This is a genomic window from Kribbella sp. CWNU-51, from assembly GCF_054073265.1.
Genome location: NZ_JBSXMZ010000004.1, coordinates 499,397 through 556,074, shown reverse-complemented (window position 1 = coordinate 556,074; position 56,678 = coordinate 499,397). Strand labels below are relative to the sequence as shown.

Genomic DNA, 56,678 nt, shown 5'->3' with positions numbered 1-56,678 from the left:
GATCCGGCAGATCGACCCGGTGCGGCAGTGGAAGCTGTCGCCGACCGACCTCGCGTCGCTGGACAAGTGGGCCGACTACACCGAGGCCAAGGAGGCGATGTTCCACTACACGGACACGCTGCACGCGCCCTGGACCGTGGTGAAGAGCAACGACAAGAAGCGCGCTCGGCTCGAGGCCATGCGGCACGTGCTCAGCCGCTACGACTACACCAACAAGGACGTCGAGCTGGTCGGCAGCCCGGACCCGAAGATCCTCGGCCCAGCCGCCCAGGTCCTCGAACACGGCGAGTCCGCCACCCGCGCCTTCCCGGCTCTCTGACCCCTGAAAGGGGAACGAAGGCTAGGGGGTGGTGGTGAGCGGCAGGTGGACGGTGAAGGTGGCGCCGGTCGGGGTGGAGTCGGTGACGGTGACGTGGCCGCGGTGGGCGGCGACCAGGGCGGCGACGATCGAGAGTCCTAGGCCGGAGCCGCCGGTGGTGCGGGTGCGGGCCGAGTCGGCGCGGTAGAAACGCTCGAAGACCTTGGCCTTCTGCTCATCGCTCAGGCCCGGGCCGGTGTCACTGACCTCGAGGATCGCGTCGTCGCCCCGGGTGCCGACCGAGACAGTGATCGGCGCGTCGAGCGGGGTGTGGTGGAGCGCGTTGCTGACCAGGTTCCCGAGCACCTGACGCAACCGAGCCTCGTCGCCCTCGACCACCGGCGCTTCGGAGTCCTGCAGAATCTTGAGCGAGATGTTGCGCTCCGGCTGCACGGCCTGGGCGTTGTGCAGCGTGTCGGCGGCGATCGGCAGCAGATCCACCGATTCCATCTTCAGCGGCCGCTGTTGATCGAGCCGTGCGAGCAGTAGCAGGTCGTCGACGAGCAGGCCCATCCGCTTGGCCTCGTCCTCGATCCGCCGCATGGTGTCCGGATCCGTCGCGTCACCGCGCTGCCGGGCAAGCTCCGCGAAGCCACGGATCGAGGTCAGCGGCGTCCGCAATTCGTGAGACGCGTCGGCCACGAACCGCCGCATCCGGTCCTCGGACTGCCGGGCCGCTTCCTCCGACTGCCGCGCGGCCTCCTCGGACTCCCGGGCGGTCTCCTCGGAGCGCCGGGCGGTCTCCTCGGAGCGCCGGGCGGCCAGTTCGGACGCGGTCCGTTGCGCGAACGCGGTCTCGATCTGCCCGAGCATCTGGTTCAGCGCGAGCGACAACCGCCCGACCTCGGTCCGGGGATCCCGCTGCGGCACCCGCTGGCTCAGGTCCCCGCCGGCGATCGCGACCGCGGTGTGCTCGACGTCCTCGAGTCCGCGCAGACTTCGCCTTACGACGTAGGTCCCGATGCCGGCCAGCAGCACCAGGAGGATGATGCCGGCGGCCGCCTGGATGCCGACCAGGCGCTGGATCGTGTGGTCCATGTCCTTCAGGCTCTGCGCGACCATCACCGAGCCAGAGCCATTGTCCAGCGGGATGGCGACGACTCGCCACGTCGCGCCGCCGGAGACGGCGTCGACATTGAAGGACTTCCCGTCGAGCGCCCGCACCTGGTTGAGATTCAGCGTCGGTAGCTTCGGCAGCGGCTCGGTCTCGGCCAGCCGGGCACCGATCGGACCGCCGTCGCTGGTGCCTTCGGAGTCGTTGAACTGGACGACGAACTCACTCGGCAGGGGACGACGACCCAGTTCGCCGGTGCCGGGTGGCTGCGGACGCCGGTCCGGCGGGATCCGCTGGACCTGCATCACGGTCTGGTGCAACTGCTCGTCGACACGGTCGACGAGGTAGCCGCGCATGATCGTGGTCGCCACCACGCCGGAGGCGGCAAGAGCGAGCGCCACCAACGTCAGCAGGACGACGACGATGGTGACGCGCAGTGGGTACCGGTCGGCGAAGCGCCGGTGGGTCAGTTGCATCAGTTGGGGCCTCGCGGGGTGCGCAGGACATACCCGACCCCGCGGACGGTGTGGAGCAGCTTCTGGTCGCCGGTGTCGACCTTACGGCGCAGGTAGGACATGTACGACTCGACCACGCCGGCGTCTCCGGCGAAGTCGTAGTTCCAGACCGCGGACAGGATCTGGCCCTTGGACATCACCCGCTCGGCGTTCTCCAGCAGGCAGCGCAGCAGCTTGAACTCGGTCAGCGAGAGCTGGACCGCCTGCCCACCCTTGAACACCTCGTAGCTGTCCTCGTTCAGTTCCAGATCGGCATAGCGCAGTACGGCGGACTCGGTGGTCGTCTGCTCGCGGTGACCGGACCGGCGCAGCAGTGCCCGCACCCGGGCGACCAGCTCGTCCAGACTGAACGGCTTGGTGACGTAGTCGTCGCCACCGGTGTGCAGGCCGAGGACCTTGTCCTCGACCGCGTCACGGGCGGTGAGGAACAGCACCGGCACATGCCGGTCCTCACCGCGCAGCCTGCGGACCACTTCGAATCCGTCCAGGCCCGGCATCATCACGTCGAGGACGACCAGGTCGGGCTCCACCTCACGGGCCTTCCGCAGCGCCTCGGCGCCGTGGGTCGCCGTGGTCACGTCGTACCCGGCGAAACGCAGACTCGCGGACAGCAACTCGACGATGTTCGGCTCGTCGTCGACCACCAGCAGATGCGGACTCATGCCCCACAGTCTGCCGCTGGAACCCATGTGAACCCTGGAAGGTTCCTGGCAATCAGCTGTGAGTTGTCAGCGCGGCCCGTGCTTGAAACCCCATTTCTGACCCGCCGCGTCGCGGGCGGTGCCGTCGTTGATCGTGGTCGCGGTCGCCGTGTTGCCGGCCACTACGGCACTGACCGAGACCTTGCTGCCGGTCTTGATCGACGCGATGCCGTCGCGGGCCGAGTTCACCAAGGTCTCGGCTGCCACGGCGTAGGTGCGGCTGTACCCGTCCTCACTCTTCAAGGTGATCGAGTCCTTGCTGACCGCGGTCACGTCACCCTGCTGGGTGGCGACGGTCTGATAGCCGCCGCCGTCCTTCGGGACCACGAACTCGCCGTGCAGCGCCCCGCCGACACCGAACTCACCGCGATGCCCGAACCCGCCCTTGCCCGGTCCACCGGGCTGCTGCTGGTTCGGCGTGGACGGTGTCGACGGCGACGCCGAGGGGGACGGCGTGGGATCCGCGTTGGTTGCGGCCCAGGCCACTCCGCCTGCGGTGGTGGTCACGGCGACAGCGGCAACCGTGCCGAGGAGCCGCCACCGCTTCTGTGAGAGCTTCATCCTGCTCTGCCTTCCGAGCTGCGTGCCAGGCTGACCTGGCACTGGTCTTCCCACGCTCCACCGCCGAACTGAGTCTAGGCTCCGGTGCGGCTGAGAAAACCCTGGCAATTCAGACCACGAAGAGCACGGCGGCTAGCCAGACCGCCGCAGCCAGCGACGTGCCGATGAGCTCGATCAGGATCGACACCCCGGTCTGCCGCAGCGCGTGCTTGGTCGACGTCCACGCGGCGGCGTGCGTGCGCTGCCGCTGGACCTCGGACAGGTAGACACCGATCGGGAAGCCGACGAACATGCCGACCACCGGGATCACGAAGAACCCGACGATCCCGAGCAGGACGCCGACGAGCATGGACCGGCGGGGCACTCCGGCTTCCCGGAGCCGTCGCTCCGGTACGACGTACTTCACCACCTGACTCGCACCGATCAAGGCCCCGGTGATCGCGAACACGATCCAGCCGGTCGCGCTCTGCGCCAGGATCGCCCAGACCAGGATGGCCGCCAGGCTGAGGAGCGCCCCGGGCAGGATCGGCACGACGATCCCCACGATCCCGACGAAGATCGCGACGCCGACCAGGACGGTCACTCCAGTTTCCACACCGACACTCTGCCCCAAAAGCAGCCCTTTAGGGTGGAGGTATGTCCGTATTGATGCCACGCCTCCGGCGCGGCGGGTCATGGGGCTGTTACTCCCGCCCTTCCCTCGTCGCTCCAGTCGCTACGCTCCCTACACTCCTCAGTCCAGGGCGGGAGGCCCCATGACCGGGCTGCACGAACTCGTCACCGCACTCGCTGCTCCCTGGGTGGTCCTGTCGCCGCGATCCGGGCAGCTCACCGGCTCCGGCGCCGAGGGGGTGTACGCCCGCGACCGGCGCATCCTGTCCCGGCTCAGGGTCACGGTCGACGGCCGGGAGCCGATCCCGGTGCACGCCGTCGAGCGCTCCGCGGCGGCTCATGAGTACGTCGCGATGGTCGAAGGACTCGGTGACACCCGGCACGATCCGACCGTGATGCTGTACCGCACCCGGGAGGTGGACGGCGAGGGCCTGACCGAGCGGATCACGCTGGTGAACCGTTCCCGCGCGGCGATCGCGTGCCGGCTGGATGTTGCCTTGGGCACCGATCTCGCCGGGACGGCCGCGGTGCGCAGCGGAGCGGCCGCCGAGCTGCCCGACCTGACACCGCTGCCGACGAGGGCCGGCGAGCCCGGTTGGCTGCACTGGGAGAGTGCCGGGACCCGGGTGAGCGTGAGTGCCGATCCCGGGGTCGCCACCGTGCCCCGGCTCGAGCCGGGGGAGGAGTTCACCATCACCCTGCGCGTCAGGGCCGACTTCCCGACGTCGACCACCGGCTTCTCGATCGAGCCGCCCGCGGACAGAGCGCCGTACGGCGTCGGCCTGAGCTGTGACGACAGGCGGGTCGAGCGTTGGCTGCAGCGCTCGCTCGACGACGTGCTCGCACTGCAGTTGGCCGTCGGCGCCGATCGCTATCTCGGCGCCGGCCCGCCGTGGTATCTCACGCTCTTCGGCCGCGACTCGCTGATCTCGTCCGGCATGCTGATCCCGGTCGACCCCGGACTGGCCGCCGGCACATTGCGAGCGCTCGCCGCCTGGCAAGGCACCAAGGTTGACCCGGACTCCGCAGAGCAACCCGGCAAGATCCCGCACGAGCTCCGCGCCGAGGTCGCCGACCACGGCGGCGGTCTCGTCCTGCCCGCGGCGTACTACGGAACGCATGACGCGACCCAACTCTGGATCACCACCCTCCACAAAGCTTGGCGCTGGGGCATGCCGGCCAAAGAGGTCAGCGACCTGCTGCCGAACCTGCGCCGCGCACTCGGCTGGATGAAGGACTACGCCGATCCCGACGGCGACGGCTTCCTCGAGTACGTCGACGAGTCCGGCCACGGACTGGCCAACCAGGGTTGGAAGGACTCCGCCGACGCGGTGCAATGGCCGGACGGCACCCTCGCCACCGCACCCATCGCGCTGTGTGAGGTGCAGGGCTATGCGTACGCCGCGGCGGTCAGGGGAGCCGAGCTTCTCGAAGCGCACGGTGAGTCCGGCGACGAATGGCGGGAGTGGGCAGCCGCCCTGCAGGAGCGATTCCGCTCCGCGTTCTGGGTCGACGGTTACCCCGCGATCGCGCTCGACGGCGCCAAGGACCCGGTCGTGGGTCGCGCGTCGAACATGGGTCACCTGCTCGGCACCGGCCTGCTCGATGCGGACGAGGAGCAGGCGGTCGCCGACGTCCTGGCCGGCGCGGAACTGAACAGCGGCTTCGGGTTGAGAACGTTGTCCACGGCAATGACTCGGTTCAACCCGCTCGGCTATCACACCGGCAGCGTCTGGCCGCACGACACCGCGATGACGATCCAGGGCCTGTACGCATCAGGTCACGGGGCGGTGGCTTCGTCGTACGTGGACGGTTTGATTCGTGCCGCGGAAGCCTTCGGCTATCGGTTGCCCGAGTTGTACGGCGGTCGCGGTACGGACGAGGAGAACACGCCGACGCCGTACCCGTTGTCCTGCCGGCCGCAGGCGTGGGCGGCCGCATCGGTCGTCGCGGCCGTGGTTGCGGCGCTGGGCATCGAGTCGGATGTTCCTGGTGAGACGCTGATCGTGAACCCGGCTGAGGCGCCGTGGAATGTGCTCGAGGTCACGGGACTCCGGCTCGGTGACGACGTACTGTCCGTGCGCGTCGAGGACGGCGTCCTGACCGTGCTGGACGCGCCTCAGAACGCGCTGATCAGGGCGAACGCCGACAGTCCGAAGTAGATCGCGGCGACAACCAGGTCGCTCCCGCCGTACCTGTGGTGTGAACGGAAGGATGGCGGCCACCCTTCCGGGTGACCGCCATCGAAGCCTGTATGACTTTGGCGCCGCCGTTGGCGCGTTTAGGAAGCCAGGTCCTTACCGATCCTCGTCCGTGGCGACGGTCGGGGTCGCTTCGAGCCGTCCCGTCTCGTCGTGGATGGTGATCGCGATGTTGCGCAGCTTCTCCGCGTGCTCCCGGCCGTGGTGGGCGCAGAACAGAAGCTCCCCACCGCTGGTCAAGGTGACACGAACGTAGGCCTGCGCGCCGCAGCGATCACAACGGTCCGCAGCCGACAGGGTCGAGCTCGGGGCGAGTGCTGTAGTCATTGAGGCCTCATCTCATCTAGTTCCGTACTCACCAGATAGGAACATCCTGACATGCGGATCGCTTCCCGGATGGGGCAGCGTGTCCGTATGTGAGACGAACCACCTGTTCCCGTATGACGCATCTTGACGAGGAATCGTTTCGGAGACGGGCGAATTCTTGTTTCCAGCGGGTGTCGGGCGTGTCTACTCTCACTGTGCGCCATGGTGTGGTCACAGCGCGCTGATGATCGGAGTGTCGAACACCACTCCCGGATCGAGTCCAGATCGATATCTGCCACAACACCTATCCCCGGTTCCCGTCGTCATTCCACCTCCAGCCCCGCCTGCCACGATTTGGGGGTACGGCCGCATAGGCTGTAACCATGCGTTCGGAGCCGATCCGGTCCCGGACGTGTGCAGGTGGAATGTGAACCAGTGAAGGAGCCAAGTGGCCGCCCCGACGCCTCGCAGTACCGAGCTCGACCCGACGTACAACGCCCGCAACCTGCTCGTCCTCGAAGGTCTCGAGGCGGTCCGGAAGCGCCCCGGCATGTACATCGGGTCCACCGACAGCCGCGGCCTGATGCACTGCCTGTGGGAGATCATCGACAACGCCGTCGACGAGGCCCTGGCCGGGCACGGCGAGCGGATCGACGTGGTGCTCTACAAGGACGGGTCCGTCGAGGTCCGCGACCGCGCCCGCGGCATCCCGGTCGACATCGAGCCGAAGACCAAGCTCAGCGGCGTCGAGGTCGTGTTCACCAAGCTGCACGCCGGCGGCAAGTTCGGCGGCGGGAGCTACAACGCCTCGGGTGGTCTGCACGGTGTCGGCGCCTCGGTGGTGAACGCGCTGTCCGCGCGGCTGGACGTCGAGGTCGATCGCGGTGGTGTGGTCTGGACCACGTCGTTCCGGCGCGGGGTCGCCGGTGAGTTCGACGGCGAGGGCGCGAACGCGTCGTTCACTCCGGCGAAGGGTCTGCGCAAGGCCGGGCGGGCGAAGAAGGGCGTCACCGGCACCCGGATCCGCTACTGGGCCGACCGGCAGATCTTCACCCGCGACGCGAGCTTCAACTACGACGAGGTCGTTACCCGGGCGCGGCAGACGTCGTTCCTGGTGCCGGGGCTCGAGCTGGTGATCCGGGACGAGCGCGGCGACGAGATCACCGAGGAGACCTTCAAGCACGACGGCGGGATCAGCGAGTTCTGCGAGTTCCTCGCCACCGACCAGAAGGTGACCGAGGTGATCCGGCTGACCGGCACCGGCCACTTCACCGAGACCGTGCCGATGCTCGACGACGCCGGGCACATGACGCCGACCGACGTCGAGCGCGACCTGGACGTCGACATCGCGGTCCGCTGGGGCGACGGGTACGAGACCGAGGTCCGCTCGTTCGTGAACATCGTGGCCACGCCCAAGGGCGGGACCCATGTGGCCGGCTTCGAGCGCGCGCTGTCGAAGAGCTTCACGAACGCACTTGACGGGACCCGCTTGCTGAAGAGCGGCGAGGAGATCATCAAGGACGACGTCCTCGAGGGCCTGACCTCGGTGGTGACGGTCCGGCTGGCCGAGCCGCAGTTCGACGGCCAGACCAAGGAGGTGCTCGGCACGCCGGCCGCGTCGCGGATCGTGGCGAAGGTCGTGCAGAGCGAGCTGGAGGCGTTCCTCACGTCGACCAAGGCTGCCCAGAAGGCGCAGGCCCGCGCGGTGCTGGAGAAGGTTGTCGCCGCGTCCCGCACGCGGGTGGCGGCTCGTCAGCACCGCGAGCTGCAGCGGCGGAAGACCGCGCTGGAGTCGTCGGCGCTGCCGGCCAAGCTGGCCGACTGCCGCAGCAACGATGTGGACCGCTCCGAGCTGTTCATCGTCGAGGGTGATTCGGCTCTGGGTACGGCGAAGCTCGCGCGGAGCTCGGAGTTCCAGGCGCTGCTGCCGATCCGGGGCAAGATCCTGAACGTGCAGAAGGCGTCGGTCGGCGACATGCTGAAGAACGCCGAGTGCGCGTCGATCATCCAGGTGGTCGGCGCCGGGTCCGGCCGGACGTTCGACCTCGAGCAGGTCCGCTACGGCAAGATCATCTTCATGGCCGACGCCGACTCCGACGGCGCCCACATCCGGTGCCTGCTGGCGACGCTCTTCTTCCGGTACATGCGCCCGCTGGTCGACGCCGGTCGCGTCTACACCGCCGTACCGCCGCTGCACCGGTTCGAGCTGACGAACCCGAAGAAGGGCCAGGAGAAGTACCTCTACACCTACAGCGACGCGGAGTACCAGCGGAAGACGGCCGAGCTGATGAAGAAGGGCGTCCGCTGGAAGGAGCCACCGCAGCGCTACAAGGGCCTCGGTGAGATGGACGCCGACCAGTTGGCCGAGACCACGATGGACCCGCGACACCGCACGCTGCGCCGCATCACCGTCGACGACGGCGAGGCCGCCGCCAATGTCTTCGACCTCCTGATGGGCAACGACGTCGCCCCTCGCAAGGAATTCATCGTCCAAGGCGCCTACGACCTGGACGAGAACCGCATCGACGTGTGATGCCCCGGCTGGCGTGCTTCGATCTCGACAACACGTTGATTGATCGGGACGGGGCGTTTCTGGCGTGGGCTCGGTGGTGGGTCGATCGCGCGGGCCTCGGGCCGGACGCGGTCGACTGGTTGGTTGCCCATGACAACGGTGGGTTCACGCCGCGGCCGCAGTTGTTCTCCGGATTCCGCGACCGCTTCGGGGTTGCTGTCTCCGTCGACGAGTACGACCGGGAGCATCCGACGTTCACCTGGGTCGACCAGCCGGTTCTCGACGGGCTCGCTTCCTTGCGGACGGCGGGTTGGCGGGTTGCTGTGGTCACGAACGGCGGCGTGGTCCAGCAGAGCCGCAAGCTCGAGCACACCGGGATCGCCGACGCGGTCGACTATTGCTGCATCTCCGAGGCAGCCGGCGTCCGGAAGCCCGACGCGCGGATCTTCGCGATCGCAGCCGAAGGCGCGGGGGCGACCCTGGTCGACGGGTGGATGGTGGGAGACCATCCGTCGTACGACATCGCCGGCGGGATCAACGCCAACCTGAGCACCATCCGGATCGGCCACCATCACGACGCGCCGACGCCGATCGCGGATCACCACCTGAATTCGGTCCAGGGCGTATTCCCCATCATTCTCGCCAGCTGACCTCGACCGCATCCAGGGGTTACCTGAGGGCGTCGGCCAGCGCTTTCGGGCCGCCGACCACCGGGATCACCAGCGAACTGTGGGCCAGGTCGAGGGTCAGCCGTGTGCCGGCGGGAGGCCGGATCGTGAAGTCGCGGTCGCTCGACACGACCATCAGCGCGATCCTGTTCCCCGCCGGTACGACGGTGTCCTTCGGCTGCAGGTCGACGTTCATCCGGTACAGCTTGCCCGGCCGGACCGGAGCGTCGACCCAGTCGGAGAGACGGTTGGCCGGGTCGATCCAGCCGCGCGTGAGGATCGTGCCGTTGCCGGTCGGTGGGTAGCTGACCAGCGCGGCGGTCAGGTTCGCTTTCGACGCGCTGAAGGCGACCTGCAGCGCGGCCGACGGCGTACCACTGATGCGGACGGGCTTGGTGAGCGGCGGCGTCTGGTAGATCAGCCGCACGTCCGAAGAGGCGGCGTTCGCCGACGTGATGGCGGCGATCGAGGCGTCATCGGTGAGCGTCTCGGTTCCCGCACCGGTCACAGCGTTGGTCAGGCCACCGCGTGCCGGGGCTCCCGGCGTGAGGTGGAGACCGGCCTGACCCGAGGCGGGGTCCGGCCACTCGGCGTACGGGGTCGGGTTGGCGTTGCTGCATTGCAGGCTGACGGTCGCGCCGTCGGCCACCTTCTGACCGGTCGCGGTGGCCACCGCCGACGCCAGCACCAGATGGGTGGAGTCGAGGATCCTCGCGATCAGCCGGGTTGTGGTGGTGATCGTGCCGTCGGCATTGGTCTGGCGCACGGTGAGGGAGAAGCCGATCCGGAACGGGGTCGTGTCGGCCACCGCCAGCGTCGCCGTGTTCGACTGGTCTCCGCTGACAGCGGTCTGGCGAGGCGGACAGGATGCGGCCTCGCGGACGACCCACGACCGTGGCAGGCGCTCGACTCCGTTGGGTACGCCGTACAGGTACCGGGTGAACCAGTAGTTCACCAGCACGTCCGGCGGTGGGCCGCCGTGGCCACCCTGGTGGAAGTAGAACATGTGCGGCACGTGCTGCTTCTTGAGCGCCGCGTAGAACTGCGCCGCGTTCTTCGTCATGACGTTGAAGTCGTTGTTGCCATGGGCAAGCAAGGTTGCGGCGTGGACGTTGCGCACGTCCTTCATGTAGTTGCGCTCCTGCCAGAAGCCGCTGCGGTTCCCGGTGGCGCGGTCGATGTGGCGCTCGAGGTCGTCGATCACCGGCTGGCAGATCTTCCGTTCGCCGGTCTCGTCGAGCCGCGAGTACACGACGTCGGCCAGCACGTCCAGGTCCTCGCCCTGGAAGGCATTGTTGTTGCCGGACGGGTTGGACGACGAATGCGGTGCCCGCACCATGCCGTTCGCCCGGTAGTAGTCGTACCAGTCGGAGATCGCCGAGATCGGTACGATCGCCTTCAGGCCGTCCACCCCGGTCGTCGCGACAGCCTCCGGCAGGGTGCCGTTGTACGACGTGCCGATCATGCCGACCTTGCCGGTGGTCCAGCCGGCAACGGCCCGGGTCGAGCCGTCCCTGGTCGTGTACGCCCGGGCACGACCGTTGAGCCAGTCGATCACCGCCTTACCGGCCAGCGTCTCGTTCCTGCCGCCCGACGTGGGGCAGCCGTCGGAGTGGCCGGTGCCTGGTGACTCCGCATGGACGACCGCGAATCCGCGCGGCACCCAGGTCGACTCGAGGCTGGTGCTGATCACCGGGCTGGTGTCGAAGGCAGTCCAGAACGGCGCCCGCGGCCGGAGCCGGGGCGGCGAGCCGAGCGGATGGTCGACGCCCCAGTTGCTGTACTCGTCCGCCGTGCCCGCGTAGTACGGGCTGTCCTCGAAGACGACCGGTACTTTCAGCCCCTCGGTGAGTACCTCGCGCGGCGCGGAGAAGTCGGCGTGGATCCGGTCGGGCTCGCCGTCGTGGTCGCTGTCGAACGGCGCCTGGACCCAGACCTCACCGCTGTACCAGTCGATGGGGTTGGTGGAGAAGACCGCCTGGGCAAGACCGTCGACGAAGGTCGGCGCCACCGGGGTTGGACTGCCGGTCGTCGCGGGTCGTGCCGAGGCAGGACTGGCAACTGCCGCGACCACCAGAACGGTCGTCGCGGCAGCGCTCGCCAGAAGTCGGATTCTCATGTCTGGTCCTCTCCGAGCGTTCGCCTGGCAGATCAAACCTCTGAATCATGCGGCGGGACCTCGCGAATCGCAACAGCTAGGACCGCGGAGGTACGGCGAGGATGGTGCCGTCCGGGCCGGGTGACAGCAGGCGGCCGTCCACGGAGACCTGGAAGCTCTCGGTCGTGATCGTGACGTCGATGGTGTGGTCACGGTAGCTGAGACCGTGGACGCTGATGTTGCCAGCGGCAACGGGTTGAGGATGGACGGTCAGGGATCCGTCGGGGTGCGGGCGGATCCCGGCCAGGCCGATGAGGATGGCCTCGGCGCCGCCCGGCGGGAGGCATCGTTCGGCCGGCACTTCATGAACACAATACTGATCACCTGAGGCACGGTAGTGAGCACTTTAGTAGTCACGTCCTGCGCCGGATATGTACTTGCCCGCACACGCTTCCCGGGCCGTGGCTGCTGTCTCGGGCTGGTGTCGGCGATGTTGTTCCTGCCGCACGGCTACACGATCATTCCGGTGGCATCGCGACAAGGCGAACTCGGGCGGTCTCATGGTGCACAAGGCCAGCCATCACTTCGATCTGGTGAACTGGTGGCTCGGCGCCGAACCCCAGATCGTCTATGCGCAAGGACAGTTGGCCTTCTACGGTCCGGGGCGCCGGCACGGGTACGCGCGGGACTACGTCCGTGCCCATGGATCCGCGACCGCCCTGGACGATCCGTTCGCGCTGCACCTGGCCGACAACCAGACCTTGCGTGAGCTGTACCTGGACGCGGAAGCGGAGGACGGCTACTACCGCGATCGCAACGTGTTCGCGCCAGGGGTGTCGATCGAGGACGACATGGCCGTGCTGGTGTCCTACGACTCCGGGGCGACCATGACGTATCACCTGACCGCGTACTCACCGGCCGAGGGCTACCGCGTGATGTTCAACGGATCGCGCGGACGGCTCGAGCTGAATGTAGAAGAGTCGACATTTGTCCTGCCACAGCAGCGGGTCGACTCGGCCAGGGGAGCGGTGCATGGCGACCTCGCCGCGCCCGCGGCCGGACGGACGAGCATTACCGTGCGGCCGCTGTGGTCGCCGCCTGTCGACCACACCGTCGATCACGATCACGCCGGCCATGGTTGCGCCGACGCCCGGGTACTCGCGGCGCTGCTCGACGACTCGCGGACCGAGGGAGCCGACGTGGCTGATGCCCGGCAGGCGGCGCTGGCGCTAGTGACCGGCCTTGCGGCGAACCGCTCCTTCGAGACCGGAGAGCCTGTTCGAACGGCCGACCTACTGGCTCTTTGAGTGTGCGTCGCCACGCCCGGCATGATCATAAAACTGTCCAGCCCGAGCGTGGCGATGAGTAGTTTTCTGTACTAGCTGAGTGCTGCGCGGAGGATCGCGTGGGCGCCGGTGACGATCGCCTCGCGGTTGGCCTCGTACGTCGGGTCGGTGATGTCGGTCTTGTTGGCTGGGTCGAAGGACAGCACGGGGACGTGCAGGTGACCGGCCGGCATCGTCGGCTCGAGCAGGTCGCGCTGCAAGGTGTTGCGGTAGGCAACCTCATTCGAGAGGTAGCCGCCGCCAGTGCCCTCCGAGGCGATCGAGCCGGACGTCGGGCCGAGCGGCTGACGGACCGGCTGGGTCTGGCCGGCCGGAATCTCCAGCACCGACGTGTTGACGCGCGTGCGGAACGGCGTCACGTCGGCCTGCGACATCCGCGCCAGCGGCAGACTCGACGTGATCCACTTGGGTCCCGGCGGCATGCTGGGGGAGACGACCGGAGCGGAGATCGTGCCGCCGCCCCAGAGGTTGTTGTTGTCACCGATCGAGCTGACCGAACGACGCCCGCCGTTGAACACCTCGAGGTCGAAGATCCCGACGCGCCCCTGGCTGGCCGTCATGACCAGGTCCGCGTGCTGTGGGCCTGGGCGGTAGTGCGGTGCGAGTGCGTTCTCGACCATGTTCTCGTCGAAGTCGGTGTAGCGGACCGGGAGCACGACGGTCTGGATCTCGTAGGTCGTGCCGTTGACCGTCCAGCGCTGCCCGTCGAGCGTGAGCGCGTTCGCCCCGGACGGGTTGCCGATCCGGATGTCCGCATCGAGCGTGAACGGGTCGAAACCGGTCACCAGGATCTTCCGTACGCCGGGTGCGAACCGGGTGCTGGTGATGCCACGTGAGGTGTACTCGAGGGATCGGATCAGTCCGGCGCGTTCCGTCGTACCGAGGCCGAAGCGGGGGTGCCATTGTCTCAACGCGAGGGCCATCGAGAGGCGGGCCCAGTAGAGGCCGCGGTCGTCGGTGGCGGGTAATGCGTCCGATCCTGTCGGCGCGTGCTGGGCGCGGTGGGTCGCCGTACGCCAGAGGGCTTCGCCTTGTGCGTGCACGAGGGCCGCTGCGGCTTGGCGGTTCGGGATCGAGCAGAGCAGGCGAGAGAACAGGGCGACCTGGCGGTCGAAGCCGGAGCGGCGGAGGATCTCCGCCGGGACCGACGGACCGCCGGCGACGCCGTTGTCGAGACGTTGTTCCTCGACCGACCCGGTGACGGACTGGTCGAGGCATCCGGTGACGGGCGGGATGGCGTTGACGGTCGGAGCGCCGGACAGGACCGCGGTGAGGGCGAGGGCGCCGACGAGCAGGGATCGCGAGAATGAGCTGGGGCGGAGTCTCATACGTGGTGTCTACCAGATCCCGGCGCGAGTTCCGAGAGATTCCGAACAGCCTGGGTCACGCGCAGAGTTGGGTGTGGAGGGTTTGGGTGGCCCAGGTGAGCCAGCGGTCGTGGGGCCAGGCGCGGTCTCGGGTGAAGAGGAGGTAGAGCTCGGGACTGAGGATGCCGTAGAGGAGGTCGGCGGCTTCGTCGGCTGTCAGTCCATCGCGAGCGCCGGGCTTGGTGACGAGTGCGTCCGCGGCTGCGCGCTGGACGACGTACCGGAGGTCCTCGTCCTGGGGCCAGAGAGCGGCGACCTCGGGGTCGTGCGCGACGGCCGCTTCGAGGACCCGCATGATCGGGGACACCCGGGCCAGGACGGCGCTCGAGCCGGGGACGTACGCGGCCAGCATCTCCTCGGCGGTGGCGGCGGCGACTGCGTCGGTGAACCACGGGCGGTCCATCGTGGCAACCGGTTCGCTGTCGCCGGCGATCGTCACATCGACCAGCTCTTTCAGGAGAGCCCGTTTGTTGCCGAAGGTGAAGTAGATCGTCTGCACCGCGACGCCGGCCCGGTCGGCGACGTCCTGCAGGTTGGTCGCGCCGTACCCGTCCGCGACGAACAGCTCCCTCGCGGCCTCGATGATGCGCCGCCGGGTCTCCTGCGCCTTCTCCGCTCGGCGGTTGGGCCGCTTGACAACAGTCATGACTAGAGTCTATCTCTAGATTCGTTCGCTATAAGTTAACTCTAGTGAAAGGCGATAGTCATGTCGCTCATCGCAATCACCCGCTTCGAGGCCACCACCGACGACGCCACCGACATCCGCAGCAAGCACAACGCCCTGGTGGACGCGGTCCGCGCCGCCATCCCGGGCCTCACTGAGGCCCGGCTCGGCCGGGTCCAGAACCAGTGGGTCGGCGTCTGGCGCTGGGAGTCCGCCGACGACCTGAAGGCAGCCCGTGAACTCGCCCCGACCCTCGCCGAGACCAAGGCGGCCTTCGCCCTGGTCCGCGAGGGTACGTCGGCCGTCGACGAGATCGACGTGATCGACGAGCGCTAGGCGCCGGGGAGCGATCGCGGCAGGCCGAAGGCCGGGAACACGCTGTTCTCGAACCTGGTCATGGCGGAGATCCGGTCGCCGCTGAGGGTGAGGACGTACAGTCCGGTGCCGTGCCGGACGCCAGTGGCGCCGCGCAGGTAGGCGCCGAACGCCGGCTGGCCGTTGGCTCGGGTCGGGACGAGGTCGAATCTCCGGCCCGAGCCGAACAGCGTGGCGCAGAAGCCGGCCACGACGTCGCGGCTCTCGTACTCGAACGGCAGCGGCGGCATGGACATGAAGACGTCGTCGGTCAGCAGCGCCAGCAGTCCGTCGATGTCGGCGGACTCCCAGGCGCTGACGAACTTCGCCACCATCGCATCCTCGGCGGGTGAGTCGGCGGCGGGAGCCGGTCCGTCGGCGGACTGCCGGCGCTGCAGGCTGACGCGGGCCCGTTTGAGGGCGCTCTTGACCGACTCGACGGTCGTGTCCAGCATGCCGGACACCTCGTTCGCGCGGAATCCGAGGACGTCGCGCAGGATCAGTACGGCGAGTTGGCGAGGCGGCAGGACCTGAAGGGCGGTCACGAAGGCCAGCGAGATGGATTCGGTCTGCTCGTAGCGGGCCTCCGGGCCGAGCGGCACGGTGATCGCGCCGTCGAGAAGCGCGTCGGGGTACGGCTCGAGCCAGACGACCTCGCCGAGCCGGGTCGGCTCGGGCGGCTCGACCCCGGGGATGTCCCATTCCTTGGCGGGACGCCGGCTGGCTGACCGCAGCGTGCTGAGGCACCGGTTGGTGGCGATCCGGTAGAGCCAGGTGCGGAGCGAGGCGCGCCCCTCGAACCCGCTGAGCCCCTGCCAGGCAGCCAGCAGTGTGTCCTGGAGGGCGTCCTCGGCGTCCTGGAACGATCCGAGCATGCGGTAGCAGTGCACCTGGAGCTCCCTGCGGTGCGGCTCGGTCAACGCCCGGAACGCCTCCTCGTCGCCGGCCCGCGCCCTGCTGATCAGGTCGGCTCTCACCAATTCCACTCCGGCCACCTCTCTGTCCTGTCGCGCTTCCATCCTGTATGGACGCCGGCCGAGGATCGAAGGGGGCGGTCAGCGCGCGCCCCGTTTCCGGACACCGCGGAGTCTCCATCAGCAGTAGTCGACATCACGACAAGGGAGAACCGACATGGGAAAGCTCATCGTGACCGAGAACATCACGCTCGACGGAGTCATCCAGGACCCGACCGGTGAGGAGGGCCTCGGCCGCGGCGCCTGGAGCCAGATGGGGCCTAGGGATCAGGCTGCGTGGGCCGAGTTCTTCACCGACGAGGCGCTGGACGTCGAGGCAATGCTGCTGGGGCGACGGACCTACGAGTACTTCGCCGGACGGTTTCCGTCCCGGACCGGCGTATGGGCGGAGAGGCTGAACAGCATGCCCAAGTACGTCGTCTCCGCCACCCTCGAGGCCGCCGAGTGGAACAACTCGACGGTGCTGACCGGTGACGTCGTGGACGACGTCTCGAAGTTGAAGGAAACGCTCACCGGAGACCTCGTCGTCTACGCGAGTGGCCGGCTGGTGCCGACACTGCTGGAGCACGACCTTGTCGACGAACTGCGGCTGATGACGTTCCCGTGCGTACTCGGCGCCGGGGAACACCTGTTCGGCGAGACCGGCGAGCAGAAGCCCCAGCGCCTCGTCGGCAACCGGACCATCGGCGACGGCCTCGTCCTGCTCACCTACCAGCGCGCCAACTGAACAGGCGGCAGGCCTCAGTCGATCTGGGTGAGTTGCCCGGTGTCGACGTCGTACATGAAACCGCCGACGAGGATGTCGTCGCCGATCAGCGGATGTTCGCGGACGGCGGCGACATCGCGGCGCAGGGCCTCGAGCTGGTCGGGAATGACCGGGATGGGCAGGTAACCCGCCGGTTTCCCGGCAGCCGCCTCGACCTTCGCGCGCAGGTCGTCCTCCGACATTGCGGCCATCGCGCAGCGGGTATGCGGGGTGATCATGATCCGTCGGACGCCGAGCAGCTGGACGCCGAGGACGAGCCCGGTCAGCGTGACCTCGGTGACCCGGCCGCCGGCGCTGCGCAGCACCTTCGCGTCACCTGGCTTCAGCCCGAGCATCTCCAGCGGCGGGATCCGGGAGTCCATGCAGGTGACCACGCCGATGCCGGCGTGGGCGATGCCGTCGAACCCGCCGTAGTGGAAGTCGGCGACGTACTCGGCGTTGGCGGCCAGGACGTCCTCGAAACCGGTACTCAACGGACCTCACCACGCTCAGGGGTTCCGGCATGCAGGATCGACATGGCGAAAGGCTCCTTTCCGCAGGACTCCGGTCGGGGTGGATCGGCGGGTGCGCTGGTCACCGGCACGGTCCAGGACCGGCCGTCGACATGCCGTACGGCGACGGCCTCGAGGTCTTCGCCCACGACACTGAGGGCATCCAGCGCGAGCTCACCGGCAAGACGGCGTACGGCGATCTCCGCGGCCTGACCGCGTTTGGTCCAGGTCGACCGGCCGCGCAGACCGGTCAGCACGATCTCACCACGACCGGCCGCGTCCAGCACAGCCGTGGCGGTCTCGACAGTCAACTGGCCGTGCATGGTGCCGGCCGGCAAGAAGGTCGCGGTCGGCGCGAAGCGGTGACCGCCGAGGTGGTTCGCCTCCCAGACTCGGCCCGGCGCAAGCTTCTCCAGCGCGGAGACGAGCGGCCGGCCGAGGAGCGCGCAGCACTCGTCCCGCTTGCCGTTCGTGCAGACCAGCACAACGGGCTCGTCGATCGGGGCCAGCGACGGCAGCGACGCGAGTACGGCGGTCCGGTCGCCGCGTCCGACCGCGTCGAGGTCGAGTTCCTTCAGTGCGGCGGGATCGTCGACACAGCCACCGAGCAACCATGTGCGCCCTGGCAGCGTCGAGGCGACGTACACCTGATGCGAGCGCTCGACGTCATCCGGATGCCGCCCGGGGGAGCGGATCAGCCCGAAGCGGACGTCCACCTTCTTGCACGCCTCGTCGAAGGCACCACCGAAGGCCGGGTCCAGGTGACTCTGCGTCGGCGCCTTCGCGCCCCACGGCCCCGGCTGCTCGACAACCACCCAACCCACGGCCACGACCGCCGTACCGGCGAGAGGCTCACGCAACTCCCGGCAGAAGGTCGAACACAAACCGGCACGACCGGTGGCGTCGAGACGATGGGTCACAGCATCACCGTACGCGAGGTGAGACCGCTGTCCCTCATGATGATCAGGATGTGTGCACAACGCCACGTCGGCCGAGCAGGAGTGCGGCCACGAGGGCGGCTAGGAAGGCGCTGACGGCGGCGCCGGCGAAGATGGTGTGAACTTGTGAAACGGCGGCATCGCGGAGCGCGTCGACGTACGGGCGGCAGGTGCCGGGGGACTTCGGGCACAGGTCGTTCGGGGAGGGGATGTCGTCGGCGAGCGCGAAGTACCGCCGCAGGCCGATGGCTGTGAGGGCGGACACTCCGACCAGCATGCCGACCATCCGCGCGACCACGACGAGCGCGCTGACCAGGCCGTGACTGTCGGCCGGCGTGGCACCGAGCATGGCGGTGTTCACTGGAGACAGCGCGAGGCCGAAGCCGAAGCCGCAGAGCAGGAGTACGACGGTCGCCGGCCAGTGATCGAGCGCAGTACGGCTCCAGAACGCCATCAGCACGAACATCCCGCCGGACAACGCGAGCCCGGCACCCGTGATCAGGCCCAGGCCATAGCGCCGAGTCAGCCAGCCGCCGACGACCGCACCGACCGGCAGGGCGATCAGGAACCGCAGCAGCACCAGAGCGGCGGCCAGTTGCCCACCGCCCTGGGTCGTGCGGGCGAACACGGGTACGTCGACCAGTGCGGCGATCAGCGCACATCCGACGAGGAAGCTGACGACCAGCGATCCCCAGGCAGGCCGCGCACCGAGGAGACCATGCGGCACGATCGCCCGCGTCGTACGGCGTTGCCAGACCGCGAACGCGATCGCGAAGACTGCGGCGGCGACCAGGAGCCATGGGCCGGCCGGCGACATCAGCTCACGCTCGGGGTCGGCGGTCGCGAACGCCAGGACCACGCCCGCAAGCGCAAGCGCCAGGAGGACTGCTCCGACGAGGTCGACCTGGGCCAGCACAGTCCCCATCCGGCCGCGGCTCCGCCACACGACCAGACCGAGCCAGAGCAGACCCAGCACGAGGGTGGCGACTCCGATCGGCGTGAGCAGCCGGGAAGACCCGGTGAACGGCACGAATGGCAGGCCGAGCGTTACGCCGGTTGCCAACCGCTCGGGTGCGGTGAGAGTGAGCCCAAGGGCAAGGCAGGCGAGCACCCCGACGATCGCGGACAGAGGCGGTGGTCGCCGTCCGCGCAACAAGAGGGCCAGCACGACAGCCACGGTGAGATTGAGCCAGAAGATATACCGCCAGTCCGCGATCGCCAGTACGGCGGCGCCGAGCAGTGGGCCGAGCACCGCGCCCAGCTCCTGCACCGCACCCACAACACCCAGCGGAAGGCCGCGCCGCTCAGCCGGCCACAGATCCGCCACCAGGGCCAGCGTGGCCGGGACCAGCCCACCACCGCCGACGCCCTGGAGAAACCGACCGGTCACCACCAGCGGCAGGTCGTACGCGCCGGCTGTGATCAGCGAGCCGACCGCGAACAGCAGCAACGCACCGACCAGCACCGGCGTCCGCCCGACCACATCGGCGATCCGCCCGATCAGCGGCAGCACCGCGATGTACCCGAGCAGGAACCCGGAGATGATCGGCGCCGCCCGCTGCAGCTCGTCGGCCGACAGTCCGACCCCGGCCATCATGTCCGGTAGCGCGAGGACGACGACGTACGTGTCGGCCGCGGCGAACGCCACCGCGATGGAGGCCAGCGTGAGTCGGGTCCTCGGGTTGCTCACCGGCGCGGGGCGGCCGACGGACGAGCTCACGGCTTGGTGATCTCGATCTTCTCGCCGTACTTGTCGAGGGTGACGTCGTAGCTGCTGGTGGCGTCGCCGTAGAAGGGACCGGTGATGGTGGCGGAGACGAGTTGCTTGGAGTCCTTGTCGATCTTGAACGAGCTGGGGAAGTCCTTGTCCGCGGGGGCTTTCGGGAAGATGCCCTGCAAGGACTGGCCCGGGATCGAGCCGGTGACCTCGGTCAGGACCTTCGCTCCGTCCCGGCTCTCACCCTTCACCTTCGGGTCCTTCACGGCCGTCAGCAGCGACGACAAGCCCTTCGCCGGGTCCAGCAGGACCGCTGGGTCGGGCGCGCCGAGACCGGCCAACTGCGATGGCGGGAGCTCGATGTAGCTCGGGGTGAACGACAGCTTCGCGTAGACCTTGCTGCCGACCGACACCACCTGGGCGTCGATCGGGGCGCCGTTCGAACGGACCGTCAGCTTGCCCTTGAACGCCGGGGCATGTGTCGCCACTCCGTCACCATTCGCCAGCGTCTGTGCGTTGTCCGGCAGGTCCCGCCCGGTCAGCACGATGTGCACGCTGGCCGCGTCGTCGATCGACTTCTTGGCCGCCGTCAGCATCGCGACCGCATCGTCGCCCGACTGACCGCTGCCCGCGCCGGAGTCCTTCTTGTCGCTGCAGCCCGCCAGCACTACCAGGAGCACCGCGCCAAGCGCGAGCAGTCTCTTCACAGAGGTCAGCCTGCCAGATCAGGAGCGCAGGCCGCGATCGGCTGAGCCACCGGTACGCCGGAGCCGTCGCGCCGCATGTCGATCGGCGGCAACTCGACCGGAGCACCACTGCTCGCGCTCGCCCGCACGGGCGCCGAACCGATGAACCCGAGCAGCAGCCCGTCCTCACCCTTCAGCAACCGCTGGCACCGCACACCTCCAGTGCCACGGCCCTTGCCCGGGTACTCGTTGAACGGCGTCACCTTCACCGCGCCGACCTCGGTCCCCGGCAGTGCCGACGATGAGCCTGCGATCGTCACGACCTGCGCCTCGCGACCGGTGTTCACGGCACCGAAGAAGACCACCTTCGCGCCGGCGGTCAATCGGATGCCGGCCATGCCACCCGCGGTCCGCCCTTGCGGCCGGACCACCGACGCCGGGAAGTGCAGCAGTTGCGCGTCCGACGCGATGAAGCACAGCTCCTCGTCGCCCGTCGTCAGCTCGACCGCGCCGATCACCTCGTCGCCGTCGTTCAGCCGGATGATCTCCCACGAGTCGCGGTTGCTCAGGTGGTCCGGTACGACGCGCTTCACTACGCCGCCCGTCGTCCCCAGGGCGACGCCGATCGAGTCGGGATCCATCGTGGTCAGCGCGAGCGCCTTCTCACCCGGCTCCAGCGAGACGAACTCCGCCACCGGCGCGCCGCCCTGCAGGTTCGGCGCGTTCGCGGTCGTCGGTACGGCGGGCAGGTCGAGCGACTCGAGCCGGATCAGCCGGCCCGTGCTGGTGATCAGCCCGTACTGACCACGCGCCGTGCTCTTCACCGCGGAGACGATCGCGTCGTGCTTCGCCCGGGTGTCACCGGTGCCGAACGGCTCGACGCCGTTCGTCCGCGCGAGCAGGCCGGTCGAGCTCATCAGGATCCAGCACGGGTCGTCGCTGACCTCGAGCGGCACGGCCGCGGTCTTGGTCGCACCGGACGACTCGAGCAGCACGGTCCGCCGCGGGGTGCCGTAGGTCTTCGCGATCTCGGCCAGCTCGTCGGACACCGTCTTGCGCAGCAGCGCCTCGTCCTCGAGGATCGCGGTCAGCCGCTCGATCTCACGCTCGAGCTCGCCCTTCTCGGTCTCCAGCTCGAGCTTGGAGTACTTCGTCAGCCGGCGCAGCGGCATGTCGAGGATGTAGTTGGCCTGCACCTCGGACAGGTCGTAGATCTCGATCAGCCGGCCACGGGCCTCGGCCGCGTCATCGCTGCCGCGGATGATCTGGATGACCTCGTCGATGTCGAGGATCGCGATCAGCAGGCCGTCGACGATGTGCAGCCGGTCCTGCGCCTTCTGCCGGCGGAACTCGCTGCGCCGGCGGACCACGTCGTACCGGTGGTCGAGGTAGACCTGGAGGAGGTCCTTGAGCCCGAGGGTGCGCGGCTGGCCGTCGACCAGGCAGACGTTGTTGACGTGGAACGCGTCCTCGAGCGGGGTCAGCTTGTAGAGCTGCTCCAGCAGGGCCTCGGGGACGAAGCCGTTCTTGACCTCGATCACCAGCTGGGTGCCGTGGGTGCGGTCGGTCAGGTCCTTGACGTCGGCGATGCCTTGCAGCTTCTTCGCCTGGACCAGGGTCTTGATCTTCTCGATCACCTTCTCCGGGCCGACGGAGTACGGCAGTTCGGTGATGACGATGCCCTTGCGCCGGGGGGTGACGTTCTCGATCCGGGCAGTGGAGCGCATCTTGAAGCTGCCGCGACCGGTCGCGTAGGCGTCCTTGATGCCGTCCAGGCCGACGATCTTGCCGCCGGTCGGCAGGTCCGGTCCGGGGACGAACCGCATCAGGTCGTCCAGGGTCGCGGTCGGGGTCTTGATCAGGTGCCGCAGCGCCTGGATCACCTCGACCAGGTTGTGCGGGGCCATGTTGGTCGCCATCCCGACCGCGATCCCGGTGGCGCCGTTGACCACCAGGTTCGGGAAGGCGGCCGGCAGCACCGACGGCTCTTCCTCCTGGCCGTCGTAGTTCGGCCGGAAGTCGACGACGTTCTCGTCCAGGCCCTGCGTCATCGCCATCGCCGGCGGAGCCATCCGGCACTCGGTGTACCGCATCGCGGCGGGGCCGTCGTCGAGAGAGCCGAAGTTCCCGTGGCCGTCGATCAGTGGGACCCGCATCGACCACGGCTGCGCGGTCCGGACCAGGGCGTCGTAGATCGCGCCGTCGCCGTGCGGGTGGTACTTACCCATGACCTCACCGACGACGCGGGCCGACTTCACGTGCCCGCGGTCGGGGCGGATGTTGTTCTCCGCCATCGAGAACAGGATCCGCCGCTGGACCGGCTTCAGCCCGTCCCGCGCGTCCGGCAGCGCTCGGGAGTAGATCACCGAGTAGGCGTACTCCAGGTAGCTGGAGCGCATCTCGTCGGAGACATCGACGTCGAGGATGTGCTCCTCGAAGTCCTCGGGCTCGGCGGTGGTGCTACTACGGCGTGCCATGCGGGTCTGCGAACTCCTCGATCAAAACCGGTACGGCGCCGCGACGGTCCGGCGCCGGTCCCCATTGTCCCTGGTGAACGGTGATTTGCCCGGCCACGACCCGCCCGCCCGGTGGTCGAAGCGCCCGATACCGGTCTACTCCACCGCCTCGGACGGCTGCGACCGGCGCAGGATGTACGTCGTCGGGGCCAGAGCGGACCCTACCGCCAGGCCCAGACAGATTCCCGCGATCCCCAGCAGAACCGCCCACGGCACGGTCACGGGTACGTCGGCCACCCCCGACGTCATCGCGTGCCGGATCAGGATCCCGACGGTCACGGTGATCGCCGTACCGAGCGTGAGCGCCACCGCTCCGACCAGCGACGACTCCCACAAGACCATCCGGCGAATCTGCGCCGGCGTCGCCCCGAGCAGCCTCGACGTGACGAACTCGTGCCGCCGCTGCAGACTCCCCATCAGCAGCGTGTTGGCGATCGCGATCGCGCTGTAGAGAGCGGCCGGGCCGAGCAGCAGGATGAGGCCGAACTGGTTCCCCTTGCGGACACCGTCAGCCTGCTCCGCTTCCCAGTCAGCAGCCGGTACGGCGTGATCGATCGTGCTGACCAGCGACGCTGGGTCCACGCCATCGGCCGGCAGCACGAACAAATGGTCGGGCTTGGCGGTCGGGGCGTGCTGGCGGCCGAGGTCCAGCGGGATCAGCAACGACGGGTTCACCCCCATGGCGTCCGGGACGATCGCGACGATCTTCAGCTTGACGGCGGTCTTGTCCAGGAACGTCACCGGCATCTCGCCGCCGACCCGGTAGTGCTCGAGGCCGGCCATTTCCTTGCTGATGGCAACGGTATTGCCGGTCAGGTGGTCGAGGTCGCCGGACAACGGCGTCAGGTCGCGGGTCCTGGCGGCGATCGCCGGATCGATACCCTCGGCGTCCTCGAGCTGGGCGTCGTCCCGGCTGATCCGGACCAGCTGCAGCGGCAGCCCGGCGTCGACTACACCGACACCAGGGACTCTGGAGAGATCAGCCGCCTCAGTCACGACGACGGGGGCGCGGAGCGTGTCGCGGATCGTGGCGGCGGCGCTGTCGGCGGCGAAGCTGAGGCTGAGGACCATCGAGCCGGCGATCGCGGAGATGGACAGAATCGGTGCCGCGAGCGATGCGCTGCGCCTGGGCGCGGCGACCACGTTGCTCCGGGCGAGCCGCCCGGACACGCGCGTCCAGGCGACCAGTGGCAGCGCCCACAGCCGGCTGATCCACGGCACCATGAGGGGCGCGAGCAGCGTCAGGGCGATCACCATCACCATCGGCGTGAACATCGCCAGCGGTACGACGCCCTCACCGGTCGACGGCCGGATGAGGGTCAGCATCACGATCGCCCCGGCCATGAACAGCAGGCCGAAGACGACCCGCACCGGCCCGATCCGCGGCGGCTCCAGGGCCGCCTCCCGCAGCGCGTCGATCGGACCGACCCGGCCGGCCCGCCGAGCTGCGGACCGGGCGCCGAGCATCGCGACCAGAAGCCCAGCCCCCACCGCGATGGACAACGGCACCCACGGTGACGCCGGCTCGAGCCTGACCGGTGCCAGCTCTGTGTACGACGCCTTCCGCAGCAGCAACGGTGTCGCGAACTGCGCCAGGACCGCACCCGTGAGCGACGCTGCGAGCGCGACGACCAGCGCCTCGCCGAGAACCATCCGCCGGATCTGTCCCGGTGTCGCGCCGATCAGCCGGAGCAGCCCGAGCTCGCGTCGCCGCGACGCGACCGCGAAGGCGAACGTACTCGCGATGACGAAGATCGTGATGAACCCGCAGATCACGCCGACCAGACTGAGTACTGTCTGCAGCCCGGACACGTCGGCGTCGGACATCGGCACGCTGACCTGCCGGGGCGCGGCGTCGTCACCGCCGAGTGTGGTCACGACGATCTTCGCCGCGGCCGGCCCGTGGTAGGCGATCGTGGCGGCCGTGGCTGTCGCCGCCAGCCCGAGCAGGAACACTCCGACGACCAAGGCCACGAACGAACCGGCGTACAGGGACCGATGGCGGCTGACGGTCTGCCGGCTGACATAGAACATCACCGCTCCAGGTCGCTCATGGCGGCGGCGATCTGGGACGGCGTACCGCGGTCGAGGTGGCCCGCGAGCAGGCCGTCGGACAGGAACAGCACACGCTCGGCGTACCCGGCGGCGACCGGGTCGTGGGTGACCATCACCACGGTCTGACCGGCGCGGTCGGTTGCCTCACGCAACAACGTGAGGATCTGCCGGCTGGTCGCGCTGTCCAGGGCTCCGGTCGGCTCGTCGGCGAAGAAGACCGCTGGTCGGGTGATCAGGGCCCGTGCGATCGCGACCCGCTGCTGCTGACCGCCGGACAACTCGGCGGGCCGCCGCGTGGCCTTGCCCTGCAACCCGACCTGGTCCAGCACGCGGTTCACCTCGCCCCGGCTCGGCCGGCGACCGGTCAGCCGCAGCGGTAGCGCCACGTTGTCGTAGACGGTGAGCGAGGGCAGCAGGTTGTAGGCCTGGAACACGAAGCCCATCTCAGCCCGGCGCAGTTTGGTGAGTGCGACCTCGTTGAGTCCGCTCAGGGTCACACCGCCGAGTACGACGGCGCCGTTGGTCGGCTGGTCGAGTCCGGCGGCGCACTGCAGCAGAGTGGACTTACCGGAGCCGGACGGTCCCATCACGGCCGTGAACGAGCCGCGGTCGAAGTGGTAGGTCACGCCTCGCAGCGCGTCGACCGCTCCGGCCTTGGAGCGATAGGTCTTGGTGATGCCGTCCAGCAGCAGAGCCGGCGGCTCGGTGGGTACGACGCTTGGGTACGTCGGCGCGGTAGCGGTCATGGTCCCAGCCAACCGCCGTACGCGGCTCCGCACCCTGGCCTACGGAGGACACCTGGAGTAGCGCGCACGCTACCGTCCCGTGAGCCATCCCACCCTAGGGTTGGCACCGTGGAGAGACCTACGACGACGGTGCTTTTGGCCGGGCCTTCGGCGCCGGCGTGGTCATGGGGCCTTGGCTCCCGGCCTTCCCTCGTCGCTCCAGTCGCTTCGCTCCCTACGCTCCTCAGTCCAGGCCGGGAGGCCCCATGACCGTGTGGGCCGCGCTGGCGTCGTCGCGGTTCCTGGTGTCGTCGTGGCCGTGGCGGAGCTATGCCTATTTGTTCACGTCGGTGCCGGTGGGTGTGTTGACGATCGGCGTTCTGATCGGTGCCGCGGCGGCCGGCGCCGTGCTGAGCCCGATCCTGATCGGCGTCCTGCTGCTCACCGCCTTCCCGCTCCTCGGCGTCCTGATCGGCCGGGTTGAGCGGTGGCGCGCCCGCCTGGTGCTGATCGACGGCATCAACAGTCCGCACGCAACCATGCCGTCCGCGCTCAGGCGGCGGGAGAAACTGAAGTTCCGGCGCCGCGAGCAGGCTTCGCTGCGCGCGCTCGGGTACGGCTTCGTGCTTGGCGTCTTCATCTGGCCGCTCAGCGCGTTGATCGCCGGGATCAGCGCGACGACCCTCGCGATCACCTTGGCCGCGCCGGTCATCGCCAACAGCGACCAGCTGGGCATGGGTCCCTGGACCCTGGACACCGCAGGGGAGGGTCTCATCTTCCTGGTCGCCTTCGGTCCGCCGTTCTTCGTGGTCAGCTCGTATCTGGTCGGCGTCCTGGCCGGTGCCGAGGCGTCACTGGCGAAGGCGATGCTCGGTCCGCGGCAGGAAGAACTGCAACGGAACGTCGCCGAGCTGCGCCGGTCCCGGCTCGATCTGGTCGACGCGTTCGAGACCGAGCGCGTGCGCATCGAGCGGCATCTGCACGATGGCGTCCAGCAGCGCCTGGTCGGACTGACGATGACGCTCGGGCTGGCCGAGCTCGACCTGCCCGAGGGGGAGGGCCGGCGGCTGGTGGTGAAGGCCCACTCCGAGGCCGAGGCGGCGCTCGCGGATCTGCGCGAGGCGGTCCGGGGGATCCACCCGCGTGTGCTGGTCGATCACGGACTGGAGGCCGCCGTACGGGAGGTGGCGGATCGGAGTCCGTTGCCGGTGAGGGTGCAGCTGGCGTTGCCGACACGGTTGCCGCCGCCGATCGAGGCGGCGGCGTACTTCGTCGTCAGCGAGGCACTGGCCAACGTGGCGAAACACGCCCAGGCTTCGAGCTGCGGGGTGACCGGCCGGATGGAGCGTGATCAGCTGATCGTGACCGTGACGGACGACGGGATCGGCGGCGCGAAGGTCGGTGCGGGGACGGGACTCACCGGCTTGGTCACCCGGTTGGACGCGTTGGGAGGCACACTCGTCGTCGACAGCCCGCCCGGTGGGCCGACCCGACTGCGGATGGAGTGCCCGTGCCGACTCGGCGACTGAGCATCGTGCTGGCCGAAGACTCGCTGCTGCTGCGGGAGGGACTGGCCAGCATCCTGGACCGCGCCGGGCACGAAGTACGCGACACCGTCGGGGATGCGGACACGCTCCTGGCCGTCGTACGCAAGGAGCCGCCGGACGTCGTGATCACTGACGTGCGGATGCCGCCGGGGCATAGTGACGAGGGTCTGCGGGCGGCCGCGGTGATCCGGGCCGAGCTGCCGTCGATCGGGATCCTGGTGCTGTCGCAGTACGTCGCCGACGCGTACCTCTCGTCGTTGCTCGAGACAACGACCGGTGGGATCGGGTACCTGCTGAAGGACCGGGTCGGTCACGTCACCGAGTTCCTTGAGTCGCTGGACCGGGTCGCGGACGGCGGGACGGTGGTCGACCCCGAGGTGGTCCGGCAACTGCTCGCCCGGCGGCGGAACGACGGGCCGCTCGCCGCACTCACCCCGCGTGAGCTGGAGGTGCTCGCGCTGATGGCCGAGGGCCGGGTGAACGCGTCGATCGCAGCGCAGTTGGTCGTGAGTGAGGCCGCCGTACGCAAGCACGTCGGGAACATCTTCGCGAAGCTGCAGCTGGACGACGGGCTGGATCGCAGGGTTTCCGCGGTGCTCACCTATTTGCGTGGTTGACACAATGGACTCATGGACGCTGATATCCGGAAGATTCTGGCGGACTGCCAGACGTGGGCTGTGGTGGGGCTGTCGAACAACACCAGCCGGGCGGCGTACGGCGTGGCGCGGTTCCTGCAGGGGCACGGGAAGCGGATCGTGCCCGTGCATCCGTCGGCGGAGTCCGTGCACGGCGAGCAGGGGTACGCGACGCTCGCGGACATCCCGTTCCCGGTCGATTGCGTGGACGTGTTCGTCCGTTCCGAGCTGGCCGGCGACATCGCGGACCAGGCGGTGGGAATCAACGCGAAGGCGGTGTGGTTCCAGCTCGGTGTAGTGGATCCGGACGCCTACACACGCACGACCGCGGCAGGCCTGACCATGGTGATGAACCACTGCCCGGCGATCGAGTGGGGGCGGCTGGGGCCTTCCTGAGACCTTAAGGGGCCTGATGTTCACAATCGACACGTCAAGCGACTTCGGCAAGCGGATCGCCCGGCAGCTGGACGACGAGACGGTGCTCTGGCTGACCACGATCGCCAAGTCCGGTACGCCGGCCCCCAAACCGGTCTGGTACCTCTGGCGCGACGGCCAGATCCTGGTCAGCAGCCAGCCCCGCACCGCGAAGGTGCAGCACGTCGCCTCGCGCCCGCGAGTCTCGCTGAACTTCAACGCGACCCACACCGGCGGTGAGGTCGGCGTACTCACCGGCGACGCCGTCATCGACGACAAAGGTCTGACTCCCGAGGAGCTCACAGCCTACAACGCGAAGTACGCCGACGACATCACCCGGCTCGGGATGACCCCGGAGCAGTTCCACGCGAGCTACTCGGTCCTGGTCCGGATCACCCCGGACAACCTGCGCGGGTTCTGACCACCCCGCCCCGGACAACCTGCGCGGGTTCTGACCACCCCGCCCCGGACAACCTGCGCGGGTTCTGACCACCCCGCCCCGGACAACCTGCGCGGGTTCTGACCACCCCACCCCGGGTGCATTTGAGGGGATATCCGGCTCTTCTGCTTGATGGCTGGTGTGATGGGCGTTGAACTGGTGCACGCGGTGGGCTGGGCCCGGTGGGCTGGGACAGGTCGTGGAGGTTGGGACAGGCAATTGCGGCTCCCCTGCCGTTTCCGTGGGTGTACCCGGGCCGGGCTGGCCACCTTGGGCACGGTTCAACCATGAAACCGCTCGCACAACGACCATCCCGTGCACAAAGTCGACCTCACGCCCCGCCGCCCGAGGTCGACATACCGATCGGATCCTGACGGCTCGGGGAGGACGGAGGAGAGGCCCGGTGTACCGACGGAGGGGTAGTGGTCAGCCGGCGCTCGCACCTGGGTGAGGCGGTTCAGCCTGAATGCCGGCCGGTCGGGTGGGGCGTGGCCGACTACTACCCGTTCCTCGGTACGCCGAGTCTTCCCAGCCACTCGATCAAGCAACCCTCTCCGGACCTCGGACACCTGATCGAGACCGCGGACACCACACCCGATGTCCGCACTCCCCAACGGGTGACCCCGAACCCACCGACCGCACCGCAGACCCCGACCCCTATCACCCACACACCCAGCACAACAGCCGCTATTTCGGCTCTTCTGCTCGATGTGTGGGTGGCCGGCCTGCCATGTCCTCGTCGGCGGGCGGACCCGGGTCCGGTGACTTGAGACAGCCCCTGGTGCGCGGGGATCAGAAATGCCAGGTCCCCGCCGCCCCGTCTGGTCGAGGCTCTCGGCCAGCGGCGCCCGGCCCGGTCGCCCAGGCCCGACCCCGGACACGTAGTGCGGGCCTCGGACACGGCACGGCCTGTCCGAGGCGCCCAGGCGGTGTCCCATCCCCGGGGTCCGGTAACGGTCCCACCACCGGCAAGTCGAACCCGGCCCGTCACCGCACTTGCCCGTCGGTGCCGGCTGGTCGGGTGCCGACGGTGGCAGCCCGGGCGTGTGGACGATGGTGTGCGGGAGGGCGGACGGTGGCTGGGGGCGTGCGGGAGGGCGGACGGTGGCTGGGGGCGGGCAGCTCGACAGGACGTGTCCGCCCCGGCCTCTGCCGGGGCGGGCGGGGCCAGGCGTGAATGCCTCGCCCGACGAGCACCCTGGACCGACACCACCTGTCGAGCTGCACACTGCCCAGCCTCGCTCACTTCACCCACACATCCAGCAGAAACCGCAATCCCTTGTCTCGGCCCACCACCACCTGTCCCAGGTCACCAGACGTGGACCGATCCGCGGAGAACAAGGCCCGCCGGAACCGCTCGGCCCGGCCTCGACACACGCTCCACCCTGCACAGCCCGACATCGCCCACTATCCCGACCAGCACACCCCGCCGACGAACACCCACTCATCGAGCGAGAGAGCCCTTCTCTCCTTGAATCACGCGGGGAAGGGACGATCTCCGGATGGTCCTGCGATTAGTTGAGGTAGCCCTCGACGGTGTCGGCGGAGCGGGCCTGGGCGGTGTCGGGGTTCTCGCCGTACTCGCGCTTGGCGCGGCGCTGGCGGAGCAGGTCCCAGCACTGGTCGAGCTCGACCTCGAGGGCCTGCAGGCGCGCGTGCTCGTCGGTGTCGGTGATCTGGCCGGCGGCATGCCTGGTGCGCAGCTCCTTCTCCTCGGCGACCAGCTCGTCGATCCGGCTGAGGAGGCTCTTGTCATCGGTCATGAGGAAACGGTACGCCCGTGCTCCAGCCCGCCAGGGGTCAGCCTTCCTTGAAGTCGGCCTCGTCGTACGCGTGCTGGGTTTCGGAGCCACTCGCCACCTTCGCGGCCTCGTCCGCGCGCAGCTCGACCCGCCGGATCTTGCCGGAGATCGTCTTCGGCAGCTCGGCGAACTCGATCCGCCGGATCCGCTTGTACGGCGCCAGGTGGGCACGGCAGAACCGCAGGATGTCGCCGGCCAGCTCGCGCGACGGTTCGTGGCCGGCCGCGAGGACGACGTACGCCTTGGGTACCGCGAGCCGGACCGGATCGGGCGACGGTACGACGGCCGCCTCGGCGACCGCCGGATGCTCGATCAGCACCGACTCCAGCTCGAACGGCGAGATCCGGTAGTCACTGGCCTTGAACACGTCGTCCGAGCGTCCGACGTAGGTGATGTAGCCGTCTTCATCCCGGCTTGCGACGTCGCCGGTGTGGTAGAAACCGCCACGCATGACCTTCTGGGTCAGCTCGCGGGCGTCGCGGTAGCCGCGCATCAGCGGGACCGGCGCGGGTGCGAGCTCGATACAGATCTCGCCGTCGTCGCCGATCTCGTCGGTGGCCGGGTCGAGCAGCGCGATCGAGTACCCGGGCAGCGGCCGGCCCATGGACCCGAGCTTGACCGGCTGACCCGGCGGGTTGCCGATCTGGGCGGTCGTCTCGGTCTGGCCGTACCCGTCCCGGATGGTGATGTCCCAGGCGTTCCGGACCTGCTCGATCACCTCGGGGTTGAGCGGCTCACCGGCCGAGATGCACTCCCGGATCTGGACCTTCACCGCGGACAGATCGGCCTGGATGAGCATCCGCCACACCGTCGGCGGTGCGCAGAAGGTCGTCACGCCGTACGTCTGCAGGACCTGCAGCATCTTCTCGGCGTCGAAGCGCGTGTAGTTGTAGAGGAAGACGGTCGCTCCGGCGTTCCACGGCGCGAAGACGTTGCTCCAGGAGTGCTTTGCCCAGCCGGGGGAGGAGACGTTCAGATGGACGTCGCCGGGCTGGAGACCGATCCAGTACATCGTCGACAGGTGGCCGACGGGGTAGCTGACCTGGGTGTGTTCGACCAGCTTGGGCTGGCTCGTCGTCCCCGAGGTGAAGTACAGCAGCAGCGAGTCGTCAGCGGCGGTATCCACTTCCGGCACGGGTCCGTCGTACGAAGCAAAGTCGTCGTAGTGCAGCCAACCCTCGACCGGAGTGCCGATGGCGACGCGGATGCAGTGGTCCGCGATCCCGGCGTATCGGGCGGCCTCGGAGCTACTCGTGACCACGGCCCGGACGCCGCCGCGGGTGATCCGGTCGGCCAGGTCGGCATCGGTGAGCAGCGTGGTCGCGGGGATCATCACCGCGCCGGCGCGGATGCAGCCGAGCATGACCTCCCAGAGCGGGACGGTGTTGCCGAGGACGATCAGCACCCGGTCGCCCGGCTTCAGCCCGGCCGCGGTGAGCCAGCCGGCGACCTTGCGGGATCGCTCGGCCATCTCGGCGTACGTGCGCGAGTTGACCTCGCCGTCCTCCTCGACGATCGTCAGCGCGGCGACCTCGGGCTGCTCGACCGACAGCGCGTCGAACCAGTCGCGGGCCCAGTTGAACCGGTCGAACGACGGCCAGTTGAAGTCCCGGTACGCCGTCTCGTAGTCCTCCCGATGCGCGACCAGGAAATCCCGCGCCTCCCGGAACTCCCGCGTGACGTCCGAAGTGCTCTGCTCCGTAGCCATGTCCCGCACATTACCCATTCAGTACGAGAACGGACCCCGCGACGACGAGTGGCGTCAGGATCATGCCGCGCCACAGGAACGACCACCACGAGATGTCGACGCGGGCGGCGTCGCAGCGGGCCCGCCAGAGCAGCGTCGCGAGCGACCCCCAGAGGGTCAGAAGGCAGCCACAGTTCACGCCGATCAGCAGAGCCATCATCCGGTGCGGGTCGCTGGAGGCGACCGGCTCCATCGCCAGGTACGCCGGGAGGTTGTTGAACAGATTGCTACCGACCACCCCGGTCGCACTGAGCCGCAGGTCCGAGGTGGTCCCGGCGACCCGGCGGAGCAGCTCCTCCAGGCCGTGATCGGTGAGGAACGCGACGAAGGCGAACAGCACGACAACTCCGATCACCAGCTTGGCCGGGATCAGCGACCACCGCAGCGCGCTCCGCCGCCGGACCGCGAACAGCACGACCAGGATGATCGCGCCAACACTGGCCGGCCAGGCGACCTCGATCCCGGACACGAACGCCGGACCGAGCAGCACGCAGACACCTGCCGAGCCCCAGAACAGCACCTTGTCGTCCACCTCCGGAGTCGGCGGTACGGCGTACGTCCGGCGCAGATCGCGGTGGAACAGGACGGCCAGCACGGCGACCGTGATCAGGATCGCGGCGATCGCGGGTCGCCAGCTCACCGCGAGGTACGAGACGTCCAGTCTGTGGAACTGGTGCAGGGCGAGCAGGTTCGTGAGGTTGGACACCGGGAGCAGCAGCGATGCGGTGGCGGCCAGCCAGACGGTGGTGAACGCGAACAACTTCGGCGGGATGTCGAGCTGCCGGGCCATCGCGAGCACCACGGGGGTCAGCAGGACCGCGCAGGTGTCCAGAGACAGCACGATCGTGAGCCCGGTCGCAAGCGCGACTACGAGGAGCCACAACCGCCAGACCCGGCCGCGCGCGAGGTGAGCGGCTTCCCGGGCGGCGACCTCGAACAGCTTGGCCTTGTCGGCCAGTTCGGCGATGACGGTCACGGCGATCACGAAGACCAGTACGGGCGCGATCCGCGCGACCAAAATTCACCACCTTCTACCAAACTGTTTTGAGTAGGCTGACCAGGTGACCCCGCCGGATGAGGAGCCGCAGCAACCGGCCCAGTATGACCCGCACCACCCGTCCGGCTATCCGGGCGACCTCGAGGCGGACGTCGTACTGCGGGACGGTGCTACCGCGCATCTCCGGCCGATCGCGCCTGCCGACGCGGACCTGATGGTGGCCTTCTACGCCCGGGTGTCCGAGCAGTCGAAGTACTACCGGTTCTTCGCCCCGTACCCACAATTGTCCGATCGGGACGTGGCGAGGTTCACACAGGTCGATTATCACGATCGGCTGGCGCTGATTGTGACCGTCGGTGACGAGATGATCGGCGTCGGGCGGTACGAGCGGACCGGACGGCGTACGGCGGAGGTCGCGTTCTTGATCGAGGACGCGCACCAGGGCCGCGGGCTGGGGCAACTCCTGCTCGAGCACTTGGCGCAGGCGGCCCGGGAGAACGGCATCACCCGATTCGTCGCCGAGGTGCTGCCGGACAACCGGAAGATGATCACGGTCTTCACCGAGGCCGGCTACAAGGTCGCCCGCGAGTTCGAGGACGGCGTGATCGTGGTCGAGTTCGACATCGCGCCGACCGACACGTCGTTCGGGGTGATGCAGGCGCGGGAGCAGCGGTCCGAGGCGCTCTCGATCGCGCGGTTGCTGACGCCGTCGAGCGTCGCGCTGATCGGTGCCAGCCGGCGTGAGGGCACGATCGGGAACGCGCTGCTGCGCAACCTGCGCGACGCTGGCTTCCCGGGCCGGTTGTACGCCGTCAACACCGATACGAAGGCGGACGAGATCGAGGGCGTACCGGCGTACCCGACGATCCGCGAGGTCGAGGACACGGTCGATCTGGCCGTGGTCGCCGTGCGGGCCGAGATGGTGGCCGACGTCATCCTGGACTGCGCGGCCAAGGGCGTGCGCGGGCTGGTCGTGGTGTCGAGCGGGTTCGCCGAGGTCGGGGACGAAGGGCGGAAGCGGCAGCGGTACCTGGTGGGCCTGGCCCGGTCCTACGGGATGCGGGTGATCGGGCCGAACGCGCTCGGGGTGATCAACACCGCGCCGGGAGTCCGGCTGAACGCGACGCTCTCGCCGGTGATGCCCAGCCGCGGCCGGGTCGCGTTCTTCTGCCAGTCCGGTGCGCTCGGGGTGCCGATCCTGGCCGACATGGCCGGGCGTGGCCTGGGGTTGTCGAGCTTCGTGTCGGCCGGGAACCGGGCCGATGTCTCGGGCAACGACCTGATGCAGTACTGGTACTCCGACGAGGCGACCGAGGTCGTACTGCTGTACCTGGAGTCGCTGGGCAATCCGCGCAAGTTCAGCCGGGTGTCGCGGCGGCTGGCCGGGCGGAAGCCGGTGGTCGCGCTGAAGTCCGGCCGGGCCACGCAGGGCGTGCCGGTCGGGCAGATGGTCCGGCGCAGTCAGTTGCCTCCGGCATCGATCGAGTCGATGTTCCGGCAGAGCGGGCTGATCGGGGTGGACACCACCGGCGAGCTGTTCGACGTCGCCCAACTGCTCGCGCACCAGCCGCTGCCGATGGGCCGGCGGGTCGCGATCGTCAGCAACTCCGACGCCTTGACCCTGCTCGCGCTGGACACGATGGCCGGTTGCGGCCTGGAGGTGGCCGGCGAGCCGCGGAACCTCAGCGCGGACGCGACCGCGGCAGACTTCGGCGCGGCGCTGTCCGAGGTGTTCGGCGACGATCGGGTGCACTCGATCGTGGTGATCTACACGCCACCGGTGCTGTCGAACGGCGCGGAGGTCGCGCAGGTCCTGGCCGCTGCGGCCGCCGGCTCGAAGAAGCCGGTCGTGTCCACGTTCCTCGCGTCCCGCAGCGTACCCGCGGAGCTGCGAGTGCCGGACGCGGACGGTGGCGCGGCGCGTGGATCGATCCCGTCTTTCCTGAATCCGCAGTACGCCGTCGGCGCACTGGCGAAGGCGACACAGTACGGCGAGTGGCGGCGGCGGTCGGACAGCCGGATCCCCGACCTGCCGGAGGTCGACACCGCCGGCGCCGAGGACTTCGTCGCGGAGTACCTGCAACGGCACCCGAGTGGCGCCGACCTCGAGGACGCCGACCGGCAGCGGCTACTCAGCTTCTACGGGATCCCGGTGCTGCCGGCGTTCCCGGTGCTGAGTGCGGACGAGGCGGTCGCACGGGCCGCGGACCTCGGCTACGAGGTGATCCTGAAGGCGACCGCCGAGCAGTGGCGGATGCGGCCGGACCTGGCCGACATCTGGCGGCACATCCACGACGAGGACGACATGCGCGCGGCCTGGGCGGAGATGACGCAGATGTTCGGTGTCGCGTCGGATCCCGCCCGGGCGCAGTTCGTCGTCCAGAAGATGGCGCCACCCGGCGTGCCGGTGGTCATCTCGGCGTTGGAGGACGTGTCCTTCGGCCCGGTCGTCACCTTCGGCCTGACCGGTGTCGCGACCGACTTGCTGGGCGACCGCTCGTACCGGATGCCGCCACTCACGACCCGCGATGCCGCGGAGATGGTCCGCGAGGTGCGCGCGGCTCCGCTGCTCTACGGCTACCGGGGCTCGGACCCGGTGGACATCCCCGCGATCGAGGCCCTGCTGCACCGCGTCTCCCGGCTGACCCTCGACCTCGAGGAAGTCGTCCGGCTGGACCTCCGTTCGGTGCTGGCCGCCGCGCAGGGCGCGACAGTGCTCGACACGAGCATCCGGATCGCTCCCAACGAGAAGCCCCGCCAGGACACGTCCGCCCGCCGCCTCACCTGACGGCAGCGCGCGTCACTACCGGCGGGTGTAGATGCTGCTGGCGCGATCGAGCAAGCGCGCCTCGACGAGCTCGCGCCGGAGGGCGGCGTGGTCCGGATGCCACCGGTTGAGGATCTCGTTCACCTCCGGCTCCGGGTAACTGCGCCCGGGCTCGAAGTTGGTGACCAGGTACTCCAGGACGATCCGGAGCTTCTCCGGATAGGTCGGGAAGTGCGTCAGCCGGCCGTCCCGGATGAACGACCTGAGGACGGCGTCGCGGTCCGGATCGGGGTCGAGAGGCACGCGCTCCGGGCGACTTTCTCGCACCGCGTCCTTGAACGCCGCCTCGTCGGCCTGCAGACCGTCGCCGGCAGCCGTGATCAGCCCACCCTTGGTCAGCCGCTGGAGCGCCTTGACGACGACCGGCGCGGGGAGTCCGGTGCTGCCGGCAACCTGATCCGGAGTCGTCGCGCCGAGGACGACGGCGGAGTACGTCCGCAGCCTCGACGGTTCCGCGAGCAGACCACAGAGCTGATCGGCGTTCATGCCATCCACGCTAATGTCGCCCGCAACCGGATTTCGCCCGGGTGTTAAACATTCACCATGACGATGCAGCCGGGTCCGCAGAACGCGATCACCGATGTCCCTGGAGTTCTGGTCGGTCAGGTCGAGCGCGTCGACGCGCCGTACCTGACTGGTACGACGGTCGTCCATCTGCCGGCCACAGCGGTCGCCGGTGTCGACGTCCGAGGGGGCGCGCCCGGGACCCGGGAGACGGATCTGCTCGAGCCGGTGAACTCGAACGCTGGGGTGAACGCGATCGTGCTGACCGGCGGCAGCGCGTACGGGTTGGACACGGCCGGCAGCGTGATGCGCTGGCTCGAGGAGCGCGGTGAGGGCGTCCGGGTCGGGCAGGGCGACAAGGACGTGGTCCCGATCGTGCCGACCGCGGTGATCTTCGACCTCGGACGCGGTGGGGACTTCCAGGCCCGGCCCGAGCCGGACTGGGGCGCCCAGGCGATCGCAGTCGCCACCGACGGTCCGGTTGCCCTAGGCAACCATGGCGCCGGCGCCGGGGCGCGGGCCCGGTCGCTCAAGGGCGGAGTCGGATCGGCCAGTGTCCGGCTGGATGACGGCACGACGGTCGGCGCGCTGGTGATCGTGAACGCGGCCGGCTCGGCGGTCGATGCCGACGGCAACCTCTACGGCGCCCGCTACGGCCTCGGTGACGAGTTCACCCACCTCCGGACTCCCACCGAGCCGCCTCCGCCGGCCGCACCCGGACGCAACCTGATCCCCGGTCCGCCGATGAACACGGTGATCGCGGTGCTGGCGACCGACGTACCGCTGGACAAGGCGGCGACACGGCGGATGGCGATGGTTGCGCACGACGGGCTGGCCCGGGCGATCGACCCGATCCACACGCTGGTCGACGGCGACAGCATCTTCGCCTTGTCGACCCGTAGCGACGACGGGCCGCGGCTGAGCGTCACGGATCCGACCGCGATCGGGCAACTGGAGACGGTCTACGCGGCCGGCGCCCGGACGCTGTCCCGCGCGATCGTGCACGCGATGCTCAACGCCGAGTCGGTGGAGACTCCGGCCGGCACGATCCCCAGCTATCGCGACGCCTATCCCTCTGCCTTCCGGACCGACTGACGTACGACCCCGGTCGTACGCGCGGATGGCGAGAGGCGCCGGAAGACGACGGTAAGACCGGACCGTGGGCCGACGATCCCAGGCACCACCCGCGCCAGGCTCTGCGGTATGAGCTTCCAGAGTCCCCAACCACAGGTCGTCCTGAGCGGCCATGCCCTGGTCAAGTACTACGGCGACGTCGTCGGCCTGGCCGGCGTGGATGTCGCGATCCGGTCCGGTGAGGCGCTCGCGGTCATGGGCCCGAGCGGTAACGGCAAGACCACGTTGCTGCACGTCCTGGCCGGCATCCTCACGCCGGACCAGGGCGAGGTCTGGCTGGGCGGCGAACGCGTCGACCAGCTGAACGACGCGGCCCGCACAGTGCTTCGACGTCGCCGGCTTGGTTTCGTCTTCCAGGACAACCAGTTGCTCGCCGAACTGCCCGCCGACGAGAACGTCGCCCTGCCGTTGATGGTGGACGGGCTGAGCCGGCGGGACGCGATCGGCCGGGCCAGGATGATGCTCGCCCAGGTCGGGTTGGGGGCGGAAGCCGGTCGGCGCCCGGGCGAACTGTCGGGCGGTCAGGCACAGCGCGTCGCGATCGCCCGCGCACTGGTCGGCGAGCCGCAGGTGGTGTTCGCCGACGAGCCGACCGGTGCTCTGGACGCGACGACCGGCTCCCAGGTGATCGACCTGCTCGTCGGCGCGGCCACGCATCGCGGCGCCGCGGTGGTGGTCGTCACCCACGACAACGCGGTCGCCGCCCGCTGTCATCGAGTCCTGCGCATCGTCGACGGCCGGGTGAGTGACTCGCCGGGTGCTGGGTCGACGGGTGCTGGGTCGCCGATGAGCGATCTGGGCTGGGGGACTGGGCGATGAACCCGATGACGGATCTCGGGCTGCGGTTCGTCCGCCGTCCAGGGCCTGGTGGCCGGGCGGCGAACCTCGCCGCGCTCGGTGCGACCGCGGTCGTCGCGCTGCTCGTCACCTTCCTGATCGCCGGCTCGCTCGGCCTGGCCCATCGCTCCGACCGGATCGGCTGGCGCAGCTCCGACAAGGCCGACCCGGCGACGGCGATCGGAGCCATCGACCAGACCGACGAGACGGTCGACGGTCACCCGATGATGCGCCTCGACCTCGCGGCGCTCCGCCCCAACGAACTCCCGCCGCCACCCGGCCTCGACCACACCCCGAAGCCGGGCGAGGTCTTCGTCTCGCCCGAGGTCGCCAAGCACTGGTCCAGCCTGAGCAAGCAGTACGGCGTGGAGAAGCCGGCCGGCGTGATCAGCGACAAGGGGCTGTCCTCGCCGGAGGAGTTCATCGTCATCCGTGGCGTCGACTCACTCCGGCCCGACGACCATCCGCAGTACGTCAGCAGTTGGAACGACGACGTCTGGGACAGCCGCATGGTCGGTCTGCTGTTGGCGGTGGCCTTCGGCATCATCCTGGTGCTGTTCCCGATCCTGAGCCTGGTCGGTCAGGCGGCCGGCGTCGCCGCGAAGCGCCGTGAGCATCGCCTGGCTGCACTCCGCCTCGCCGGTGCCACCAGGACACAGGTTCTCTGGCTGAGCGCGGTGGAGCAGGCTGTACTCGGTCTGGCCGGTGCAGTCATCGGTCTGGTCGGCTACACACTGCTGAGTCCACTCATCGCCCGCATCCCGCTGGGCGGCGGACGCTGGTACGTGCACGACATCACGGTGAGCTGGTGGAGCGTGCTCGTCGTGCTGGCCGCCGTACCCGTCCTGTCGGTGGTCAGCGCATTGATCGGGCTCGGCCGGGTCAGCATCACCCCACTGGGCGTCGTACGCGGTCAGACTCGCAAGGGGATCAGTGTGCTGCGCCTGGGTCTGTTGCTGATCGGTCCGATCGTTCTCGCGTACTACGGGATGCAGGCGGCTGTGATCCCGTTGCTGATCGGTGTGGGCTTCGCTGCGCTCGCCGTACGGGTGATCGGGCCGTGGGCGGTGCAGGTGATCGGCAAGATGCTGGCGAGCCTGGCCAACGGTCCGGTGGCGCTGCTCGCGGGGCGGCGGCTGGTTGACGACCCGAAGGCCGCGTTCCGTCCGGTGGCGGCGCTGGTGCTGAGTGGGTTCGTCACCGGCTTCATCTCGGTCTTCATGCCGCCGGGGAAGGACGACCCGACCTTCCACGACCTGCGCATCGGAGTCGCGCTGCTGCTGAACTTGGTGTTCATGACCGTGGCGGCGTCGACGGCTGCAGGTGCGGTCGGTACGGCGCTCGACCAGGCCGCGCCTGCCCGTGCGTTGCGGCGTTCTGGTGTGCCGTTGCGGGTGATCGAGCGGTCGGCGCGACTGGCCGCCGTCGTACCTGTCATCGGGGTCGGATTGCCGGTCGTCGGGTTCGGTGCGCTGTGCGGGCTCGCGCTCAGTGGTGGCAAGGTGATCACGCAGGGGAGTTCCGGCGTACTGCTGCTGATCGGTCAGGTCGTCGCCGGGCTGGTGCTGGTCGCGGTGGCAGGCGCCGCGGGTGCACCGGTGCTGCGGAAGGCAAGCGCGAACTGATCACCGTCGTCGCCTGTGCTCGTCCACAAGGGGAAAACGGCGCGGGCCGCGTCCGTGGCAGGATGAGGGCATGCGTGACCTGAATGCCCCGGAACTCGCGGACGCGTCCGCAGCCCTGCGCGAGGCGATCGACCGGTGCGGCTACTACCCAGATGTGGTGACGGATTCGCTCGCGGTGGCGATCGCCGGCGAGCCGATCCGCGCGTTCATGCTCCAGCACGAGCCGACCTTCGACCGGGACGAAGTCCGGCGGCACATCACGATCCTGGCGCTCACCCCGACCCGGCTGATCGTCGGGCACACCGACGAGCACGCGGCCGACGAGCTGATCCGCGCGCCGTACGCGTCGACCTCGACCGAGGCGATCCCGCTGCAACGGGTGAACGCGGTGGTCGTGAACCGGGTGGTTCCCAACCCCGCCGGCTACGCCTCCGGCAAGTCCGACCCGGCGGTGGCCGGCAGCGGTGAGGTCGTGCTCACGATCGGCTGGGGCATGGTGAACCGGATCGACCTCGAGCCGGCCGTCTGCGCCGACCCGAACTGCGAGGCCGACCACGGCTACACCGGATCCGTCGCGGCCGACGACATCTCGCTGCGGATCAGCGCCGCCGCGGACGGCCCGGCCGGGATCCAGCAGGTGCTCGAGTTCGCGCAGGCCCTCTCGTTCGCGACCAGCAGGTAGTGCGGCAGTGATCGTGCCGGTGGAGCCGCAGTACGGCGGTGGCTCGCTCGCCGACGTGCTCCCATCGGTCGCCGGTGCGCTGTCGGTCCCCGGCGAGCAGAACGCCCTCGGACTCCCGCCATCGCCGCGGTACGCCGTCCTGCTGCTCGACGGACTGGGGTGGAACCTGCTGCAACGGCACGCGGATGCCGCGCCGTACCTGGCGTCGTTGCTGCCGACCGGTCGCAGCCTCACGGCCGGAGTGCCCTCGACCACCGCGGTGAGCCTCACCAGCCTTGGGACCGGGTTGCCGCCTGGTGCCCACGGCATCGTCGGCTACACCTCGATCGTGCCGGAGACCGGCGCCTTGCTGAACGCCCTGTCCTGGGACGCACCGGTCGACCCGCGCCGCTGGCAACCGCATGGCACGGTCTTCGATCGCGTCGCCGCTGCCGGCGTTGCCACCCGCAACGTGAGCAAGGCACGCTTCGACTCGTCGGGTCTGACGGCCGCGGCGTTCCGGGGAAGTGCCCACCGGGGTGCGGACACCATCGAGGACCGGCTGGACGCGACCCGGTTCGCGAGCCGTGAAGGCAGCTCGTCGTTGGTGTACGTGTACGACTCCCAGTTGGACTACACCGGTCATCAGCAGGGCAGCGAGTCGTGGCAGTGGCAGAAAGAGCTGACCGCCGCCGACATGTTCGCGCAGCAAGTCCGGTCCGCTTTGCCGCGCGACGCCGTACTGCTCGTCGTCGCCGACCACGGGATGGTGGACGTGGCACCGGAGCACCGCCTCGACCTCGATGCCGAGCCTGCTTTGACCGACGGCCTGCGACTCATCGGGGGCGAGTCACGCTTCCGGCATCTGTATTGCCTCGCCGGGGCAGAGGCCGACGTCATCGCGACGTACCGCGAGCGGCTGGGGGACAAGGCGCTCGTGCTGAGCCGGGAGGACGCGGTTGCACGTGGATGGTTCGGTGCCGTCGAGGACCGGGTTGCGCCGCGCTTGGGCGACGTCGTGGTCGCCGCACTCGGACCTGTCGCGCTGGTCGCAAGCCGCCGCTACCCGCACGAGGCCGGACTGATCGGGCTGCACGGCTCGCTCACCGACGACGAGATGCTGATCCCACTGCTCGTCGACGCCGGCCGCTAGCTCCGGTCCGCGGCTAGAAGCTCCAGACGTCCCAGAAGAAGCTGGTCTGCGCCGTCTTCGCCTCGCCGTCCCGGGCGACGACGGTCACCTTGTAGCGTCCGGAGCCCGGTGTGAGGACTCCGGTGATCCAGCCTCGCTCGGGGTCGATGCTGAGCCCCGGCGGCAAGCCCGCCGCCGAGTAGCTGATGTCGCCGGTGCCACCGGTCCCCTTCATCAGCAGCGGAATCGCCGGCACTCCGCCGAATCCGAGCTGCTCGGACGGCTCGGTGATCGCCACCGCACCCTGCGGCTGCGCGGCCGCGGCACCGACCGCCTCCGCTGCGTCGACCATGCCCTCGCCGTAGAAGGAGTTGTTCGCCGCCGAGCCGACGCACTGACCCGACGAGCCGGCCGGGCAGGCCAGGTCGTTCGCCTGCTGCGCGAGCCGGCCGCGCACCTGCGCGGGGGTCAGTCGGGGATCCACGCTCCGCAGCAGGGCTGCGACGCCGGCGACGTGCGGCGACGCCATCGACGTACCCTCGAGCACCTTGTAGGCGCCGCCCGGAACGGTCGAGTAGACGCCCTGACCGGGGGCAGCCAGGTTGATCTTGTTCTCACCGAAGTTCGAGAACTGCGACTTGGTGCTGGTCGAGTCGACGGAGGCCACCACGACCACGTTCGGCAGCTCGGTCGGCAGGCTGATGCAGTCGTTGGTGACCGTGCGCGGGGCCGGAGTCGAGTCGTTCGGGCTGGACTCGTCGGTGCCCTTCTCCGCCAGGTCGTAGTCCTCGTTGCCGGCCGCGGCGACGTTCACCACGCCCTTCGTGTCCGTGTACGCGACCGCCCGGCGGACCGCCTCGGCGATCGCGTCCTGGTTCTGGTCTGTCGGACACAGGAACAGCCACGGGTCGACGTAGTAGCTGTTGTTGGTGACCGAGACACCCTTGTCGGCGGCGAACATGAACGCGCAGACCGTGTTCTCCGGGAAGAACAGCTGACTGTCGGGCTCGGCGACCCGGATGGACGAGATCTTCACGCCCGGGGCGACGCCGATCATGCCGATCCCGTTCCGGGCCGCGGCGATGGTGCCGGCGACGTGCGTACCGTGCTCGCCGACCGGTCGCCAGGCGCCGGGCCGGGTGTCGGCCTTGCCGTAGGCACAGGACGCCGACTTGCCGGCGTCGAAGTTCGCCTTCAGGTCCGGGTGCTGGTCGTCCACGCCGGTGTCGAGCACGCCGACCGTGATGCTCTTGGAGCCCGGGTTCTTCTGCCACGCCCGGTCAGCGCCGATCTGGGTCATGTCGCTGCGATCGATCTCGGGCGAGGCGGTGGCCGCCTCGGGCACCACGGGCGGGATCGCCGGGTTGCCGACCTCGGCGGGCAGGTCCGAGGTGCGGGTGGCGCCGGCCTTCTGGACGCCGTCGACGCCACGCATCTTGGTGGCGAAGTCGGTGGCCGCCGAGTGCGCCACGATCACCCCGATCGCGTCGTACGTCGCGTAGACGGTGCCGCCGTTCGAGCCGACCGCGCCGGTGACCTTTCCGGTCTGGCCCGGCTCGGTGATGACGAAGTACGCGCGGAGCCCGGCCTGCACCCGGACCGGCGTCGCGGCGGCCGGCAGGGTGGCGGTGGCGGCGATGAGACAGGCCGCGAGGAAGAGGACCAGAGCTTTGCGCACGTTCCATTCAAACCGCCCGGAGGCCCAGAACCCAAGCCGGGCCCTCCGACACACCCCGGCGTGCGGGGTGGTCCGCTGACTTGGCAGGATGTGCGCCCGTGGCTGAGCTGCTCTATTTCACCGGGACCATGGACTGCGGCAAGTCCACGCTGGCGCTGCAGATGGACCACAACCACAAGGCCCGGGGCCGGCTCGGGCGGATCTTCACCAGCCACGACCGCGCCGGTGAGTCGGTGCTCTCGTCCCGGCTCGGACTCGCCGCCGAGGCGGTCGAGGTCCGGCCCGAGTTCGACTTCTGGGACTACGTCGTGAACGAGCTGACCCAGGGCGGCCGGATCGACTACGTGGTGTGCGACGAGGCGCAGTTCTACAGCCCGCTGCAGATCGAGCAGCTGGCCCGGCTGGCCGACGAGCTGCAGATCGACGTGTTCTGCTTCGGCATCCTGACCGACTTCCGGGCGACGCTGTTCCCGGGGTCGGCCCGGTTGGTGGAGCTCGCGGACCGGATGGAGCTGCTGCAGGTCGAGGCGCTGTGCTGGTGCGGTGAACGAGCCACGCACAACGCCCGTACGATCGGCGGGGAGATGGTGACCGAGGGCGAGCAGTTGGTGGTGGGTGACATGGTGACGCTGGACCACGAGGTCTCCTACGAAGTGCTCTGCCGCCGGCACCACCGCCGCCGCCTCACCCAGGCCCGCGCCCGCGCCACCCTGTCACCCGAGGTATTGCCTTTCGGAGGAGCCGCGTCATGAGTCCCCTGATCACCGTCGACGAACTGCGTGCGGCGGACCCGAAGCCGGTGCTGATCGACGTCACCTGGAACCTGGCCGGTCCTGCTGGCAAGGAGGCGTACGATGCGGGCCACCTGCCGGGAGCGCACTTCGTCGACCTGGACACCGAGCTGGCCGGTCCACCCGGACCCGGTCGCCACCCGTTGCCCGAAGCAACCACCGTGACGGCCACGCTGCGCCGGGCCGGAGTGTCCGCGGACAGCGCTGTGGTGGTCTATGACGCCGCCAACTCGACGGCGGCCGCCCGGGCCTGGTGGATCTTCCGGTACTTCGGGCTGTCCGACGTACGCGTCCTGGACGGCGGCCTCGCCGCGTGGCAAGCCGCCGGGGGAGAGGTCGCCACCGACGTCCCCGCCGACGGCGCCGGCACCTACACCGCCACCGGCGGCCACCTCCCGCTGCTCGACGCCGATGGCGCGGCTGCCGTTGCGGCGTCCGGCGTACTCCTGGACGCCCGAGCGCCCGAGCGCTTCGCCGGCGAGGTCGAACCCATGGACCCGGTCGCCGGCCACATCCCCGGCGCCACCAACGCCCCCACCACCGAGAACGTCGACGAGACCGGTCACTTCCTCCCCGCCGCCGAACTCCGTGAACGCTTCGAAAAGCTCGGAGCCACCGCCAGCACAGAGGTCGGCGTCTACTGCGGCTCCGGCGTCACCGCCGCCCACGAGGCCCTGGCCCTCGACGTGGCCGGCCTCCCCGCCGCCGTCTACATCGGCTCCTGGTCCGAATGGATCACCGACCCCTCCCGCCCGATCGCCACCGGCAAGCCCTGAGCGCGCTCTGCTCGACGAGCACCTTGATCCTTCTCGGTGGCAACGGCGGTGGCGGAGAGGAGTGTCGCACCGGCGAGGCTGCCCCAGAGCGCAGCCGAGCCGTGGGAGGCGAGAGCGGTGATGACCGCCGGGGAGATGGCGAGGCCGAAGCCTGTGGAGAGCTGGAAGCGGGCGAGGGATCGTCCCAGCACATGGGCCGGGGCGAGGGCGGTGACGAGCGCGGTAGCGCTGCCGGCATAGATGATCTCGCCGATCGTGCAGACCACGGATACCGTCGCGACGGCCGGGGCACCCCAGCCGTGTCCCAGTGAGGTGGCTACGAGGAAGCCGAGGTAGGACGCGGCGAGTACCACGCCGGCGAGAGCCAGCACGGTTCGCCGGGAGAACCTGGACATCAGGACGGTGACCGGAACCTGCAGGGTGACCACCAGCACCGTGTTGCCCACCAAGATGGCCGCCGGCCACACCGGGGATGCGTGCAACTGGGTCACCAGGACCAGAGGGACCGGGATTTCGAAGACGTTGAGGCAGAAGACGTAGACCACGTTCGCTGCCAGCAGCGCGCGCATCCGAGGTGCGGGCCTGTCGCCCCTGTCCTTGGCCGAAGTAGCGGCCGGATGCGTGTGGAGGTGGACCGACCATGCCAAGGTTGCCGCCGCGAGATAGGCGAGCCCGGTGACGGCCGCCATCGCCTGGAACGCGGTGGTGCCTCCCGCCAGACATGCGGTGGCGAGGAGGGCACCCGCGCCCAGGCCGGCGTTGCGCAGGGCGCGGCCGGCCGCGAGAGCGGCGTCGCGTTCGCGGCCGTGGGCGACCGTGGCCACGAGGGCTGCATGGGCGGCCGGCCATGACTGGTTGCCGATGCCGAGGAAGAGTGCCGCCGTCGCGAACAGCCAGACGTGCCCTGCCGGGGCGGCCAGCAGCAGCGCCACGCCCACCACACGCACCAGCATCGACGCCGCCACGACCGTGCTGCGTGCGCCCCGGTCCAGCCATCGGCCGACCGCGGGCGTGCATACCAGCGCCACGACGACGCCGACGGTCATGGCGATGCCGGTGGTCGGCGCGGACAGCCTCAGCACCGTCACCCCGTAGAGCAGCAGAAAGGGCCGCAGCAGGCCGGTGCCGAGCGAGTCCACGGCCACGGCCACGGCATAGCGGGGGCCTCCCGACGCACGGACGAGAGCGCGCAACTGGGTCTTGGTGCTGGTTCCCATGGCGTCAACGGTGCGGCAGGCCGCCGGGCCGACCATGTCGGTTGACTGACACCGTCAATCGACGCGTTCGCCGGCCGTCCGACCAGCGATGATGAGGGGATGACGTTGAGGATCGACATCGGCAGCCTGCCGTCCGGGCGAGTACGGTTCGCTGCCTCCCCGCTGGCCGAGCTGACCGCGATGCTGCACGTGCTGGCCGAACCCGGGCATCACCCGCAGCTCGCCGGCTGGGCCGGGGACGTCTGGGCCGGGCTGCGGCCGGAGCTGGCCGAGCGGCTCAGGGAAGCGGAGTTCCTCTGGCGTTCCTCACGAGCCGACTTCCTGGTCCCCGCGCGTCCCCGGCCCACCCTCGCCGACGAGTTGGACGAGGTAGACCGGATCGACGATGAAACCTATGTGACCGCAGCGCTCGTCACCACCTGCGGCAGCAACCGGGTCCACTTCGCCGGGCCGTCGCCGCTCGCCGACGCGACGGCACGCGAGCGGGCCTTGGACCTGGCCCAGGCCCGCGGCGCGCTCCAAGAGGCCTTCGCGGAGCGGCTGCTCGCGGACCCTGCCGCAGTGCGGGCGCGGGTGCGCCACACCCTCGAACAGTGCGCGGAGGCCTTCTTCGACGCCGCCTGGACAGGCGTCGCCGTGCAGCTTGCCACCGATCTGCGGCTGAAGAACGACCTGCTGAAGCGCCAGGGTATCGGGGCGGCACTCGCCTCGGTCTCCAGCGCCGTCACCCTCGCACCCGACGGCGACTGCATCATCGTGGACAAGCTGCAGGACAAGGCGACCTCCGCCCACGGTGCCGGGGTCACCTTCGTCCCCAGCGTCTTCGGCCGCCCGCACCTGGTGGCGGTCCACGCGCCCGGGTGGCATCCGGTGGTGCAGTACCCCGTCGCCGAGCAGAGTCCATCGGAGCCGGTGTCGCTGGAAACGGTCACCCTCCGGTTGGAGGCACTCGCAAATCCGATCCGACTGCGGCTACTGCGCACCCTGGCCCGCGGCCCGCACACGACCGGCGAGCTGGCCGACGCCTGGGAACTTTCACCCCCGGAGGTCTCCCGCCACCTCGCCGTCCTGCGCCGCGCAGGCCTGCTCTCAACCCGGCGGCACGGGCGCTACGTCCACTACACGCTCAACCTGCCCGATCTGACGGCACTGGGGGCCGACCTGCTGGCGGCCGTACTGCGCTGAGTACCAGCGGGCTAGTGCGGGCCGGCGAGACCGATCAGGTTGCCTTCCGGATCGGTGAACTGACCGACGACCATCTTCCCCGGTACGCCGTCAGGCCCGAAGACCCGCTGGCCGCCGAGTGCCTCGGCCTGGTCCAGCGCGGCTCCGACATCATCCACACCGACGTAGAACAGCGCCTTGGGCTGAAGTGTCGCGCCACCACCGACGCCGCCGTTCAGGCCGGCGATGCTCGCGTCCACGAAGCCGTACGAGCCTGCTTCGGAGACCTGTCCGGAGACGGTGTCCCCGAGCTCGTAGGTCCAGCCGAAGAGCTCTCGGTAGTAGGCGTGCAGGCGGGCGGGATCGGTCCCCGTGATCTCGAAGTGCACGACATGATTCGGCATGATGCCCCTTTTCGATTGGCTGTCATCGGGAACGTCGGAGCCCGCTCCGCGCGTTCGACAATCATGTACGTCGATGCGCGGGGAGTCCGAACGTATTACGAGGAGCTGGGTGCGGGCGAGCCGGTCCTGCTGCTGCACGGCGGGGGAGTCACCGCCGACAGCTGGCTGGCGCAGGCTCCGGCACTGGCCGAGCGGTACCGGGTCCTGATCCCGGAGCGTCGCGGTCACGGCCGCAGTCCCGATGTCGACGGTCCTGTGACGATGGAGATCTTCGCGGCGGACACTGTCGCGTTCATCGAGGCGCTCGAGCTCGGCCCAGTGCGTGTGATCGGCTGGAGTGACGGCGGCAAGGTCGGTATGAGCCTTGCGCTCAGTCGGCCGGAGCTGGTCCGCAAACTGGTCCTGATCGGCACCGAGCTCACCCATGCCGGCGGCACCGCCGCCAATCAGGCGCTGCTGCGGCCCGAAGGTCTCGAAGTCCTCAAGGAGACCTTCCGCCAGCAGTACGACCCGCTGTCGCCGGACGGTCCCGGGCACTTCGACGTCGTCTTCGACAAGTGGGCGCGCATGTGGGACACACTCCCCGATGTCGTCCTCACTGATCTGAAAGCCCTGCCGATGCCGGTCCTGCTGATGCAGGGTGACGACGACTGCGTCCGGATCGAGCACACCGCCGAGGTCGCCCGGGCGATCCCGGACGCCCAGGTGGCCGTCGTACCGGGGACCTCGCACGGACTGCCGCTGGAGAAGCCCGGGCTGGTCAACAGTCTGCTGCTCGACTTCCTCGCCGACCCGCAGCCGCCCAAGTTCATGCCGCTGGGCGACCTCAACCCCTGAGCGAAAGCGCTGCAGCAATTGACCCCCTTCTAGGCATTGAATTAGTAACACGCTTGGTTTAACTTACTCGGGACCTGGCCGGTGTGTAGCTCAGAGCACATCGGCGGCATCCGGAAACCTGAGGAGTTCCGATGACGAGAGTGAGCAGGTGGGGCGCCGCCCTGGGGGTTGCCGGGCTGGTGCTCGCCGCCGGCTGTGCGAAGGGCACCACCCCGGCATCGTCCGGTGGCGCCGGTGGCGAGATCGACCAGAACGCCCCGGTGACCATCACGATCGGGGACCGCCCGACCCCCGACAAGCCGAACGACCTGAAGGCGTTCAACCAGAAGATCAAGGACTTCACGGCCAAGAACCCGAACATCACGGTGAAGTCGACCGAGACCAGCTGGCAGGCCCAGACCTTCCAGGCCCAGGTGGCCGGCGGGACGCTGCCGACGGTGATGAACATCAGCTTCACCGAGCCGGCCAACATGATCCCGAACAAGCAGCTCCCGGACATCACCGACGAGCTGAAGCTGGTCGACCTGACCAAGGACCTGAACCCGAACGTCCTGAAGATCGTCCAGGACGCGAACGGCCGGATCTACGGTGTCCCGATCGACGTGTTCTCGGTCGGCATCGCCTACAACCGCGCGCTGTTCACGAAGGCCGGCCTGGACCCGGACAAGCCGCCGACGACCTGGGACGAGGTCCGCCAGTACGCCAAGCAGATCTCCGAGAAGACCGGCAAGGCGGGGTACGCGCAGCTGACCACGAACAACACCGGTGGCTGGATGCTGACCACGATGACGTACAGCATGGGCGGCACGGTCGAGAGCGCGGACGGCAAGAAGAGCACGTTCAACGACGCGCCGACCAAGAAGGCGCTGCAGCTGCTCAAGGACATGCGCTGGACCGACAACTCGATGGGCAGCAGGTTCCTGTACACCCAGGAGGAGGTCCGCCAGGACTTCGCGGCCGGCAAGATCGGCATGGTCCTGCAGGCGCCGGACGCCTACGACATGAGCGTGAAGCAGTTCGGCATGAAGCCCGCCGACTTCGGTGAGGGAGCGCTGCCGCAGGACGGTGGCCCGTACGGCACGCTGACCGGCGGCTCGCTGAAGATGATCAGCCCGAAGGCGACCAAGAACGAGATCGTCGCCGCGCTGAAGTGGATCAAGTTCGACCAGTTCGACAAGTACACGACCGAGTCGGTCGCGGTCCAGGACGCCAAGAACACGATCGCCGACAAGGGTTTCGTCGGCCGTCCCGGCATCAGCCCGCTGAGCCAGGAGACCTACGACCAGTTCAACAAGTGGCGTGAGCCGTATGTGAACGTCCCGGTCAAGCAGTTCCAGGGCTACATCGACTCGACCACGGCGCTGAAGCTGCTGCCGGAGCCGTCGAACAAGGGCCAGGAGGTCTACTCGCTGCTCGACCCGGTGGTCCAGCAGGTGCTCACGAAGAAGGACACGGACATCGACAAACTACTGAGCGATACCGCCTCGAAGATCGACGCACGCCTGGCCCGGTAGCCGATGTTCCAGCTACGTACGCCGAAGCGGAGCCGGAGCAGTGCCAGGTCCGTCGCGACCTGGTACCGCTCCGGCGGGCTCAGCAGCATCTTCTTCGCCCTGCCCCTGGTGCTGATCTTCCTGTACTTCTCCTGGGGCCCGATCGTCCGCGGCCTGGTGCTCAGCTTCCAGAAGAACAACCTGGTCCTGCCCGCCGAGTGGGTCGGGATGTCGAACTTCAGTTACGTGCTGACCGATCCGCAGCTCCCGCAGGCGGCGCTCAACACGCTGTACTTCGCGTTCCTGGCACTCCTCTTCGGCTTCCCGGTGCCGCTGTTCCTGGCCGTGTTCATCAGTGAGCTGCGCAAGACCGGATGGCTCTACAACGTGTTCTCGTACTTGCCGGCCGTGGTCCCGCCGGTGGCCGCGATCCTGTTGTGGACGTTCTTCTACGACCCGAGTGGTGCGGGCGTCTTCAACTCGATCCTCGGCTGGTTCGGGCTCGGGCCGTTCGCCTGGCTGAACTCGCAGACCCTGGCGATGCCGGCCATCGTGCTGGAGGCGACCTGGGCCGGCGCGGGTGCCACGTCGATCATCTACCTGGCGGCGCTGACCGGCGTACGCACGGAGTTGTACGAGGCGGCCGAACTGGACGGCTCGGGGATCTGGAGCCGGGTCTGGCACGTCACGCTGCCGCAGATCCGCGGAATCATCCTGATCATGATGCTGCTGCAGCTCATCGGGACGTTCCAGGTGTTCACCGAGCCGTTCCTGTTCACCGGTGGCGGCCCGAACAACGCCACCATGACGGTCCTGCTGCTGATCTACCGGTACGCGTTCGTCAACGGAGACTTCGGTGCCGCGACCGCGCTCAGCGTGCTGCTCGCCGGGGTGCTGTGTGTGCTGTCGGTCGTCTACCACTTCGTCACTCGCCGCTGGAGTACCACATGAGCTACGAGCGCGGAATCATCTCGACCAAGGATCGGCAGCGCGGCGTGGTCCGCGTCGGCCTGCCGGCGATCCAGGTGCTGATCTTCATCGGTGTCCTGATCGCCGGCGTCGGCCCGCTGCTCTGGCTGCTCAAGTCCGGCGTCTCCACCAGCCAGGACATCCTGAGCGGCCCGATGCAGCTGTGGCCGTCGGGGATCCAGCTGAAGAACATCCCGGACGCCTGGAACCGGGTCCAGATCGGCGCCTACCTGGGCAACACGGCGTTCATCGCGATCGGCTCGATGATCTCGACGCTGTTCGTCTGTACGACGGGAGCCTTCGTACTGAGCATCCTGCGGCCGAAATGGGGACCGATCGTCACCGGAGCCGTCCTGGCGACGTTGTTCCTGCCCGGTGTCATCTCGCTGGTCCCGCTGTACATGACCGTGCTGAAGATGCCGCTGCTCGGGATCAGCCTGCAGAACACGTTCTGGGCGGTCTGGCTGCCGTCGGCGGCCAGCGCGTTCAACGTGCTGGTGATGAAGCGGTACTTCGACTCGATCCCGCGCGAGCTGATCGAGGCCGCCCGGATCGACGGGGCGAGCAACCTGCGGCTGTTCACGGCGCTGATCCTGCCGCTGTCCAAGCCGATCGTCGGCGTCGTCGCACTACTCACGGTCATCGGGTCCTGGAAGGACTACCTCTGGCCGCTGCTCGTCCTGCCCGACCCGCGGCTGCAACCGATCTCGGTCGCCCTGCCACGGGTGCAGAAGACCACGGAGATCTCGCTGCAAATGAGTGCCCTGTTCCTCGCGGTTCTGATACCTGTCGTGTTGTTCTTGTTGTTCCAGAAGCAATTCCTGCGAGGCGTGGGGATGGCAGGGGGTATCAAAGAGTGAGTCCACTCAACGGCCGGCGGGTGCTGGTGACGGGGGCGGCCGGGCGGATCGGCCTGGCGACGGTTGAACACCTGAACGAGCTTGGGGCCCGGGTGACGGCGTTGACCAACGTCGAGCACCCCGATCTCAAGGCCGACCGCATGCTGATCGGGGACACCCGGTCCGAGCCGGACGTCGCCCGGGCGCTCGAGGGCGCCGAGTACGTCGTCCACCTGGCGGCACTCGCTCACCCGTCGGCCGGTACGCCGTACGACGTCTACGCGATCAACGTGGTGTCGACGTTCAACGTGCTCGCCCAGGCCGGGGCGCTCGGCATCGGACGGGCGGTGATCGCGAGCAGCATCAACGCGACCGGGATCCCGTTCAACCCGCACGAGATCAAGCCGGCGTACTTCCCCTGGGACGAGAAGGCGCCGGCCGACGTCGGCGACCCGTACTCGCTGTCCAAGCAGAACGACGAGAACACCGCCAGAATGGCGTGGCGCCGGTGGGGGATCGATGTGGTCGCGTTCCGCTTCCCGCACGTGAACTCGGCCGAGGTGCTGCAGCGTCTGGCCGGCAACGCCCGGGAGACGCCGGCCGCCGGACTGCGGGAGGCCTGGAGCTACCTGGACACGCGGGACGCGGCGTACTCGATCGAGCTCGGGCTGACCGCGCCGGCGTCCGGGGCGCATACGTTCTTCGTCGCCGCGGGCACTACTCTCGCGCCGTACGCGACCGAGGACCTGCTCGACGCGTTCGCGCCGGACGTGCGGCGGTCGCGCCGGTTCATCGGCCGCGAGGTGCCGATCGACCTGACCGCCGTCCGGACCGTGCTCGGCTTCCAGGCCCGGCACGAACTCGACCTACCGACCCTTTCCCTGGAGCTCTGAATGCCCTCGAACTTCGACCAGCCGTGGCCCGTCCGGGACGACGTCCGGATCCGCGAGGTCAAGGCGATCGTGACCGCGCCGCAAGGCATCCCGCTGGTGGTGGTGAAGATCGACACCACCGAACCCGGCCTGTACGGGCTCGGGTGCGCGACGTTCACCCAGCGGTGGAAGGCGGTCCAGACGTTCGTCGACGAGCATCTGGCCCGGCTGCTGGTCGGCCGCTACCCGGGTGACATCGGCGATCTGACCCGCCTCGCCGGGTACTCCGGCTACTGGCGTGGCGGACCGGTGACGAACAACGCGATCTCCGGCATCGACCAGGCTCTGTGGGACATCGCCGGCAAGCGGGCCGGAATGCCGGTCTACGAACTGCTCGGCGGCAAGGTCCGCGCGGCGGCCGACACCTACATCCACGCCAGTGGCAAAACGATCGAGGAGACCCTCGACCACGCGCAGAAGCTGATCGCGCAGGGCTGGCGGCACATCCGTCTGCAGATCTCGACGCCTGGCGGCGGCGGGTACGGCGCTCCGCGGGTGCCGACCCTCTATCCGGACGCGCCGTACCACAACGGCTGGTCCGCGCGGGACTACCTGCGGACGACGCCCGAGCTGTTCGCGGAGGCGCGGCAAGCGCTGCCGGACAACATCGAGCTGCTGCACGACGTGCACTCCCGGCTCACGCCGAAGGAGGCCGTGCTGCTGGCCCGGTCGCTCGAGCCGCATCGGTTGTTCTTCCTGGAAGACGTGCTGGCGCCCGAGCTGTGGGACCGGCTGCCCGAGGTGCGGGCGGCGTCGCCGGTGCCGCTGGCCGTCGGTGAGCTGACGACGTCCTTCGGTGACGCAGTCCGTCTGATCCGTGACGGTGGCGTCGACTTCATCCGGTCGCACGTGTCCGACATCGGCGGTCTCACGCCGGCCCGGAAGCTGGCCGATCTCGCCGAGATCTCCGGCGTCCGGACCGCGTGGCACGGGCCCGGTGACACCTCGCCGATCGGCGCGGCCGCGAACGTCGCCCTCGACGTCAGCTCCGTTGCCTTCGGCATCCAAGAGGGTCACCTCTACAACGAGGAGACCTACGAGGTGTTCCCCGGCGCGCTGCGGATCGAGGACGGCTGGCTGCGGCCGAACGAGGCTCCCGGCTGGGGGATCGACCTCGACCTGGAGGCGGCGGCCCGTTATCCCGCGCAACTGTCCGGACACGACGAGTGGGCGGCCGGCGTACGACGCATCGACGGAGCGCTCGAAGCACCGTGATCGAGCACCTTCGGCAGTACGATCGCGGCTAATCGGGAAGAGGCGGGGAGGTGGCGATGGACGACTCGGGTGAGGAATCGGAGCTGCGGCGCTCGGGCGCGAACCAGTACGACCTGGGGTCGTTCAACGAGGCGGTGATCATCGAGACGATCCGGCTGGCCGGGATCATCAGCCGGACCGAGATCTCCCGCCGGACCGGTCTCACCCAGCAGTCGGTGTCGCGGATCCTGCGCATCCTCCTGCAGCAGGGGCTGCTCGTCGAGGAAGCGCAGGAGCGCGCCGAACGCCTCGGCAAGCCGCGCACCCCGGTGCGGCTGCGCTCGAACGCGGCCCACGCGGTCGGCATCCACATCGACCCCGAACTGCTGACCGTCGCGGTGGTCGACCTCGACGGCACGATCGTGCGCCGGGAGACCGTGGACCTGGCCGACGATCTGGAGGCGACCAAACTGGTCGACCTGGCCGCCGCGACCGTGACCGCGGCGCTCAGCATCAGCCAGATCGACCTCGCCTCGATGCTCGGCGTCGGCGTCGCCGTACCGGGGCCGATCGACGCGGACGGCTCGCTGCTCGCGCTCCCACTGCAGCCGGCCTGGCGTGGTCTGAAGATCCGCCAGTTGCTGCAGCAGAAGCTCAACCATCCGGTCCTGGTCGAGAAGGACGGCACGGCGGCCGCGATCGGCGAGCGCTGGATCGGCCGCTCGGCCCGCTCCCGCGACTTCGCCTACCTCTACCTCGGGACCGGTGTGGGCAGCGGCCTGATCCTGAACGGCTCCGTCTACCGCGGCGGTACGGCGAACGCCGGCGAGTTCGGCCAGATCGCAGCGCTGCGGATGGGGGAGTGGACTCCCGAGGACGGTCCGCGGATGGTGCCCGAGTGTAACCCGACCGCCTCGCTGCCCGTGATCGCCGCTGACTTGGGGTACGTCGAGACCGACCCGAGCGCGACCGACGAGGCGAAGCGGTACAAGGCCGTCTGCAAGGCGGCCTCGGACGGGGACGAGGCCGCCGTCAAGGCGGTCACCCAGGTCGCACGTGTCATCGGACAGGGCGCGGTCGGCCTGGTCGACCTGCTCGACATCGACCTCGTCGTACTGGGCGGACCCGCGTTCGGGAAGGAGATCTCGGAGATCTTCCTGACCGAGATCGGCCGCGCGGTGAACGCGCATCCGGTCGCCCGGGAGACCCGGCCGGTCGTGGTCGAGGAGTCGATGCTGCAGACCGACGCGGCCGCGGTCGGCGCCGCGTCGACGATCTTCCACGACGCCTTCACGCCCCGGGTCAGCGGATCCTCCCAAGCACGTAGGCTGCCCAAGTGATCGAATCCCGCCCGCTGACGACCGACGTTCAGCTCCGCATCGCCACCCTCGACGACGCCGCCGCGCTGGCCGACGAACAGATCCGCAGCAGACAACACCTCCGGCCCTGGGAGCCCGAACGGGCGGAGAAGTGGTTCACTCCGGCCGGACAGGCGGAGCGGTTGACCTACCAGCTCGAGCGGTACAAGAACGGGCAGATCGTGCCGTGGGTGCTCGCCGCCGGCGACCGGCTCGTCGGCCAGATCACCCTGAGCGACCTGGTGCCCGGGCCGTTCCGCAGCGCGAGCCTCGGCTATTGGCTCGCCGTCGACGTGCTCGGCCGGGGTCTGGCGACCCGCGCGGTCGACGCCGTCGCCGAGATCGCCGACTCCGAGCTCAAACTGCACCGCATCGAGGCGAGCACGCTGACCGGCAACACCGCGTCACAGCGCGTCCTTGCGCGCACGGGTTTCCGGCAGATCGGCACGGCGCCGACGTATCTGCACATCGACGGGTACTGGCAGGACTGCAACCTCTACCAGCGCATCCTCAACGACCGCGGGCCCGGCGCCTGACCGG

52 protein-coding genes (1 of these 52 cut by a window edge) are annotated in these 56,678 nt (G+C 69.1%); 28 read left to right on the top strand and 24 right to left on the bottom strand.

Translation table 11 applies throughout. The features are described from left to right. Positions 1-319, top strand: the 3' end of a protein-coding gene (gene ppk2, locus ACXC9Q_RS04660) for a polyphosphate kinase 2 (RefSeq protein WP_457055211.1). The gene continues 590 nt to the left of window position 1, outside the view; 319 of the gene's 909 nt are visible here — the last part of the coding sequence; its start codon lies off the left edge, out of view; it ends in the stop codon at positions 317-319. A gap of 21 nt (positions 320-340) precedes the next feature. Here ppk2 and ACXC9Q_RS04655 read toward each other — a convergent pair whose 3' ends face one another. The 4 genes from ACXC9Q_RS04655 to ACXC9Q_RS04640 all read right to left on the bottom strand — a co-directional run bounded on the left by ACXC9Q_RS04655 (position 341) and on the right by ACXC9Q_RS04640 (position 3,784). Beyond that, the gene (locus ACXC9Q_RS04655) at positions 341-1,888 is read right to left on the bottom strand and encodes a sensor histidine kinase (protein WP_457055210.1); all 1,548 of its coding nucleotides are present in this window, start codon (positions 1,886-1,888) and stop codon (positions 341-343) included. Further along, positions 1,888-2,589: a response regulator transcription factor gene (locus ACXC9Q_RS04650; RefSeq protein ID WP_457055209.1), complete on the bottom strand. Its 702-nt coding sequence runs from the start codon at positions 2,587-2,589 to the stop codon at positions 1,888-1,890. Before ACXC9Q_RS04650 ends, ACXC9Q_RS04655 begins: the two co-directional genes overlap by 1 nt. A 66-nt stretch (positions 2,590-2,655) precedes the next feature. After that, entirely contained in the window at positions 2,656-3,189 is a 534-nt protein-coding gene (locus ACXC9Q_RS04645) for a hypothetical protein (RefSeq protein ID WP_457055208.1), read from the bottom strand. Between the two features lie 109 nt (positions 3,190-3,298). After that, complete coding sequence (locus tag ACXC9Q_RS04640; RefSeq protein ID WP_457055207.1) at positions 3,299-3,784, bottom strand: DUF456 domain-containing protein; 486 nt, start codon at positions 3,782-3,784, stop codon at positions 3,299-3,301. Positions 3,785-3,944: 160 nt separating this feature from the next. Here ACXC9Q_RS04640 and ACXC9Q_RS04635 point away from each other — a divergent pair, with 160 nt between their 5' ends. Then, on the top strand, positions 3,945-5,963 hold the full coding sequence (locus ACXC9Q_RS04635; protein WP_457055206.1) for an amylo-alpha-1,6-glucosidase: 2,019 nt from the start codon (positions 3,945-3,947) through the stop codon (positions 5,961-5,963). Positions 5,964-6,098: 135 nt separating this feature from the next. On the opposite strand, the gene ACXC9Q_RS04630 is transcribed toward ACXC9Q_RS04635, so the two are convergent. After that, positions 6,099-6,329: a DUF7455 domain-containing protein gene (locus ACXC9Q_RS04630; RefSeq protein ID WP_328520910.1), complete on the bottom strand. Its 231-nt coding sequence runs from the start codon at positions 6,327-6,329 to the stop codon at positions 6,099-6,101. Positions 6,330-6,756: 427 nt separating this feature from the next. Here ACXC9Q_RS04630 and ACXC9Q_RS04625 point away from each other — a divergent pair, with 427 nt between their 5' ends. After that, the gene (locus ACXC9Q_RS04625; RefSeq protein WP_457055205.1) at positions 6,757-8,841 is read left to right on the top strand and encodes a DNA gyrase/topoisomerase IV subunit B; all 2,085 of its coding nucleotides are present in this window, start codon (positions 6,757-6,759) and stop codon (positions 8,839-8,841) included. Continuing rightward, positions 8,841-9,470, top strand: a complete 630-nt coding sequence (locus ACXC9Q_RS04620; RefSeq protein WP_457055204.1) for an HAD family hydrolase — start codon at positions 8,841-8,843, stop codon at positions 9,468-9,470. Before ACXC9Q_RS04625 ends, ACXC9Q_RS04620 begins: the two co-directional genes overlap by 1 nt. A gap of 19 nt (positions 9,471-9,489) precedes the next feature. Here ACXC9Q_RS04620 and ACXC9Q_RS04615 read toward each other — a convergent pair whose 3' ends face one another. Together ACXC9Q_RS04615 and ACXC9Q_RS04610 are read right to left on the bottom strand one after the other, a co-directional pair. Then, the gene (locus tag ACXC9Q_RS04615; protein WP_457055203.1) at positions 9,490-11,607 is read right to left on the bottom strand and encodes a Xaa-Pro dipeptidyl-peptidase; all 2,118 of its coding nucleotides are present in this window, start codon (positions 11,605-11,607) and stop codon (positions 9,490-9,492) included. 76 nt (positions 11,608-11,683) lie between these two features. Beyond that, positions 11,684-11,947, bottom strand: coding sequence for a hypothetical protein (locus ACXC9Q_RS04610; RefSeq protein ID WP_457055202.1), 264 nt, complete (start codon positions 11,945-11,947; stop codon positions 11,684-11,686). Between the two features lie 199 nt (positions 11,948-12,146). Between ACXC9Q_RS04610 and ACXC9Q_RS04605 the strand changes: the two genes are divergently transcribed. After that, positions 12,147-12,893, top strand: coding sequence for a Gfo/Idh/MocA family oxidoreductase (locus ACXC9Q_RS04605; RefSeq protein WP_457055201.1), 747 nt, complete (start codon positions 12,147-12,149; stop codon positions 12,891-12,893). Between the two features lie 71 nt (positions 12,894-12,964). Here the strand turns inward: ACXC9Q_RS04605 and ACXC9Q_RS04600 are convergent, their stop codons facing one another. Both ACXC9Q_RS04600 and ACXC9Q_RS04595 read right to left on the bottom strand, forming a co-directional pair. Further along, a complete protein-coding gene (locus ACXC9Q_RS04600) occupies positions 12,965-14,260 on the bottom strand; it encodes a hypothetical protein (RefSeq protein WP_457055200.1) in 1,296 nt (431 codons plus the stop codon). Between the two features lie 55 nt (positions 14,261-14,315). Next, positions 14,316-14,945 (bottom strand): TetR/AcrR family transcriptional regulator, encoded by a 630-nt coding sequence (locus ACXC9Q_RS04595; RefSeq protein ID WP_457055199.1) that lies wholly within the window; start codon positions 14,943-14,945, stop codon positions 14,316-14,318. Between the two features lie 60 nt (positions 14,946-15,005). Between ACXC9Q_RS04595 and ACXC9Q_RS04590 the strand changes: the two genes are divergently transcribed. After that, positions 15,006-15,299 carry a hypothetical protein gene (locus ACXC9Q_RS04590; protein WP_457055198.1) on the top strand — a complete coding sequence of 98 codons (294 nt, stop codon included), beginning with the start codon at positions 15,006-15,008 and terminating at the stop codon, positions 15,297-15,299. Here the strand turns inward: ACXC9Q_RS04590 and ACXC9Q_RS04585 are convergent. Further along, entirely contained in the window at positions 15,296-16,303 is a 1,008-nt protein-coding gene (locus ACXC9Q_RS04585) for a sigma-70 family RNA polymerase sigma factor (RefSeq protein ID WP_457055197.1), read from the bottom strand. The two genes, ACXC9Q_RS04590 and ACXC9Q_RS04585, sit on opposite strands and share 4 nt — an antisense overlap. A 145-nt stretch (positions 16,304-16,448) precedes the next feature. Between ACXC9Q_RS04585 and ACXC9Q_RS04580 the strand changes: the two genes are divergently transcribed. Beyond that, positions 16,449-17,018 carry a dihydrofolate reductase family protein gene (locus tag ACXC9Q_RS04580; RefSeq protein WP_457055196.1) on the top strand — a complete coding sequence of 190 codons (570 nt, stop codon included), beginning with the start codon at positions 16,449-16,451 and terminating at the stop codon, positions 17,016-17,018. Between the two features lie 14 nt (positions 17,019-17,032). On the opposite strand, the gene ACXC9Q_RS04575 is transcribed toward ACXC9Q_RS04580, so the two are convergent. The 7 genes from ACXC9Q_RS04575 to ACXC9Q_RS04545 form a co-directional block, all read right to left on the bottom strand. After that, the gene (locus ACXC9Q_RS04575) at positions 17,033-17,530 is read right to left on the bottom strand and encodes a beta-class carbonic anhydrase (RefSeq protein ID WP_457055195.1); all 498 of its coding nucleotides are present in this window, start codon (positions 17,528-17,530) and stop codon (positions 17,033-17,035) included. Continuing rightward, on the bottom strand, positions 17,527-18,468 hold the full coding sequence (locus ACXC9Q_RS04570) for a sucrase ferredoxin (RefSeq protein ID WP_457055194.1): 942 nt from the start codon (positions 18,466-18,468) through the stop codon (positions 17,527-17,529). Before ACXC9Q_RS04570 ends, ACXC9Q_RS04575 begins: the two co-directional genes overlap by 4 nt. 43 nt (positions 18,469-18,511) lie before the next feature. Beyond that, positions 18,512-20,206, bottom strand: coding sequence for an MFS transporter (locus ACXC9Q_RS04565; protein ID WP_457055193.1), 1,695 nt, complete (start codon positions 20,204-20,206; stop codon positions 18,512-18,514). Next, positions 20,203-20,910 (bottom strand): LppX_LprAFG lipoprotein, encoded by a 708-nt coding sequence (locus ACXC9Q_RS04560; RefSeq protein ID WP_457055192.1) that lies wholly within the window; start codon positions 20,908-20,910, stop codon positions 20,203-20,205. Before ACXC9Q_RS04560 ends, ACXC9Q_RS04565 begins: the two co-directional genes overlap by 4 nt. A 5-nt stretch (positions 20,911-20,915) precedes the next feature. Next, positions 20,916-23,366 carry a DNA gyrase/topoisomerase IV subunit A gene (locus ACXC9Q_RS04555; protein ID WP_457055191.1) on the bottom strand — a complete coding sequence of 817 codons (2,451 nt, stop codon included), beginning with the start codon at positions 23,364-23,366 and terminating at the stop codon, positions 20,916-20,918. A gap of 135 nt (positions 23,367-23,501) precedes the next feature. Continuing rightward, positions 23,502-25,439 carry an FtsX-like permease family protein gene (locus ACXC9Q_RS04550; protein WP_457055190.1) on the bottom strand — a complete coding sequence of 646 codons (1,938 nt, stop codon included), beginning with the start codon at positions 25,437-25,439 and terminating at the stop codon, positions 23,502-23,504. Continuing rightward, complete coding sequence (locus ACXC9Q_RS04545; RefSeq protein WP_457055189.1) at positions 25,439-26,206, bottom strand: ABC transporter ATP-binding protein; 768 nt, start codon at positions 26,204-26,206, stop codon at positions 25,439-25,441. Before ACXC9Q_RS04545 ends, ACXC9Q_RS04550 begins: the two co-directional genes overlap by 1 nt. Before the next feature lie 245 nt (positions 26,207-26,451). On the opposite strand from ACXC9Q_RS04545, the gene ACXC9Q_RS04540 reads away from it, so the two are divergent. Genes ACXC9Q_RS04540 through ACXC9Q_RS04525 form a run of 4 tightly spaced genes read left to right on the top strand, consistent with a single transcriptional unit; the run spans position 26,452 to position 29,202 of the window. Next, positions 26,452-27,714: a sensor histidine kinase gene (locus tag ACXC9Q_RS04540; protein ID WP_457055188.1), complete on the top strand. Its 1,263-nt coding sequence runs from the start codon at positions 26,452-26,454 to the stop codon at positions 27,712-27,714. Continuing rightward, entirely contained in the window at positions 27,696-28,349 is a 654-nt protein-coding gene (locus tag ACXC9Q_RS04535) for a LuxR C-terminal-related transcriptional regulator (RefSeq protein WP_457055187.1), read from the top strand. Before ACXC9Q_RS04540 ends, ACXC9Q_RS04535 begins: the two co-directional genes overlap by 19 nt. Before the next feature lie 12 nt (positions 28,350-28,361). Continuing rightward, positions 28,362-28,763 (top strand): CoA-binding protein, encoded by a 402-nt coding sequence (locus tag ACXC9Q_RS04530; RefSeq protein ID WP_328520884.1) that lies wholly within the window; start codon positions 28,362-28,364, stop codon positions 28,761-28,763. Positions 28,764-28,779: 16 nt separating this feature from the next. Then, positions 28,780-29,202 (top strand): TIGR03667 family PPOX class F420-dependent oxidoreductase, encoded by a 423-nt coding sequence (locus tag ACXC9Q_RS04525; RefSeq protein WP_457055186.1) that lies wholly within the window; start codon positions 28,780-28,782, stop codon positions 29,200-29,202. A gap of 1,532 nt (positions 29,203-30,734) precedes the next feature. On the opposite strand, the gene ACXC9Q_RS04520 is transcribed toward ACXC9Q_RS04525, so the two are convergent. From ACXC9Q_RS04520 to ACXC9Q_RS04510, 3 genes are read right to left on the bottom strand one after another with little or no spacing between them, the layout of a single operon-like run. After that, positions 30,735-30,983, bottom strand: a complete 249-nt coding sequence (locus ACXC9Q_RS04520; protein ID WP_328520882.1) for a DUF2630 family protein — start codon at positions 30,981-30,983, stop codon at positions 30,735-30,737. A gap of 37 nt (positions 30,984-31,020) precedes the next feature. Beyond that, positions 31,021-32,730 (bottom strand): AMP-binding protein, encoded by a 1,710-nt coding sequence (locus ACXC9Q_RS04515; RefSeq protein ID WP_457055185.1) that lies wholly within the window; start codon positions 32,728-32,730, stop codon positions 31,021-31,023. Between the two features lie 10 nt (positions 32,731-32,740). Beyond that, positions 32,741-33,787, bottom strand: a complete 1,047-nt coding sequence (locus ACXC9Q_RS04510) for an SLC13 family permease (protein WP_457055184.1) — start codon at positions 33,785-33,787, stop codon at positions 32,741-32,743. Positions 33,788-33,830: 43 nt separating this feature from the next. Between ACXC9Q_RS04510 and ACXC9Q_RS04505 the strand changes: the two genes are divergently transcribed. Then, positions 33,831-36,554, top strand: a complete 2,724-nt coding sequence (locus ACXC9Q_RS04505; RefSeq protein WP_457055183.1) for a bifunctional acetate--CoA ligase family protein/GNAT family N-acetyltransferase — start codon at positions 33,831-33,833, stop codon at positions 36,552-36,554. Between the two features lie 15 nt (positions 36,555-36,569). Here ACXC9Q_RS04505 and ACXC9Q_RS04500 read toward each other — a convergent pair whose 3' ends face one another. Continuing rightward, positions 36,570-37,079 carry a DUF2087 domain-containing protein gene (locus ACXC9Q_RS04500; protein WP_457055182.1) on the bottom strand — a complete coding sequence of 170 codons (510 nt, stop codon included), beginning with the start codon at positions 37,077-37,079 and terminating at the stop codon, positions 36,570-36,572. Between the two features lie 57 nt (positions 37,080-37,136). Here ACXC9Q_RS04500 and ACXC9Q_RS04495 point away from each other — a divergent pair, with 57 nt between their 5' ends. From ACXC9Q_RS04495 to ACXC9Q_RS04475, 5 genes are all read left to right on the top strand, one after another. Then, positions 37,137-38,192 carry a P1 family peptidase gene (locus ACXC9Q_RS04495; protein ID WP_457055181.1) on the top strand — a complete coding sequence of 352 codons (1,056 nt, stop codon included), beginning with the start codon at positions 37,137-37,139 and terminating at the stop codon, positions 38,190-38,192. A 108-nt stretch (positions 38,193-38,300) separates the two neighbouring features. Further along, positions 38,301-39,050 carry an ABC transporter ATP-binding protein gene (locus ACXC9Q_RS04490; protein WP_457055180.1) on the top strand — a complete coding sequence of 250 codons (750 nt, stop codon included), beginning with the start codon at positions 38,301-38,303 and terminating at the stop codon, positions 39,048-39,050. Further along, positions 39,047-40,693, top strand: a complete 1,647-nt coding sequence (locus ACXC9Q_RS04485; RefSeq protein WP_457055179.1) for an FtsX-like permease family protein — start codon at positions 39,047-39,049, stop codon at positions 40,691-40,693. The genes ACXC9Q_RS04490 and ACXC9Q_RS04485 overlap by 4 nt, the downstream gene beginning before the upstream one ends. Before the next feature lie 70 nt (positions 40,694-40,763). Further along, positions 40,764-41,375, top strand: coding sequence for a DUF5998 family protein (locus ACXC9Q_RS04480; RefSeq protein ID WP_457055178.1), 612 nt, complete (start codon positions 40,764-40,766; stop codon positions 41,373-41,375). A 7-nt stretch (positions 41,376-41,382) separates the two neighbouring features. Continuing rightward, positions 41,383-42,507 (top strand): alkaline phosphatase family protein, encoded by a 1,125-nt coding sequence (locus tag ACXC9Q_RS04475; RefSeq protein WP_457055177.1) that lies wholly within the window; start codon positions 41,383-41,385, stop codon positions 42,505-42,507. Positions 42,508-42,520: 13 nt separating this feature from the next. Here ACXC9Q_RS04475 and ACXC9Q_RS04470 read toward each other — a convergent pair whose 3' ends face one another. Further along, complete coding sequence (locus tag ACXC9Q_RS04470; protein WP_457055176.1) at positions 42,521-44,164, bottom strand: S8 family peptidase; 1,644 nt, start codon at positions 44,162-44,164, stop codon at positions 42,521-42,523. Between the two features lie 98 nt (positions 44,165-44,262). On the opposite strand from ACXC9Q_RS04470, the gene ACXC9Q_RS04465 reads away from it, so the two are divergent. Continuing rightward, a complete protein-coding gene (locus ACXC9Q_RS04465) occupies positions 44,263-44,916 on the top strand; it encodes a thymidine kinase (RefSeq protein WP_328520871.1) in 654 nt (217 codons plus the stop codon). After that, positions 44,913-45,731 carry a sulfurtransferase gene (locus ACXC9Q_RS04460; RefSeq protein WP_457055175.1) on the top strand — a complete coding sequence of 273 codons (819 nt, stop codon included), beginning with the start codon at positions 44,913-44,915 and terminating at the stop codon, positions 45,729-45,731. Before ACXC9Q_RS04465 ends, ACXC9Q_RS04460 begins: the two co-directional genes overlap by 4 nt. Here ACXC9Q_RS04460 and ACXC9Q_RS04455 read toward each other — a convergent pair. After that, the gene (locus tag ACXC9Q_RS04455; RefSeq protein ID WP_457055174.1) at positions 45,665-46,948 is read right to left on the bottom strand and encodes an MFS transporter; all 1,284 of its coding nucleotides are present in this window, start codon (positions 46,946-46,948) and stop codon (positions 45,665-45,667) included. The genes ACXC9Q_RS04460 and ACXC9Q_RS04455 overlap by 67 nt on opposite strands. Positions 46,949-47,047: 99 nt before the next feature. Between ACXC9Q_RS04455 and ACXC9Q_RS04450 the strand changes: the two genes are divergently transcribed. After that, entirely contained in the window at positions 47,048-48,133 is a 1,086-nt protein-coding gene (locus ACXC9Q_RS04450) for a DUF5937 family protein (RefSeq protein WP_457055173.1), read from the top strand. Between the two features lie 11 nt (positions 48,134-48,144). Here ACXC9Q_RS04450 and ACXC9Q_RS04445 read toward each other — a convergent pair whose 3' ends face one another. Further along, the gene (locus ACXC9Q_RS04445) at positions 48,145-48,516 is read right to left on the bottom strand and encodes a VOC family protein (RefSeq protein WP_457055172.1); all 372 of its coding nucleotides are present in this window, start codon (positions 48,514-48,516) and stop codon (positions 48,145-48,147) included. A gap of 15 nt (positions 48,517-48,531) precedes the next feature. Here ACXC9Q_RS04445 and ACXC9Q_RS04440 point away from each other — a divergent pair, with 15 nt between their 5' ends. From ACXC9Q_RS04440 to ACXC9Q_RS04405, 8 genes are all read left to right on the top strand, one after another. Next, the gene (locus ACXC9Q_RS04440; protein WP_457055171.1) at positions 48,532-49,353 is read left to right on the top strand and encodes an alpha/beta fold hydrolase; all 822 of its coding nucleotides are present in this window, start codon (positions 48,532-48,534) and stop codon (positions 49,351-49,353) included. A gap of 131 nt (positions 49,354-49,484) precedes the next feature. Next, the gene (locus ACXC9Q_RS04435; protein ID WP_457055170.1) at positions 49,485-50,867 is read left to right on the top strand and encodes an ABC transporter substrate-binding protein; all 1,383 of its coding nucleotides are present in this window, start codon (positions 49,485-49,487) and stop codon (positions 50,865-50,867) included. Between the two features lie 3 nt (positions 50,868-50,870). After that, positions 50,871-51,797 (top strand): carbohydrate ABC transporter permease, encoded by a 927-nt coding sequence (locus tag ACXC9Q_RS04430; protein ID WP_457055169.1) that lies wholly within the window; start codon positions 50,871-50,873, stop codon positions 51,795-51,797. Further along, positions 51,794-52,675, top strand: a complete 882-nt coding sequence (locus ACXC9Q_RS04425; protein ID WP_457055168.1) for a carbohydrate ABC transporter permease — start codon at positions 51,794-51,796, stop codon at positions 52,673-52,675. Before ACXC9Q_RS04430 ends, ACXC9Q_RS04425 begins: the two co-directional genes overlap by 4 nt. Then, on the top strand, positions 52,672-53,547 hold the full coding sequence (locus ACXC9Q_RS04420; RefSeq protein WP_457055167.1) for an NAD-dependent epimerase/dehydratase family protein: 876 nt from the start codon (positions 52,672-52,674) through the stop codon (positions 53,545-53,547). The genes ACXC9Q_RS04425 and ACXC9Q_RS04420 overlap by 4 nt, the downstream gene beginning before the upstream one ends. After that, entirely contained in the window at positions 53,548-54,801 is a 1,254-nt protein-coding gene (locus ACXC9Q_RS04415) for an enolase C-terminal domain-like protein (RefSeq protein WP_457055166.1), read from the top strand. It abuts the gene before it with no gap. 56 nt (positions 54,802-54,857) lie between these two features. Continuing rightward, complete coding sequence (locus ACXC9Q_RS04410) at positions 54,858-56,120, top strand: ROK family transcriptional regulator (protein ID WP_457055165.1); 1,263 nt, start codon at positions 54,858-54,860, stop codon at positions 56,118-56,120. After that, entirely contained in the window at positions 56,117-56,674 is a 558-nt protein-coding gene (locus ACXC9Q_RS04405; RefSeq protein WP_457055164.1) for a GNAT family N-acetyltransferase, read from the top strand. The genes ACXC9Q_RS04410 and ACXC9Q_RS04405 overlap by 4 nt, the downstream gene beginning before the upstream one ends. The last annotated feature ends 4 nt before the right edge of the window (positions 56,675-56,678 follow it).

Excerpts from the sequence above, each read along its gene's own strand:
- ACXC9Q_RS04655 (WP_457055210.1), bottom strand. The coding sequence starts at position 1,888 with ATGCAACTGACCCACCGGCGCTTCGCCGACCGGTACCCACTGCGCGTC.
- ACXC9Q_RS04650 (WP_457055209.1), bottom strand. The coding sequence starts at position 2,589 with ATGAGTCCGCATCTGCTGGTGGTCGACGACGAGCCGAACATCGTCGAG.
- ACXC9Q_RS04645 (WP_457055208.1), bottom strand. The coding sequence starts at position 3,189 with ATGAAGCTCTCACAGAAGCGGTGGCGGCTCCTCGGCACGGTTGCCGCT.
- ACXC9Q_RS04635 (WP_457055206.1), top strand. The coding sequence starts at position 3,945 with ATGACCGGGCTGCACGAACTCGTCACCGCACTCGCTGCTCCCTGGGTG.
- ACXC9Q_RS04630 (WP_328520910.1), bottom strand. The coding sequence starts at position 6,329 with ATGACTACAGCACTCGCCCCGAGCTCGACCCTGTCGGCTGCGGACCGT.
- ACXC9Q_RS04620 (WP_457055204.1), top strand. The coding sequence starts at position 8,841 with ATGCCCCGGCTGGCGTGCTTCGATCTCGACAACACGTTGATTGATCGG.
- ACXC9Q_RS04615 (WP_457055203.1), bottom strand. The coding sequence starts at position 11,607 with ATGAGAATCCGACTTCTGGCGAGCGCTGCCGCGACGACCGTTCTGGTG.
- ACXC9Q_RS04605 (WP_457055201.1), top strand. The coding sequence starts at position 12,147 with ATGGTGCACAAGGCCAGCCATCACTTCGATCTGGTGAACTGGTGGCTC.
- ACXC9Q_RS04600 (WP_457055200.1), bottom strand. The coding sequence starts at position 14,260 with ATGAGACTCCGCCCCAGCTCATTCTCGCGATCCCTGCTCGTCGGCGCC.
- ACXC9Q_RS04595 (WP_457055199.1), bottom strand. The coding sequence starts at position 14,945 with ATGACTGTTGTCAAGCGGCCCAACCGCCGAGCGGAGAAGGCGCAGGAG.
- ACXC9Q_RS04590 (WP_457055198.1), top strand. The coding sequence starts at position 15,006 with ATGTCGCTCATCGCAATCACCCGCTTCGAGGCCACCACCGACGACGCC.
- ACXC9Q_RS04580 (WP_457055196.1), top strand. The coding sequence starts at position 16,449 with ATGGGAAAGCTCATCGTGACCGAGAACATCACGCTCGACGGAGTCATC.
- ACXC9Q_RS04555 (WP_457055191.1), bottom strand. The coding sequence starts at position 23,366 with ATGGCACGCCGTAGTAGCACCACCGCCGAGCCCGAGGACTTCGAGGAG.
- ACXC9Q_RS04550 (WP_457055190.1), bottom strand. The coding sequence starts at position 25,439 with ATGTTCTATGTCAGCCGGCAGACCGTCAGCCGCCATCGGTCCCTGTAC.
- ACXC9Q_RS04545 (WP_457055189.1), bottom strand. The coding sequence starts at position 26,206 with ATGACCGCTACCGCGCCGACGTACCCAAGCGTCGTACCCACCGAGCCG.
- ACXC9Q_RS04540 (WP_457055188.1), top strand. The coding sequence starts at position 26,452 with ATGACCGTGTGGGCCGCGCTGGCGTCGTCGCGGTTCCTGGTGTCGTCG.
- ACXC9Q_RS04530 (WP_328520884.1), top strand. The coding sequence starts at position 28,362 with ATGGACGCTGATATCCGGAAGATTCTGGCGGACTGCCAGACGTGGGCT.
- ACXC9Q_RS04525 (WP_457055186.1), top strand. The coding sequence starts at position 28,780 with ATGTTCACAATCGACACGTCAAGCGACTTCGGCAAGCGGATCGCCCGG.
- ACXC9Q_RS04520 (WP_328520882.1), bottom strand. The coding sequence starts at position 30,983 with ATGACCGATGACAAGAGCCTCCTCAGCCGGATCGACGAGCTGGTCGCC.
- ACXC9Q_RS04515 (WP_457055185.1), bottom strand. The coding sequence starts at position 32,730 with ATGGCTACGGAGCAGAGCACTTCGGACGTCACGCGGGAGTTCCGGGAG.
- ACXC9Q_RS04500 (WP_457055182.1), bottom strand. The coding sequence starts at position 37,079 with ATGAACGCCGATCAGCTCTGTGGTCTGCTCGCGGAACCGTCGAGGCTG.
- ACXC9Q_RS04495 (WP_457055181.1), top strand. The coding sequence starts at position 37,137 with ATGACGATGCAGCCGGGTCCGCAGAACGCGATCACCGATGTCCCTGGA.
- ACXC9Q_RS04490 (WP_457055180.1), top strand. The coding sequence starts at position 38,301 with ATGAGCTTCCAGAGTCCCCAACCACAGGTCGTCCTGAGCGGCCATGCC.
- ACXC9Q_RS04485 (WP_457055179.1), top strand. The coding sequence starts at position 39,047 with ATGAACCCGATGACGGATCTCGGGCTGCGGTTCGTCCGCCGTCCAGGG.
- ACXC9Q_RS04480 (WP_457055178.1), top strand. The coding sequence starts at position 40,764 with ATGCGTGACCTGAATGCCCCGGAACTCGCGGACGCGTCCGCAGCCCTG.
- ACXC9Q_RS04460 (WP_457055175.1), top strand. The coding sequence starts at position 44,913 with ATGAGTCCCCTGATCACCGTCGACGAACTGCGTGCGGCGGACCCGAAG.
- ACXC9Q_RS04455 (WP_457055174.1), bottom strand. The coding sequence starts at position 46,948 with ATGGGAACCAGCACCAAGACCCAGTTGCGCGCTCTCGTCCGTGCGTCG.
- ACXC9Q_RS04450 (WP_457055173.1), top strand. The coding sequence starts at position 47,048 with ATGACGTTGAGGATCGACATCGGCAGCCTGCCGTCCGGGCGAGTACGG.
- ACXC9Q_RS04445 (WP_457055172.1), bottom strand. The coding sequence starts at position 48,516 with ATGCCGAATCATGTCGTGCACTTCGAGATCACGGGGACCGATCCCGCC.
- ACXC9Q_RS04435 (WP_457055170.1), top strand. The coding sequence starts at position 49,485 with ATGACGAGAGTGAGCAGGTGGGGCGCCGCCCTGGGGGTTGCCGGGCTG.
- ACXC9Q_RS04430 (WP_457055169.1), top strand. The coding sequence starts at position 50,871 with ATGTTCCAGCTACGTACGCCGAAGCGGAGCCGGAGCAGTGCCAGGTCC.
- ACXC9Q_RS04425 (WP_457055168.1), top strand. The coding sequence starts at position 51,794 with ATGAGCTACGAGCGCGGAATCATCTCGACCAAGGATCGGCAGCGCGGC.
- ACXC9Q_RS04415 (WP_457055166.1), top strand. The coding sequence starts at position 53,548 with ATGCCCTCGAACTTCGACCAGCCGTGGCCCGTCCGGGACGACGTCCGG.
- ACXC9Q_RS04410 (WP_457055165.1), top strand. The coding sequence starts at position 54,858 with ATGGACGACTCGGGTGAGGAATCGGAGCTGCGGCGCTCGGGCGCGAAC.